The organism is Microbacterium sp. UCD-TDU (assembly GCF_000340625.1).
GTDB classification, from domain to species: Bacteria; Actinomycetota; Actinomycetes; order Actinomycetales; family Microbacteriaceae; genus Microbacterium; species Microbacterium maritypicum.
Genome location: NZ_KB454448.1, coordinates 57,672 through 114,195, shown reverse-complemented (window position 1 = coordinate 114,195; position 56,524 = coordinate 57,672). Strand labels below are relative to the sequence as shown.

Sequence of the window (56,524 nt, the reverse complement as noted above, 5' to 3'; positions counted from 1 at the left end):
CGGCGATCCATCCACCCACGGCCTGCTGGCGAGGATCCTGTCGCTGCGCCGGGAACGCCTGCCACACCGTGTAGGCGATCAAGCCGAGGTAGATGAGAGACCAGATCGAGAAGGCCGGTCCCGCCGGGGCGAGATACGACCCCTGCGCCGAGAGCGCGCCGTCCTGCAGGTCGTCGACGGATGTTCCCCCGAACGCTCCCGCCCCGATGGTGGCCGCGATCAGCATGAACGTCGCCGCGGAGATGATCAGCGTCTGGCGACCGATGCCCTTCGTGCGTGATTCCATGCGTCGAACGATACGGGCGCAGCGGGCGGAGCACATCGGGGTTGACACCCGACCTCGATTTAGCTAACCAGGTGAGGCAAATGCGCGTCGTGGATCAGGAGCGAGCGAACGCCGCGTCGATCAGGACCTCGGCGGCACCCCGAGCCTGCACGGCGACGGCCGGGTCGGCAGAGATCGCGGCCGTGCTCTGCGCACCCTCGGCGAGGATCGACAGCTGCGCGGCGAGCGCCGCGGGAGCGCCGGTCTCGGCGACCAGGTCTGCCATGTACCGCTGGAACGACGCTTTGTGCGCGCGCACGATCTCGGCGACCTCTGGGTTCGTGCCGCCGAGCTCGCCGAACGCGTTGATGAAGGCACAGCCGCGGAAGTCGTCGGCGCAGAACCAGTTCTCGAGGTATCCGTAGACGGCGAGCAGCCGCGCACGAGGATCACCACCGGCCTCCGTCACCGCCTCCGCCAACCCCGACTCCCACTGGGCGTGCTTGCGCGCGAGGACCGCCGCGACGATGTCGGTCTTCGCGGGGAACAGCGAGTAGAGGCGGCGCAACGAGACCCCGGCGACCTGACGCAGCTCATCCATGCCCACGGCCGCGTACCCCTTGCGGTAGTAGAGCTGTTCTGCGGCGGTGAGGATGCGCTCACGGGCCTCGTCTTCGGTCATGACCAGAAGTCTACTTGACACGAGAACGAACGTTCTCTACATTGGACACATCGAGCGAGAACGATCGTTCTCACCGGGACCGAAAGGATCAGGATCATGGGTTACATCACCGTCGGCAACGAGAACAGCACCCCGATCGAGCTCTACTACGAAGACCAGGGATCGGGTCAGCCCGTCGTCCTGATCCACGGCTATCCGCTCGACGGCCACAGCTGGGAGCGCCAGACCCGCGAGCTGCTCGCACAGGGCTATCGCGTCATCACCTACGACCGCCGTGGGTTCGGCGGATCGTCCAAGGTGAACACCGGCTACGACTACGACACCTTCGCCGCCGACCTCCACACGGTGCTGGAGACGCTCGACCTGCGCGACGTCGTTCTCGTCGGCTTCTCGATGGGAACGGGAGAGCTCGCCCGCTACGTCGCCCGCTACGGCCACGAGCGCGTGACGAAGCTCGCCTTCCTCGCCTCGCTCGAGCCGTTCCTCGTGCAGCGCGACGACAACCCCGAGGGTGTTCCGCAGGAGGTCTTCGACGGCATCGAGGCTGCCGCCAAGGGCGACCGCTTCGCGTGGTTCACCGACTTCTACAAGAACTTCTACAACCTCGACGAGAACCTCGGATCGCGCATCAGCGAGCAGGCCGTCACCGGCAGCTGGAACGTGGCCATCGGCAGCGCCCCCGTGGCCGCCTACGCGGTCGTGCCGGCATGGATCGAGGACTTCCGCGGCGACGTGGAAGCCGTCCGCGCCGCCGGCAAGCCCACGCTGATCCTGCACGGCACGAAGGACAACATCCTCCCGATCGACGCGACGGCTCGCCGCTTCCACCAGGCGGTGCCGGATGCCGACTACGTCGAGGTCGAGGGAGCCCCGCACGGTCTGCTGTGGACCCACGCCGACGAGGTCAACGCCGCGCTGAAGACCTTCCTCGCGAAGTAGGCCCTCCGCGCCGCATCCGCCCGCCCCGGTTTCCACCCGGTTTCCGCCCTCCGGTCGCAGTTGCTGTCGCTTCGTTCGCGAACAGGCGGCAGCAACTGCGACCGGAGCGTACGGCAGTCAGCCGCGCATGGCGACACCGCGACGCCAGTAGCCCATGAAGGCCACCTGACCTCGATCGATGCCCAGGTCCTTGACCAGGTGGCGACGGAGCGTGGTGACCACGCCGCTCTCCCCCGCGATCCAGAAGTAGCGCTCGGTCGGGGCATCGGCCGCAGCGATCTCCTCGCCGAGCCCGGAATACGCCGGCGTCTCCCACAGCAGGTCCTCGCCGTCGATGTCCTTCACCCGGATCTCGTCTGCGGCGTCGGCGTCGCCCAGGTAGCCGAGCACGGCGGGGATCAGGCGCAGCCCGTGCGGCTCACCGGCATCACGCGGCAGCCAGTGCACCTCGACGCCGGTCGGCACGTCGATGCGCAGGATGTCGGCGGGCGACGGCACCTCGATGAAGGCGACGCCGCGCAGGCCACGAGGAGCGTCCTCCAGAATGCGGGCGATCGCCGGAGCGGCCGTCTCGTCCCCCGCGAGCACGACCGATGCGGCGGTGCCGGGGGTGAACTCGGCGCCACCGTGCGCGCCGACATCGACGCCGCGACGCGGTCCGACCAGGTACAGCTCCTGCCCGACCGCGGCGCGGCTCGCCCACAGCGACGCGGGTCCGGTCAGGCCCGGCTCGAGGTGCAGCACGAAATCGACGTCGACCTCGGTCCCGGTCTCGTCGTCGACGCGCAGCTCGCGCACCGAGTAGGTGCGCATCGATCCGCGCTCCTCCTCCGGCACCGCGAGGAAGGCCTGCCACCAGTTGTCCGATGCCCGGTCGAGGTCGGGGAGAACGCCGGTCGCGGGCGGGAAGACCAGCTTGATGCGACTGTCGAACACCTCACCCGGCGTGCCGAACTCGCTCAGCTCGTCGCCGCCGAACGTCACTCGCACGAACGAGGGCGAGACGCGCACGACGGCCCGCACCTCGGCGCGGGTGAGGATGTAGGTCGGACGGTCGGTCGTGGTCGTCTCAGCGGACATGGTGCCTCCCGATGGGTGTGACCATCGGCTTGCCGGAGACCGGATCGATGGTGATCTGATTGGCGAGGCCGAAGACCTCTTCGACGAGTTCGGCGGTGACGATGTCCTTCGGTGCCCCCGCCGCGTGCACCCGACCGTCCTTCATGGCCACCAGCTCGTCCGCATAGCGGGCGGCGAGGTTGAGGTCGTGGAGGACCATCACGATGGTCGTGCCGCGCGAGACGCTCAGATCGGTGAGCAGATCGAGCACCTCGACCTGGTGGGCGACGTCGAGGAACGTCGTCGGCTCGTCGAGCAGCAGGATGTCGGTCTCCTGCGCGAGCGCCATCGCGATCCACACGCGCTGGCGCTGACCGCCCGAGAGCTCATCGACGCTGCGGTCGGCGAGGTCGGAGATGCCGGTCGCGTCGAGAGCATCGGCCACCACCTCGTAGTCGTGCGTGCTCCACCGTGCGAGCATCTTCTGATGCGGGTGCCTTCCGCGGCCGACCAGGTCGGCGACGGCGATGCCCTCCGGCGCGACGGGCGACTGCGGCAGCAGACCGAGGATGCGCGCGACCTCCTTGGTGGGGCGGGTGTGCACCGAGATGCCGTCGAGCACGATCTGGCCTTCGCTCGGAGACAGCAGCCGGGCGAGCGCGCGCAGCAGCGTCGACTTGCCGCATCCGTTCGCGCCCACGATGGTGGTGATGCGACCGGGCGCGATCTGCAGGTCGAGGCCGTCGATGATGGTGCGCTCGCCGTAGGCGAGCGTCACCCCCTCGGCCGACAGGCTGTGCGAGACGGTCATAGCGAACCCCCGGAGCGGTTGGTGCGGATGAGCAGGTAGATCAGATAGGGCGCGCCGACCACGCCGGTGATGACGCCGACGGGGTAGCGCGTGCCGAACGCGAACTGTCCGATCAGGTCGCCGCCGAGTACGAGCGCGGCGCCGACGAAGGCCGACGGCAGGAGCAGATTCGCCCCAGGACCCGTGATGCGCGCCGCGATGGGCCCGGCCATGAACGCGACGAAGGCGATGGGACCGGTGGCCGCGGTCGCGAAAGCGAGGAGCGCGACCGCACCGAGGATGAGCAGCAGGCGCGTGGCGTTGACCCGGATGCCGAGGCCCGCCGCCGAGTCGTCTCCGAGCTGGAGGGCTCCGAGCGCACGCCCCTGCGACAGCATCAGCGGCACGATGACCACCGCGGCGATCGCCATCGGGAGCACGCGCTCCCACGATGCGTTGTTGAGGCTTCCGGTCAACCACTGCATCGCGGTCTGGATGTCCCAGTTCGCCGCCCTCGACAGCATGTACGAGATCATGCTCTGCAGCATCGCCGCGACCCCGATCCCGATCAGGATGAGTCGGGTGCCGGCGAAGCCGCCCTTGATCGAGAGCAGATAGATCACCAGGGCCGTGGCGACGGCGCCACCCAGGGCGAGCAGCGACACGACAGGACCGTTGACCGAGAGCACGATGATGCCGAACACGGCCGCGGCACCGGCACCGTTCGAGATGCCGATGATGTCGGGAGACGCGAGCGGATTACGAAGCATCGTCTGGAAGCAGACACCCGCCATGCCGAAGGCGATCCCGGTGAGGACGGCGAGCACCGCTCGCGGCAGCCGCAGGTCGCCGACGGTGAACGAAGCACCGGGCACGGTCTCACCGAGGATCACGCGGATCACCTCGTCCGGCGTGTAGAACGTGTTTCCCACCATGAGAGCGACCGCGAAGAGGGTGAGCACCAGGACGCCGAGGACGATCGTGGCGACCGCGTGCCGACGGTGACGCGAGCGACGGCCCGCGACGATCCGGGCGATCCTGGCAGATGCCGGCTCGTCGACCCGGTCGAGGGTGTGCACGGCGTGTTCGGTCGGCCTCACAGCTCACGCACCTTCTGCCGACGGACGATCCAGATGAAGAACGGCGCTCCGATGATGGCGGTGATGATGCCGACCTGGATCTCCTCCGACGACGGGGCGATCACGCGACCCACGATGTCACTCGCGGTCAGCAGCGCGGCACCGGCGATGGCCGAGAACGGGAGCAGCCAACGGTGATCGGTGCCCACGAGCATGCGGCACACGTGCGGGATGATCAGTCCGACGAAGCCGATGGGCCCCGCGATCGCGGTCGCGGCTCCCGCGAGGATCACCGCACCCAGCGCCGAGATCAGGCGCGTGCGGAAGACGTTCTCGCCGAGCCCCTTGGCCATCTCGTCGCCGAGCGCGAGGGAGTTCATTCCCCGGGAGCAGAGGAAGCAGATGAGGGCGCCGACGGCGAGGACGGGCGCCGTGAGGGCGATGCGCGGCCACTCCGCCCCGCCGACGCCGCCGATCTGCCAGGACTGGAACGTCTGCAGCAGATCGACGCGAGGGAGCATGACGGCGCTGATGAGCGAGGCGAAGGCGGCCGAGGTGGCGGCACCCGCGAGTGCGAGCTTGAGGGGCGTCGCTCCCCCGCGGCCGAGCGATCCGACCGTGTAGACGAAGACAGCGGCGATCCCGGCTCCCGCGATCGCGAAGGCCATCTGTCCGTAGGGATCGGCGAGACCGAAGAAGGCGATGCCGCACACCACGGCCAGCGAGGCGCCGTTCGAGACCCCGAGGATGCCGGGGTCGGCGATGGGGTTCCGCGTCACCGCCTGCATGGTCGCTCCGGAGAGGGCGAGTGCCGCGCCGACGAGGAGCGCGAGGACCGTGCGGGGGATGCGCTTGACGATCGCGGCCTCGGCGATCGTGTCGGTGCGGCCGGTGAGGGCCGCCGCGATGTCGTCGAACGAGACCGCCCGCACGCCGAACGAGATGGACAGGATGCTGAGGACGACGAGCACCACGATCCCGACGAGGAGCCAGATGGTTCTCACCAGCGCCGGGCGCCGCAGGTCTGCGGCGCCCGGTGCCGGTGCGATGGCGGTTGCTGAAGTCACTGAGCATTCACTCCGCTGAGGCGGATCGAACGATTACGGCGCGAGCGGTGCAGCCAGGAGCGCGAGGTAGTCGCTGAGGCCCCACGGGATGGACAGCGGCGACGGGTTCGCCGATGCCGCGATGGGGGTGGCATTGGGCAGGATCGCGATACGCCCCTCGGCGATGGCGGGGATCTTCGACAGCAGCGGGTCGGCCTGCAGGGTCGCGATCGTCGAGTCATCGCCGTAGGTCGCGATCACGTCGACATCAGCGAACTGCTCCGCCTGCTCGGAGCTCACCTCGAGGTTGAACAGCTCGGTGTCCTTGTTCTGCTCGACGACCGAGGGGAACGGAAGGCCGAGACCGTGGAGGTAACCGGGACGGGTGTCGACGGCGGTGTAGTAGCCGATCTTGCTGAGGTCGCTCGGATCGAAGTAGGCGAAGAGGACCTTCTTGTCCTTCAGCACGCTGTTGGCCTCCAGCGCCTTCTGCGCGTCGGCGTCCAGCTGCTCGATCAGAGCCTTGCCCTCCTTCTCGAGGCCGAGGGCCTTGGAGTCCATCTCGATCATCTCGTCGACCGAGGTGCCCCAGGCGACCGTCGGGTACGCGATGACCGGAGCGATCTTGGAGAGGGTGTCGTACTCCTCCTGCGTGAGGCCGGAGTAGGCGGCGAGGATCACGTCGGGCTCGGTGTCGGCGACGGCTTCGTAGTCGATGCCGTCGGTCTCATCGAACAGCACCGGCGTCTCGGCGCCCAGTTCATCGAGCTTCTCCTCGACCCAGGGCAGCACGCCGTTGTCGTCGTCGTCGCCCCACGTGGCCTTGCTCATACCCACCGGAACGATGCCCAGAGCCAGCGGCACCTCGTGATTCGCCCACGCGACGGTAGCGACGCGCTCGGGCTTCTCGGTGATCGTGGTCTCGCCGTAGACGTGCTCGATGGTCACGGGGAAGGCATCGTCGGATGCGGGGTTGCCGCCGGCGGTCGAGGTCGACTCCGGTGCGGAGGACGCACAGGCGGAGAGGCCGATGGCGAGCGCGGCGGCCGCGCCGATGGCGAGGATTCGAGAGGTGCGCACAGGCGTTCCCTTCGGGTTCGGGGTGAGGGGGCGGCGCAGATCACGCGCCCAGCCTTTGGTAAGCCTGGCCTAATCTAACACGGAGGTTAGGGGAACCTCACCCCGGATCTTCCCGAGGTTCCGACGACGGAGGAACGAAAAAACCGGCCGGATCCGTGAGGATCCGACCGGTTTCAGGAAGTCAGCGCGCGCTCAGAGAGCGCGGATGTTCGCCGCCTGCATGCCCTTGGGGCCACGCTCAGCGTCGAATTCGACCTTCTGGTTCTCGCGGAGCTCCTTGAAACCGGAGCCGGCGATAGCCGAGTAGTGGGCGAAGAGGTCGTCCGAGCCGTCATCGGGAGCGATGAAGCCGAAGCCCTTTTCCGCGTTGAACCATTTCACAGTGCCAGTGGCCATGTGTTTCTACTTTCTGTTGATCTAGCCGCTGTTTTACACGGCTTGTGCATCGCACCGGAAGAACCGGAGGATACGAGTGAGCCTCCCTCCGAACGGAAGGGGCGAAGTTCTCAGGGGATCCGTGCCGAACCAATCGGCGCAGAATTCGGATCCAGATGTCGGGCCACACACGTCGCAGCAAGCGTTCGCGGGCCGGTGATGAATGACGCCTCCGGGAAGAGGCACGTTGCCTACCGTACCACGCCATCCCTGCGAGCGCGCCCCCGACTTTCCGATGGCCCGCCCGAAGGATGCCGGGCGCGCCTCAGCGACGTGCGCGCCGAGGGGCGAGACCCCTCAGGCGCGACGATCGCGAGCACGCGGACGAGCGTCGCCATCCACAGCAGTCCGAGTCCCACGACGATCGCCTCGACCGCTGTGGCCGGGTACAGGCCGAACGGAATCCACAGCACGAGCGCGACCACGAGGAGCAGCCCGACACCGATCGAGGTGACCAGGAGCGCACGAGGGGGGCCGGGAATCGAGGTCACGGTGGTCGCGGCCGCCACGGCGAACAGCACGAGCGTCGTGAAGGCGGCGATGTCATGCGGGATCGGCACCCGGTTCAGCGGCAGCAGCCCGACCGCGGCGAGCGCGACGCCGGTCGCCGCCCACAGCGCGACGACGACGGCGATGCGGAAGAGGACCCCGTCGCCGCGCAGACGGTGCAGGTCGCGCCCGATGTACGAACCGACGGTCGCGACGAGCAGACCTGCCACGACGAGGGTGCCGTTAAACGCCCACGACCCGGACCCCAGCTGCGAGAAGTTCTGCTCCCACCACCGCGGGTCGGCCGCGGTCACCATGGCGAAGAGCGTGCCGATCACGAGGAAGCCGAACAGGAGCGCGGCGAGGTCGGCTGTGCGCAGGCCGACACCGGCTCCGAACGCGAAGCGCCCGCCGACCGCCGACACCGCTCCGGTCAGGAGCCCTCCCCCGAGCGCCGCGAGCTGCAGCCCTTGGAGACCGGCAGCAAGCACCTCGGCGGCGAGCAGCACTCCCATCATCGTCACGGCGCCGAACGCCACGGTGAGGGCACCCGTCGAGAGGTCGGAGATCACCGCCTGCCAGCGCGGCATCGACCTCGTCTCCCCTCGGCGGTGCATCAGCGTGCTCGCGAGGAAGGCGGCGGAGGCGATCACGCCCGCGATGACGGCGGCCGGCATCGCGAGTGCGCCCTCGCCCGTGAGCGGGCGCGGATCACCGGCCAGGATGAGCGCGGCGACCGCCGTGCCGACCAGGAAGCAGATGACGGTCGCCCAGACCGCCCGCGTCTCGCCGCGCAGCTTCGCGTCCTGCTCCATGTGCCCCATGCAAGCACGCCGCCATGACGGGCGGAAGCCCCGCTCACCGCATCCGGCGGTTCGCCGCTTCCCGAGGAGCGGAGGAGTTCGTCAGGCGTGCTGCAGAGCCTTGGGGGTGAAGTAGGTGACTTCCCCCGTCTCCTCCTCGATACCGAAGATGAACTGCCCCGAAGGCGTGGCACAGACGTCGATGATCTTTCCCCGTGAACGAGGAGTGACCACGTCGTCACCCGGCTTGAACGTGCTCTTCGTCATGCCGCGATCGTACAACCCGCGCCGGTGCAGCTCGTCTCAGGCCGCCAGGCGACCGACCGCTCTGGCACGAATGAGCACGGCCGAGCCGTCGGAGTACGCCACCGGCAGCTCCTCCACCGCGACCACCTCGATCGTCGCCGGGTCCGCGCCCGCGAGCCGCGCGCGCTCGGTCGCCTCGGCGGCGGCATCCGCACGGGAGGCCCGTTGGTCGGACGGGTCGACCCGGTAGATCTTCTCGACCTGCCCGGCGACCTCGCCGAGGGCTGCGCCCACGGCGTTCGCCGCTCCGAAGTGGTCGGGGCGGATCAGCTCGGCGACCCCGTCGAGCTCGGTCGGAGCGATGATGCCGCCACCCCCGACCAGGATGACCGGGACCGGTGCGGCGTTCGGCTTCATCCGGTCGATCGAGTCCTCGAGGATCTCGCGCATCGCACTCCAGGCCGCGGCGCCGACCGTCTCAGGAACCGCGGGAGCCTCGAGACCGTCGATCCCGGCCCCGCCGATCGCGAGGGCGATGTCGGTGGCCGTGAGGGTGCTTCCTCCGAAGGCCAGGCCCTCCTGAGGAAGCCGATAGCCGACGCTGTCGGGGCCGACCGTCGTACCGTCAGCGGTCTCGCGGATGATCGTGCCACCGCCGAGTCCGACCGACAGCACGTCGGGCATGCGGAAGTTGGTGCGGATGCCGCCGATCTCGACCGCGTGGGCCGACTGGCGCGGGAACCCGTCGACGAGCACGCCGATGTCTGTCGTGGTGCCGCCGATGTCGACCACCAGGGCATCCGTCGCTCCGGAGAGGTGCGCGGCGCCGCGGATGGAGTTCGTGGGTCCGCATCCGATCGTCAGCACCGGGAACTCGAGCGCGTACTCGAGCTGCATGAGAGTGCCGTCGTTCTGGCCGAAGTAGGGCGTGGCGGGGATGCCGCGCTCGCGCAGGGCGGCGACGAAGCCTGTGGCCATCTGCCGGAGCGTCTGCATCAGCGCCGCGTTCAGCACCGTCGCGTTCTCGCGCTCAAGCAGTCCGAGCGAGCCGATGCGCGCCGACCGCGACACGGGAACACCCAGCTCTTCCGTGACGATGGCGGCGACCCGCTCCTCCTGGCTCTCGTCGATCGGGGCGAACACCCCCACGACGGCAACCGCGTCGACCTCGCCGCGCATCCGTGCACAGGCCTCGCGCACGGCATCCTCATCGATCGGGGAGAGCACCCGGCCGTCGACCTCGAAGCCGCCGGCCAGCAGGTGCGCGTGCTCACCGATCGCCGCACGCAGATCGTTCGGCCACCCCTCCAGCGGAGGGACGGCGGTGGTGGCCGGTGCACCGAGTCGGAGGATGCCGACGCGGCCGAGCCCGCGGCGCTCCACGATCGCGTTGGTGCAGTGGGTGGTGCCGAGCATGGCGTGCCCGATCAGGGCGGCGTCGACGCCGGAGGCCGCGAGCACCGCGTCGATCGCCGCGGCCACGCCGTCGCCGGTGTCGGCCGTGGTCGGCCGCTTGACCGAGGCCACGACGTCGAGCCGCTCGTCGAGGATGACGGCGTCGGTGTTCGTGCCGCCGACGTCGATGCCGATGCGATAACTGCCGGCCATCACGCGGCCTCCTCATCCGTCGTGCGCGCACCGGAGCGCTGCGCGATGTCTTCGACCGGGACCCACTCCACGTCGTACCCGAAGTGGGCGGGTCCGGCGGTCTCCAGGCCGATGGGCGTACGCCACTTGTCGTGGCAGGGGATCGCGATCACCGCGACCCGCGCGCCGTACCGGAGGGACTCGGTCGTGATCGGCATGCCCGTCGCCAGGTCGAGCACGGCGATCAGATCGGGGGTCACGGCCGCGAGCACGCCGTCGCGGCGTCCGAGCAGCATCTCGTTCTGGAAATCGAGCCGGAACGCACTCCCCCGGTCGACGCCGACACCGACCAGCTCGGCCGCGCCACGCGTGAATCCACCATCCACGGCGCGCTGCAGATCGGCGACCTTGCCGTCGAACAGCCGCACGGCATCGAGGTCGACGCACAGGGCGTCGATGCGCTCATCGTCGCGGAGCTCGCGTCCGGCGGCGTCCCTCCCCCGCAGGATGCGTCCGATGCGCTGAGCGAGTCCGAGGGTGCCGGGGATCGCGCACTCGCGCACGACGTCGCCGCCGTACGCGTAGTCGATCATGGTCGCCCCTCCGCCCATCTCGACGGTGACCGCCCGCGCGATGCGCTCCGACCATCCGCCGTCGATCGGGCGGCTCACCACCTCATTGCCGTGATGGTCGACCAGCACGGTCGTGCCGGGTCCGTAGCCGGCCAGATGGAACGTGACCATCTGCGCCTCGGGGAACGCCCGACCCATCGCATCACCGTCGACCACCGGGAGGCCAGCGAGGGCTGCGGCCGCGATCGGGAGCATCGAGTTGCCGCCGCCGACCTCGATCGGCATCACCGCTGTCGCCTTGCGACCCACGGCGCGCTCGATCGCGTGCAGGGCCGCGAGCAGCTCGGACTCGGCCTGGATGCGCTCCACGCTCACGGAGGGAGCGCCGATCCCTCCGATCGGGATGACGAAGTCGTCATCGCTCAGGTCGTCGACGGCGATCAGCGGGACCGGCCCGTGCAGGCGGATGAGGCGCTTGGCGATCAGCGAACCGACGTGCGGGTCGCCGCCTCCTCCGGTGCCGAGCACGGCGGCACCGAGGGCGATCTCGTCGATGTCGGCCTCCGTGATCACGGGCGTCGTGACGACGGCGCTCATGCGGTCACCTCGTCCGTGACGGGGGCCGACGCCGGCGTCACGCGGCGACGCAGCGGCAGCAGCGCAAGATACGCGACAAAGCCCACGAGGAGTCCGTCGAGAGCCGAGATCGACGTAAGGGTGAACCAGCCGAAGCCGGGACCATCCGCCGGATTCGTCGTCGCGACGGCCACGAAGATCCCGATCACCCAGGCCGCGATGGACCAGCCGTCGACCAGCGGCACGGTGGCACCGTGCGCCCAGCGCGCCGTCTTTCGACCCGTGAAGAACGACGCCAGGTACACGCCGCCGTAGGGGGCGATGATCGTGCCGATGACGAGGATGAACTGCACGAAGTAGTCGGCAGCACCGATCACCCCGACGATGATGCCGATGGCGCCGAGCACGATCGTGACGGTGCGACGGCTCAGCCGCTCGCTGATCGACGCGAACGAGAGTCCGGCCGAGTAGAGGTTGGTCGTGTTCGTGGTCCACTGCGCGAGGATCAGCACGATCACGGCGACACCGCCGAGGCCGAGCGCGAAGAAGATCGCCATCAGCTCGGTGCCGTCCATGATGCGGGCGAGCAGGATCGCGACGACCAGGATGATCGAGTTGCCGAAGAAGAACCCCACGAAACCGGCGATCATGGCCTGCTTCGGGGTCTTCGCCCACCGCGCCATGTCGGGGGCGAGCACGACACCGAGGATGAAGATGCCCATCACGAGCGACACCGCTCCGCCGAAGGTGAAAGTCGCCTCGACCGGGGCCTGGAGGCCCGCCGCACCGTTCACCGTGAAGGCGACGATGACGCCGACGACCAGTAGCAGAAGCAGCAGCGGCACCGCGAGGGTGCTGAGACGGTTGATGGAGCGGTAGCCCCAGAACGCGGTGACCGCCATGAGCACGCCGCCGATCGCGGTGAACACCTGCACGGGCACGTCGATGCCGGTGAACTCTGCGAACGCGATCTGCGCGTTCGCGCCGAAGAATCCGGCTTGCACGGCGTACCAGCCGACCAGACTCACGGCGATCGCCAGGGCGAGGATCGCGCCGCCGATGCGGCCGAACACGGCGCGGGAGATCATGGCGGTGGAGAGCCCGGTGGCGGCGCCGACGTAGGCGCAGGCCATCGCGAGCAGTCCGAGCAGAAGGGATCCGAGCATCGTGGCCCCGATCGCCGGCCAGAAGGCCATGCCGGAAGCGAGAGAGACGCCGAGGAACGCCCCGGAGAGGTCGATGCCGATCGCGATCCACACGGTGGCGATCGACAGCCAGCTCTTGCGCTGGTCCTGCGGCACGACGCCGTGCTCATAGTCGGTGGTGGTCATCATCTTTTCCTTGAGAAGTGGCCCTGCGAGTCGTCGGCGGGGATTCGGGTTCCCGGAATGCGGACGACCCGCAGGGCGGGTCGGGGGCGGCCTGTCTGTGCGGCCGGGTCGTGCGATGCCGGGTCGGAGTTCGTGGCTCCGTGCCGGCGAGGGGTGATGGTGTCCGCCGCATCGGTGCGGCAGGATTCATCGGGACAGGATCGTGGAGAGGTGTCGCCAGGCCTGATCGAAGCGCTCGCGGTAGATCTCGGGCGTGTAGTGGGTGAGCTGGAGGAAGAGGCCGTCCATGACCACGAACACCAGCGCCGTGAAGCCCTCGGCGTCACCGGCGGCGAAGGTGCCTGCCGCGACACCGTCTTCATAGGTCTGGCGCACGGCGGCCGCGAGGGTCGACTCCGAGTCGAGGAAGATCTGCCGCAGCTGCTCGCCGCCGGGACCGTACTCGGTGACCGCGGCTCTGAGGCTGAACTCCGCGAGGTCGGGTCGATCACGGTAGTACGCCTCGATGCCCCCGAGGATGTGGTGCAGGCGTGCGAGCGGCTCCAACTCGGAGCTGCGCTGGAGGAGCTCGTCGAAGAACGCGGTGTGATCGACCGAGACCCCGGCGTAGACCTCGGCGTACAGCGCCTCCTTGCTGGGGAAGTGTGCGTAGAGGGAGGGCGTCTTGATCCCGACGGCCTCGGCGATCTCGCGCAGGCTCGTCTCGGCGTACCCCTGGCGCGCGAAGATCGTGCGGGCCTCCGCGAGGATCGTTGCTCTGGTCATCATCTACCTAACGACTATTAGTTAGGCAGAGCGTAACCCCGCATCTCCCTGCGACGCAAGACCCACGGGCACAGGACGTCACGACTACCGTGGAGGGCATGCGCATCCCCGCCGCGATCCGCGCCTCCCAGCGCTCCCCGCTGCTGCAGGTCGTGAAGTCGGCCGCGGCGACGATCGCCGCGTGGCTGATCGCCGGTTGGGTGTTCCCCGCGCAGCTGCCGGTCTTCGCCGCGATCGCCGCGCTGCTGGTGGTGCAGCCCAGCGTGAACCAGTCGCTGTCGAAGGCGCTCGAGCGCAGCATCGGAGTGATCGCCGGTGTCGTGATCGCCGTCGGACTGGGGCTGCTGTTCGGCTCGCCGAGCTGGATCGTGCTGCTCGCGATCGTCGTCGCGATGCTGGTGGCGTGGATCTTCCGCGCCTCTCCCGGCACGGGCAACCAGGTGGCGATCTCGGCGATGCTGGTGCTGGCGCTGGGGTCGTCGAGTCCCGAGTACGCGTTCGCACGCATCGTGGAGACCCTGATCGGGGTCGCGATCGGCATCGTGGTGAACGCCCTGATCGTGCCTCCGGTTCTGGTGGCACCGGCTCGCCGTGATGTGGGACTGCTCGGCCGCGAGCTCGCCGCCAGCCTCGACCGCCTGGCCGACGCGCTGCCCGAACCGCAGACGCCCGCGAGGCTGCAGGAGCTGATGCTGGAGGTGCGGCTGCTGCGGCCGATGAAGGAGGCCGCAGAGGCATCGATCGCCGCCGGGGAGGAGTCGCTCACCCTGAACCCGCGCCGCTCGAGCCACCGGGCCGATCTGCGGGAGATGCGTGCGCTGCTCGACCGGCTCTCGCCCATCGTGACCCAGACGATCGGCATGACCCGCGCCTACTTCGACCACTACGACGATGAGATCGGCGAGGAACCCGCCGTCGCCGCGATCGCCGAGCAGCTGCGGCGAGCCGGGCACGATGTGCGCCTGGCCGTGCAGATCGCCGATGCCTCGCCGGAGCCCGACACCATGACCTCGGCGATCCCCGCGCTCACCGCTCCCCTCGTGATCCGGCCGCCCTCGTCGCAGCACTGGATCCTGATCGGCTCGCTCATGGAAGATCTGCGCCGGATCAGGGGAGAGCTGCTCGACGAGGACTGACCCCGCTTACCCTGGAGGCATGTCCGACATGACCGTCGCGGAAGCCCTCGGGGAACTGGCCGCCCTGGAAGACCCGAAGATGCGCGCCGCCAACGAGAAGCGCGGCGACGACCACGGCATCAACCTCAGCCGGATGCGCGCACTGGCGAAGCGGATAAAGACCGACCAGCCCCTCGCGCAGGAGCTGTGGGCCACCGGCGAGACGCCCGCGCGACTGCTGGCGCTGCTGATCTGCCGGCCGCGCGACTTCACCGCCGACGAGCTCGATGCCATGCTGCGCGAGACGCGCCCGCCGAAGGTCAACGACTGGTTCGTCAACTACGTCGCCAAGAAGACCCCGCTCGCCGAAGAGCTGCGCCTGCGGTGGTTCGACGACGCCGACCCCACGGTGGCTGCTGCGGCCTGGTCGCTCACGACCGTGCGCGTGACGAAGGACGCCGACGGCCTGGACCTGCCGCACCTGCTCGACCTGATCGAGCGGGACATGAAGGATGCTCCGTCGCGCCTGCAGTGGTCGATGAACGAGACCCTCGCGAACATCGGCATCTTCCACCCCGAGTATCGCGCCAGGGCGCTGGCGATCGGCGAACGCCTGCAGGTGCTCGCCGACTACCCGACCGCACCCGGGTGCACCTCGCCCTTCGCACCGCTCTGGATCGGCGAGATCGTCCGGCGCCGCGAGGGCTGAGCGCCGGAGGGAAGAGCCCCGGATCTGGCGTGTCCGCAACGGGTCGCTTCGCACAGTCGGTAACGTTATACACTTTATCCACTCGCATGTGCACTGGGGGCGATCGCAAGGTGCGGTCGCCGGCACCTGCGAGCGGAACTGGGGACGCATCATCATGGCTACGCAAGATCAACTGAACGCACTCATCGCCGATATCGCGAACGACATCAACGGCTTCATCGGCGCATCCGTCGTCGACGTCGAGTCCGGCCTGCCGCTCGCCTCGCACTCGGTCCGACCGGACTTCGACCTCGACGTGGCCAGTGCGTACAACAGCGAGATGGTCAAGAACAAGCGGAAGACGATCGACGCTCTCCGCCTCGAGGCCACCCTCGAAGACATGCTGCTGACGCTCGACACCCAGCTGCACCTGATCAAGATGATCGAGGGCGACACCTTCATCTACCTCGCAGCCGACCGCCAGGCGACGAACCTCGCCCTCCTCCGCTCCGCCGTGAACCGCCACGTGGCGGCCTTGAACGCTTGAGCGGCGGGGCCGTCGGAGCCGACAGCCCCGGGAGCGAGTCGTGGGTGCGCGCCACCTTGTCGGATCCTCCGACGAGGCGCGCGCGCTGGCGACGCGTGAGCCTGCCGACGCGCTTGCGGCTCGTCTTCGCCGGGCCGGTCGGCGCCGGCAAGACCACAGCGGTGCGCGCACTGAGCGACGTCGCCCCCGTGGACACCGACGTTCCCATCTCGGCGGGCTCCGCGGAGTACGGCGACGCAGGGAAGAAGACCACCACGGTCGGACTCGACTACGGAGCCTGGAAGCCCACGGACGAGATCTCGGTGGCCCTCATCGGGTTCCCCGGACAGGACCGCTTCGTCCACGCACGGCAGAGCTCCTCCTCGTCCGACACGCGCATCCTGCTGTGGTTGCGCGCCGACAGCGAGAGCATCGCCGACGACGCCGACGACTGGCTGCCGCGCTTCGCCGGCGACCACCATCGGCTGGCGATCGCGGTGACCCGTTGCACCGACGATGCGATCGACACCGTGCGCGCCGCGCTCACCGAGAGCCTGGAGCGATACGGGATACCGCCCACGCGTGTTCTCGCGACGGACGCCCGCGACCGCGAGAGCGTCATGCGGGCGGCCTGCGCGGCACTGGACCTCCCGGAAGATGAGTCATGAACGCCTCCACTCGAGCGGATGGCCCCGCTCCGACGACAGACCCGGCATCGGTGCAGGACGCCGTGCTCATGCATCCTGACCTCGCCGCGAACTGGGCGCTCTGGTCCGGCGTGGTGAGCCAGGCGGCGCTCACCCGACTGCGACACCTCGAAGAGCGATTCCCCGAACTGACGACGGCTGTCCTCTCGACCGCCGACGGCCTGCACATCGCGTCGGTCGGCACCCTCGAGGAGACCGGCGACCGCCTGGCCGCCATGAACGGCTCGCTGTTCGCCGTCGCCCGGGCCGAGGCCGAGATCATCTCGCAGGGAACGGAACCGAGCCTTTCCGCCGTGGTCTCGGTGTCGATCGGGCAGAGTCAGCTGTCGCTGCTCAGCTTCATCCTCGCCCCCTACGGTCAACTGCTCCTGTCGGTGTCGGCGAAGGATGTGCAGGTGGGGACCGTCATCGTGCAGGCCCGTTCGGCCGCCTACGAGCTCATCACCGCGCTCGGGCTCGCGGGCGCACCGGGATGAGGCTGACTACGCTGAGGCCATGAGCACCCACATCGCCGCAGAACCCGGTCAGATCGCCCCCATCGTCCTGTTCCCCGGCGACCCGCTGCGGGCGAAGTGGATCGCCGAGACCTTCCTCGACGATGCCGAGCTGTACTCCCAGACGCGAGGCATGCTGGGCTTCACAGGCACCTGGGAGGGGCACCGCGTCTCGGTGCAGGGCTCCGGCATGGGGCAGCCGTCGATGGCGATCTACGCGAACGAGCTGTTCGACGCCTACGGGGTGCAGACGATCGTTCGCGTCGGCTCGTGCGGCGCGCTGACCGAGAAGGTGAAGATCCGCGACATCATCATCGCGAACGGCGCCAGCACGGACTCCGGCATCAACCGGGTGCGCTTCCATGGCCTCGACTACGCACCCGTCGCCGACTTCTCGCTGCTGCGCGCAACGGTAGAGGCGAGTGAGACCGAGCCCCTGGAATCGGCCGTGCACGTGGGCCAGCTGTTCTCGAGCGACCAGTTCTACAGCACCCGCCCCGAGCTCACGGAGCCGTTCGTGCAGCACGGCATCCTGGGCGTCGAGATGGAGGCCGCCGGCCTCTACACGCTCGCGGCGTACTACGGCAGGCGGGCTCTCGCGATCTGCACGGTCAGCGACCACATCGTCACCGGCGAGGAGACCACCGCACAGGAGCGCGAGCAGACGTTCGGCGACATGATCCGCATCGCCCTGCGCGCCGCGACCGCGTAGCTCGGCGGACCGCCGCCCCCCCACGGAAGCTACGGGGTATCGCCGACGGCGTGCGGGCGGGGCAGCGCCAGCATCACGCCGGTGTCGGTGAACTCCTGCTGGATCTCATCGTCGTGCCGGTACGTGACCAGGCTCACACCGACCGCCGCGATCAGTGCGAACACGAAGGCGGGAAGCAGTTCGTAGAGCCCGGTGTCGAGCGCCTTCCAGATGAACACCGTCGCGGCACCGACGAACATGCCAGCCAGCGCACCCCAGTTGGTGAGCTTGCGCCAGTAGAGGCTGAGCAGGATGACGGGGCCGAATGCGGCGCCGAATCCCGCCCACGCGAACGAGACGAGTCCGAGGATCGTGTCGTTCGGCGTGATCGCCAGCACCGCGGCGATGATCGCGACGCCGAGCACACCGAGCCGCCCCATCAACATGAGCGTCCTCTGCGAGGGCGGCGTGCGCCGGAACACGCCGTACAGGTCTTCGACGAGCGCCGAGGAGCAGACGATCAGCTGGCTGGAGATCGTGCTCATGATCGCGGCGAGCACGGCCGCGAGCACCAGGCCGGCGACGAACGGATGCAGCAGCGTCTGCGACATGAGAAGCACGACGGTCTCGGGGTTGGCGATGTCGATGCCGGTCTTGGCGATGTAGGCGAGGCCCACGAGACCCGACAGCACAGCGCCGCCGAGGGAGACGACCATCCAGGAGATGCCGATGCGTCGGGCGCTCTTCGCCTCTTGCGGCGAGCGCAGGGCCATGAACCTCACGATGATGTGCGGCTGGCCGAAGTACCCGAGACCCCAGGCGAGGGAGGAGACGATGGCGAGGACGGTGCCGCCGGTGAGAGCCGTCCCGGAGAGCATCGAGAGGTGATCCGGCGCGACCTCGTTGATCAGCGTGCCCGTCTCGGCGAATCCGCCGATGGCGACGATCGCCGCCACGGGGATCACGATCAGCGCGATCACCATCATGAGCCCCTGCACGACGTCGGTCAGCGATGCTCCGAGGAACCCGCCGAAGAGCGTGTACGCGAGGGTGACACCTGTCACCAGCAGCATGCCGGTGAGATAGTCGCCGTTGAACGAGCTCTCGAAGAAGACGCCACCGGCCACCATGCCCGAGGAGATGTAGAGGGTGAAGAACACGAGGATGACGACGCCGGACACCACGCGGAGCAGTCGCGTCGTGTCGCGGAGCCGATTCTCGAAGAAGCTCGGCACCGTGATGGAGTTGCGCGACACCTGCGTGTACGCGCGAAGGCGGGGTGCGACGAGCAGCCAGTTCAGGTAGGCGCCGATCGTGAGGCCGATCGCGATCCATGCCTCGATGAGACCGGAGACGTAGATCGCCCCCGGGAGACCCATCACGAGCCAGCCCGACATGTCGGAGGCGCCGGCGCTCAGCGCGGCCACCCACGGCGGGAGGTCCCGACCGCCGAGCATGTAGTCCTCATGATCGCCGGTTCGCCGGAAGGCGATCCAGCCGATGAGCAGCATCGCCGCGAAGTACAGCGCGAGTGCTGCGAAAGTGAAGATCTGGTCGGGCATCGTCGTCCCCCCTGGGCGGTGCGGTCACCGCTTCCGTCGTCCGTCGATGATGCCATGGGAGGGTGCGGCCACCTAGCGAACGCCGCGCGAATATACCGGCTCAGAACTCCCCGGGCACGACCGTGCCGCGCGGATGGGATGATCGAGGGACCATGACTTCCCCTCCGCGGCTCGATCCCGCCCTCGTTCCGGACGCCGCGGATCCGGATGCCGTCTACCTCGCGTTCGTCGAATGGGCGGAGTCCACCGGCATCAGCCTCTACCCCGCGCAGGACGAGGCGGTCATCGAGATCGTCTCCGGCAACAACCTGATCCTCTCGACCCCCACCGGCACCGGGAAGTCGCTCGTCGCGATCGGCGCGCACTTCAGCGCCCTCGTCGCCGGACGCCGCAGCTACTACACCGCGCCGATCAAGGCACTCGTGAGCGAGAAGTTCTTCGCGCTGGTCGACGTGTTCGGCGCGGAGAACGTCGGCATGGTCACGGGCGACTCCTCGGTGAACGCCGATGCCCCGATCATCTGCTGCACGGCGGAGATCCTCGCGAACCTCTCGCTGCGTCAGGGCACCGATGCCGACGTCGGTCAGGTCGTGATGGACGAGTTCCATTTCTACGCCGACCCCGACCGCGGCTGGGCGTGGCAGGTGCCCCTGCTCGAGCTGCCGCAGGCCCAGTTCATCCTGATGTCGGCGACTCTCGGCGACGTGACCGAGCTCGCGGCCGACCTCACCCGACGCACCGGTCGCGAGACGGCGACCGTGACCGGTGTCGAGCGCCCCGTCCCCCTGCACTTCTTCTATGAGACGACGCCGATCCACGAGACCATCGATGATCTGCTGAGCACGGGCCAGGCGCCGATCTACGTCGTGCACTTCTCTCAGGCCGCGGCGATGGAGCGGGCCCAGGCGCTCTCCAGCACGAAGGTCGCCACCCGCGAGCAGCGTGACGAGATCGCGGCGCTGATCGCCGAGTTCCGCTTCACCACCGCGTTCGGCAAGACCCTCTCCCGCTTCCTGCGCGCGGGGATCGGCGTGCACCACGCCGGCATGCTGCCGAAGTACCGGCGACTGGTCGAGCAGCTCGCCCAGCGCGGACTGCTGCGCGTGATCTGCGGAACCGACACCCTCGGCGTGGGCATCAACGTGCCGATCCGCACCGTGCTGCTCACCGCGCTCACGAAGTTCGACGGCACCAGGATGCGGCAGCTGAACGCCCGCGAGTTCCATCAGATCGCCGGTCGCGCAGGACGTGCGGGCTACGACACCGCCGGCACGGTAGTCGCGCAGGCGCCCGAGCACGAGAGCGAGAACGTCGCGGCCGTGAAGAAGGCCGGCGACGACCCGAAGAAGAAGCGCAAGATCGTCCGCAAGAAGGCGCCGGACGGGTTCGTGTCGTGGGGAGAGCCCTCCTTCCGCAAGCTCATCGACGCCGTGCCGGAGACCCTGACCTCGCACATGCAGATCACGAGCGCGATGATGCTCAACGTGATCGCCCGTGGCGGTGACGTGTTCGCGAATATGCGTGCGCTGGTATACGACAACCACGAGCCGCGGAAGCGCCAACGCGAGCTCGCCATCAGGGCGATCGGCATCTACCGCACGCTCCGCGAATCGGGCATCGTCGAGAAGACCCCCGAGGGAGACATCCGCCTCACGGTCGATCTGCAGCCGAACTTCGCCCTCAACCAGCCGCTGTCGCCGTTCGCCCTGGCCGCCTTCGAGCTGCTCGACCCCGATCCCTCCGCCGGCACGGGTACCGGTTCGTATGCGCTCGACATGATCTCGATCGTGGAGTCGACGCTCGACGATCCGCGCGCGGTGCTGAGCCAGCAGGAGTTCCAGGCCCGCGGCGAAGCGGTCGCGGCGATGAAGGCCGAGGGCATCGAGTACGACGAGCGCATGGAGCTGCTCGAGCAGATCACCTACCCGAAGCCGCTCGACGAGCTGCTGACCGCGGCGTTCGAGACCTTCAGCGCGGCTCAACCCTGGATCCGCGACTTCGAGCTGCACCCCAAGTCGGTCGTGCGCGACATGTACGAGCGCGCCATGTCGTTCGGGGAATATGTCGCGTACTACAAGATCGCGCGCTCCGAGGGCGTGGTGCTGCGCTACCTCTCCGACGCGTACCGGGCGGCCTCGCAGACCATCCCGGAGGAGTTCAAGGACGAGGATCTGCGCGACCTGATCGAATGGCTCGGCGAGCTCGTGCGACAGGTCGACTCCAGCCTGCTCGACGAGTGGGAGGAGCTGATCGCCGGCGTCGACAACGGGCGCTTCGATCCGCACGCGCCCGACGAGCCGATCGTCCCGCCCGCGCCCAAGCGCCTCACGAGCAACATCCGCGCGTTCCGCATCCTGGTGCGCAACGAGCTGTTCCGCCGCGTGCAGCTCGCCGCGAGGGAAGACGTGGACGCGCTGGCCGAGCTCGATCCGGGCTTCGGCGCCGACGCCTGGTCCGATGCGCTCGACGGGTACTTCGCCGACCACGACGAGATCCTCACCGGCGCCGATGCCCGCAGCTCGAAGCTGCTGATCCTCACCGAGGGCGCCACCTCCTGGAGCGCGCGGCAGATCTTCGACGATCCCGCCGGCGATCACGACTGGGGCATCACCGCGACGATCGACCTCGCCGACTCCGACGACGCAGGTCAGGCCGTCGTCACGGTCACCGGAGTGGACCGGCTGTAGCCGCAGCCTCCTCGCGCTCCACACCTTCTCTCTCCACACCGACCACCCGTCCGAATCTCCCCAGCGTCTCCCGCCGGTGGGAGGCGGCGATGACCGTCCCGTCGAAGTCCTCGAGCACGTCGGAGATGATGCGCTCCGACTCGGCATCCAGGCTCGCGGTGATCTCGTCGACGATGAGCACCCTCGGCTCCCGGCACAGCGCACGCGCCAGCGCCAGCCGCGCACGCTGACCACCGGAGAGACGCACCCCGTGCTCGCCGAGGTCGTCGTCGAGGGTGATCCAGTCGTCGGCGCCCACCCGCGTGAGCGCGCGACGCAGCTCCTCGTCGGTGCGGGTGTCGGCGCCGCGCGCGAGGTTGTCGCGCACGGTGCCGTGGAAGAGTCGCGCATCCTGCTCCACCACGGCCACGGTCCGGCGGAGATCGTCATCACGGATGCGGCCGAGGGGGTACGCGAGACCCGCGGCATCGACGAGCGCGACCGTGCCCGCAGCGGGATCCCACAGCCGCGCCGCGAGCGCGATGACCGTGCTCTTGCCGGCTCCGGACGGTCCCGCGAGCCCGACGTGCTCCCCGGGATCGACGTCGATCGACCAGCCGTGCAGCACCTCCGTGCGGTCGTCGTACGCGAACGACACCTTCTCGAAGCGCACGCCGAGCGGACCGTCGGGCAGCGGCAGCGGACGATCCACCGGCGAGACCACCGGTGGGCGGTCGAGCCCCGCACCCACGCGAGCGGCGCTGGCGATCAGCGGATGCAGCTCGGACACGGTGTGCGCGGCATCCGCCACCGCGGCGACTCCGGCCACGGCGAGTGCGATCACGGCGGGCAGCAGTGCGGCCTGTGCGCCCCCGACCGTGCCGTCGAGAGCCAGGGTCGCCGCGATCACGCCGATCACGACGGCGGTGAGGATCAGCTCGCGCATCCCGTCGACGAGGTGGGCGATGGCCTCGCGCCGGCGGCTGATGCGCGCCGACCTCCGCGTTCCCGCGACGGCCTCGCGCACCACCCGATCCTGCAGGCCGTAGGCGAGGATCTCGCGCAGCGCACCGAGCGCGTCGACCAGCCGTTCGGACTGCTCCTCCCGCTCCCGCTGTTCGCGTGCACCGATCCGTCGCGCAGGACCCGCTCCGGCCCCGGCGGTGAGGGCGACCGCCGCCGCTGCGCCGAGCATCACGACCCCCGCCACCGGCATCACGAGGAACGCGCACACCAGCGCTCCGGCGAACAGCGTGAGCGCGGCGCCGATCTGAGCGACCGTATGCGCGTAGAAGAACTCCAGCTTCTCGATGTCGGTCATCGCCACGGATGCCGCACGCCCGGAGTGCTCGCGTCGGCGCCCGGGAACGCTGCGCGCGTAAGCGTCGAACAGCGCCATCCGCAACCGAGCCAGCACCCGGTAGGCGAGGGCGTGCGAGACGTCCATCTCGCGCCAGGTGAGGAACGTGCGCAGCAGCACGAGGGCGCCGAGCGCGAGCCACCAGCCGACCGGCGGCCACTCCGCGTGCACCACGGCCCCGCCCACACCGAGGGCGGTGAGCACGCCGATGGCCGCGAGCGCGCACAGGCTCGTGGTGGCGATCAGGTAGCTGCCGACGATGCGTCGCCATTCCGGTCGCAGCGGCGGGAGCAACCGGGCGAGGATGCCTGCCGACGAGGTCATGAGGCCTCCTTCACGAGCACTCCGTCGCGGAGCACCCGCACGTCGGCGACTCGGGCCAGGGCCTCGGGACGATGGCTGATCATGAGCACGATCCTCTCTGCGGCGACGCGTTCGAGCGTCTCGGCCACGGTCAGGGCACTGCGGTCGTCGAGGGCGCTGGTCGGCTCGTCGACGAGCAGCACGGGGCGGTGGGCGAGCAGCGCCCTGGCGAGGGCGAGGCGCTGCCGCTGCCCGCCGGACAGACTCGTCCCCGCCTCGGCCACCATCGCGTCGAAGCCTTCCGGGATCGCTCGGATCTCATCGAGCACCCCTGCCGCCGCGCACGCGTGCTCCAGCGCCTGCTGCCCGGCGTCGAACAGATCGACGTTCTCCCTGATGGTCCCGGCGAACAGGACCGGCCGCTGCGAGACCACGGCCACGTCGCTCGGGTGCAGCGGACGCCCGTCGAGCTCGACCGTGCCCGCCGTGGCCGGCAGGAAACCGAGCACGAGGTCGAAGAGGGTGGACTTGCCGGCGCCGGATGGACCGGCGATCGCATGCACCTGGCCGCGCTCGGCGTGAAGCTCGATGCCGCGGAGCACATCGTGATCGGCGCCGGGGTAGCGGTAGGAGAGCCCGGAGATGCGGAGCACGTCGGCGGAGGTCGCAGGTGTCGTCTCGTGCTCCGTCGCCGCTGCGGGCGACCGGCGGAACGCCCCGAGCGCGGCGAGGCCCGGAACGGCCGTGAGCCCGAGGAATCCGGCGTGCCAGTGGCGGGAGAGCTCGCGCACGGGACGGAACGCCTCCGAGGAGAGCAGCAGCAGCGCGTAGACCTCGACGGCCGGCGGCTGCCCGGTCATGACGGAGACGACCGCGAGCCCGGCGGCGATCACCACTCCCGCCTGCACGGCGAAGTCGGTGATGGCGGTCTCCGCGAGCGATGACCGCATCACGCGTTCGGTGGCCGCCCGCAGGGCCTCCGACCTGGTGTGCAGGCGCGACCGCGTGGCCGGCACGTCGCCCAGCGCACGCAGCGTCGACATGCCCCGGAGCGCCTCGAGCAGGTCGCCGCTGAGAGTCTCGTAGCTGTCCCAGTGCTCGAATCCGCGCCGGGCGAGCATCCGCTTCCACAGCAGAGGGCCCAGCACCGCGAGCAGGATTCCCGCCGCGACGCACAGCGCGATCAGGGGTGACAGCACCGCGACCAGGCACACCGCGACCACGCTGCCGACGACGAGCTGCATCACGGCGGGGATGTACTTCGACACATAGGCGTCGGTGCCGTCGATGCCGTCGCCGAGTGCCAGCTGGGTCGAGCCGTCGCGGAGGCGGGCGTCGTGCAGCCGTTCGGGTACGAGGACTGCCGCGACCGCCGCGCCCCGCAGGTCTTCTCTCACCCTTCCGCCCAGGCGGGAGGCGACATCGCCCTGCACGAGCGTCAGCAGCATCCGCAGGAGCCCGATCGCGAGGATCGCGCTGATGCCTCCCACGGCCCCCGCCGCGTCGCCGCGCACGAAGGCCGCGAGCGACCAGGCGAGCGCGAGCGCCTGCAGGAGGTGTGTGGCGAACACGAGGAGCAGGAGCAGGATGCTCCCCGTCAGGAGCCAGGGATGCCGTCGCGCCTCGCGCCACAGCTCGGGGACGATCATCATCGTGCACCTCCGGGAGAGTCGAGGAAGGCGAGCGCATGGAGGATCCACCGGTCACCGGTCGCAGAGAAGCCGGAGACGGGGCGGGTGCCCCGGTCTCCGAGGAGCGCGGCCTCGTAGCAGAGGCGAGCCGCGTCGAGATGGGCGCTCCAGAGCGCAGCGACGACGACGGTCGAAGGGGCCGTGATCGGCACCGACCAGGAGCGGACCTCGCTCGCCCCGCGCACCCAGGCCTGCCCGGAAGCTCTCGCGATGCGCTCGATCGCGGGAGCGGGTGTGCCGCCGATCCGGGCACCGAACGCCGCGGTCGCGGGCGAGCGCCGAGCTCCGAGAGCACGACGAGCCACGGGATCCGGCACCGGGTCGTGGGGGATCTCGATCGCGGCGAGCGGGATCTCCGGCGCGAGCCCGCGACGGATCCAGGCATCGGCATCCGTCGCGCGCGGCACCCCGAGCAGAGACCGGAGCCGGGTCGAGGGGCCGACCTCCACCGGTCCGGCCTGCACCCCCAGCAGGAAGAGCACGCCGGCGACCGCGTAGGCGGCATCGGCGATCCACAGCGGCCACGCCCGATGCCGGTAGCGACCGAAAGAACGACCGGGCAGCACCGTGAACACCACGCGCGCGATGCCGTCGTCCGCGGCGGGCGATGGCCACCCTTCCGCACGATCGGCGGCGAGGTCGCGACGGCGGAAGATGCCCTCCTCGTGATCGACCGCCCAGTGCGTGCCGGCCCCGTCGATCAGGTGCGTCTGCACCGGGTAGCTCGCCCCGGCCGACGGGACAGGACGCTCAGGGATGCGTGTGGTCACCCCGTCCGCACTCCGATGGAACCGCCCCGGTCGCCAGAGGGCATCCACGAGCTCCCGCACACTCCGGTGGGGTTCATCCGCGACGGCGCCGGTGCGGTGCCAGGCGTTCGTCCGCGGCCCCGGCGGCAATGCACCCGCGGGCATGCGCGACGTCGGCGCCTCGTCGAGCGGGGCGGGAAGACCCGGGAATGCGCTGATCGATGGGCTCACGGCCGACCTCACATGTGCGGGGCCGGGAGGAGCGTGAAGTCCTCCGGGGCCCCGGTCCACGTCGCGCGCCAGCCCCGATCCTCCGCCGCCTCGCGGAACCGCGGCATCCCGAGGTACGAGAACGCCGCCGGAGCGTTGGGCACGAGCCCCGTCACGATCGAGCGCACCACGCGCAGGGCGGTCCGGCGCACATCGGTGGTCGTGAGATCCCGCGTGAGCACGCGGTGGCCACGAGCGCGCAGGCGCTCGTACACCTCCTCCATCGTCACCGGGCTCATCGTGCTCAACGGATGCACCCCCTGCGCGGGCGCACGGAATCGACGCGCCTGGTCGTGCACGGTCGGGTCGAGCCACACCTGCACGTGCGCTCCGAGGTCGATCACGTTCTCGAACTGCGACCCCGCAGCGGCCGTGTAGTCGGCGTCGGGGCGGAAGTCGAGGGTCAGACCCTTCGCCATCAACCCCTCGGCGACCGCACGGAACACCCATCCGTCCGCCGTCGTGCAGCCCTGCGTGTAGATCCAGGTGTGCACGGCTTCGAGCACCGCCTTCCGCGCCGCGCGTGCCGGATCGAGCGCTGCCGAGAAGCCGGCGGCATAGAGTCCGCGCTCCTCGTCGTGCACGAGCGCGCCGATCGCCGGGGCGAACTCCGAGGGCATCGCCACCAGCCACACGCGCAGGCTGCTGCCTCGCAGATCGTCGAGAAGACCGGGGACCGTTGCCGGGTCGATGCCGAACGTCGGCCCGTCGAGGTGCCACCACACCTCGAGCGCATCCCGCTCGATCACCTCGATCACCCCGCGGTCGCGGGCGTCGTCGAAACCCGCCCCGGTGGCGATGCCCGCATAGTTCAGGTGGTGCGTCCGCGGCAGCGAGCGGAAGCGCGACTGCCGCCAGTTCAGGTGCACGAGCGCGTCCGGCATCCACACCGAGCCGCCGTCGAGGTCTTCGCAACGCGCCCAGAGCGTCGGCGTCGAGGAAAGCAGCCGCTGATAGGGGAAGCCGGGGCGCGTGAGCTGCCAGTCGGCGAAACGCGGAAGATCGTCCTCGTCGATGACGCTCTCCCCCTCGGCGCGCAGCTCCTGCGCGGTGGCGACGCGCAGCTCGTCGCGAGGGAGCACATCGGGCAGCCAGTTGCCGCAGTATCGTTCCACCCCCTCGCCGATCGCAGCGATGCGCGCCTGGGCGGGGTCGCCGAACGACGTGCCGAGGGAGACCCGGTCGGCGGGCCACTCGCCCAGCATGCGGGCGTCGGCGACGGATGCCGTCAGCGCCAGGTATCGGTGCGGGGCGCCGACGGGGTGCGGCACCTCCCGCACGGAACGGATGATGCCGGTCTCCGCATCGACCAGCGCCTCGGCCGGGAGCGTCGTGCGGTCGGGGGCGTGGTCGAGGGTGTCGTGCGCGGTCATGCTGTCCTCTCGTATCGCCAGCGACCGGTGTCGGGTTCGAAGGCGGATCGGGTGCGGCGGAGCACGGGCGGACCCTGCTCGCGCGCGGGGGATGCCGGCGCGGACACGGGCGCCGATTCCTCCGATGGCAGCCCGTTCTCGGCGAGCCAGGAATCGAGCACGCGTGCGATGCCGCCTGCGCGGCGCAGCCGGGAGCGGACCTCGTCGTCGTCGATGTCTGCCGCGAGCCGGTGCCCCCACGGACCGTCGACCAGGTGGACGGTCCCTCGCCAGGCGGCAGCGAGCCGACCGGCATCCGCGAAGAAGAAGTCGTGATCGCCGCGGATCAGCAGCAGCGGCGCACGAAGCGCGCCGTACGCACGGTCCAGGTCCACGGCCGGGGCGGACCAGAGTCGTCGCCACCCGGACAGTGCCACGCGCGACCAGCCCCACTCCTCGGCAGCCCGGTGCACGCCGACCTCGGTCGCCCGCGCGACGCGTGCCGCGAGCTCCTCCTCGGTCAGCGGCGGCTGGGAGCGCGCTCCCCGGCCGTGCTGGTGCCACCACCCGATCCGGTGGTGCAGGTGGGGGTGCCCGTTCTCGTCCCAGGCGGTCTCGGCAAGCCCGAGCGCGGGGACCAGGAGCACCAGCGCGTCGACGTCGGCGGCCCTGGCGGCTTCGAGCGCGGTGTGCGCGGCGTACGAGCCGCCGGACAGCACGAGGGGGAGCCCGGGGTTCTCGGCCCTGACCGCCTCGACCACCGCGCGTCCGTCGCTGCGTTCCGCGAGGTAGGGGTGCCATTCGCCGTCGGACGAGTGTCGCCCGCGCACGTCGTGGATCACGCAGCGGTAGCCCCGGCCGGTCCACGCGCGAGCGGTGTCGCCGTGACGCCAGGCCCCGTAGGGCGTGCGGATGATCACCACGCCCCGAGGCTCGGCGGGCTCCCAGGCCCAGCCGCGCAACAGGGCGCCGTCATCCGCGACGACGGTGTGGAGGCGGGCGTCACGCGGCGGGGTCATCGGAGCACCCGGCGCGGCGCCGCGGGGAAGGGGAGCACCGTGTGCTCGCTGACGGCGCCGGTCGCCGGCACCAGCTTCCAGAGGCTCGTGCGCAGGCGGTCGAGTTCCGCACCGCCCTGCGCCCAGGCGAGGATCACGTGCAGCGTTCGGGCGAGGGCGAGCACCCTGGTCGCGTCGTCGACGGGGACGGCGGCAGGCGGACCCGCGTGCTGCCAGGCCTCGCTCGACGCCGGCGCACTGCTTGCCGCCAGCCGCCGTGTGGCCACCTGGCTGGAGGTCGGGTCGCTCGCATCGATCGCGAGCGGATCGATCAGGATGCTCTCGCCCTCCCTGTGGACGCGGAGCCAGGCGACTCCGCGCTGCGGAAGAAGATCGAGGGCGGCCCATCGTCGACGATCGTGCGCACCCTCGGCGTAGGCGATCACGAGGGCGGCGTCGTCCACCGGTTCCGACGCGGTGTCCACGACGGTGACCTGCGCGCCCCAGCCCGCGAGCATGCGCTCCAGCTCGTCCACGAACGGGCCGGTGCCGATGAGGCAGACAGCACGGCGATCCACCGGCCACCGGCGCAGCGCGTCGGCAGCCTCGCGCTCCAGCACCTCACGGGTGACGCGGTCGAGGGTGACAGCGGCGTCGCTCTCGGCGTCGCTTTCGAGGGCGCCGAACAGCTCTGCGGGCGGCGCGTCGACCAGGGCGAATCGTCCGGTGCGCAGGCGGATCCGGGACCGGCCGTCGGCACCGAGGACGAGGTGCGCGCCGGAACCGGGGAGCGGCAGGATGCGGGGTTCGGAAGTCATGGATTCTCTCGGTGATGGGCCCGGCCGGGCGCGAACGCCCGGCCGGACGGGAGTGCGCTCGAAAGCGCGACGGAAGGATCCGCGATCAGTCGAAGGGGTTCTCGACCAGTGCGTTCGAGTGCGATGCCGACAGGTGCGCCAGCTGCTCGGACTCTTCGATCTCGGCGAGGATCTGCTTTTCCATTTCGTTCTCCTTCAGTGAGGTGGTCCGTCCCGCGGCGTGCGGGGCGGGTTCACGATGTGTGAACACTGACGACCCTAAATGATAATGATTCTCAATATCTACTAGGATCGCTGACATGTCCTCCCCCACACCCCTCCTCGCCGCTGATCACCGGGCCGGAGTCGTCTACGAGATCCACGACGGCTCCCGGCGTGTCGCGGTCGCCGACAGCTGGCTCGCCGAGCACGCGGGCTTCCTCCGCCTCCCCACCGGAGCAGCCGGGCGCTGGGCCTTCGCCGACGACCGCGGCGGTGCGCTGGTCGTCGGCGACACCGACGCCGTGCGACGCATCCCGATCGCCATCCCCGCCGAGCACCTCGCCTGCGATCCGAGCGGCCGCCACGTGGTCGTCACCTCCGGTCTCGGGATGAACGAGGAGGCGTGGAGCGACCTGGTGTCGGTCGTCGACCTCACGACCGACTCCTCCGTGCGCTTCCGGGTGCGCACGGGCGAACCCGGAGTCGTGCTCGCCCCCGATCAGGCCTCCGGAGAACCGACGATCGTGCTCCGCCATCGCGAGCCCGGCGCGGTGGAGGCGCTGCCGCTGGCGAGAGCCCTCGACGTCGGAGCCCACGCCCCGGTTCTGCGCGGACACCTCTTCGACGACCTCGCCGCAGACGGCCACGGCGACGTGATGGACCCGGGCTCCGGTGTCGTCGGCATCGCGACGAGCCGCGGCCTCGAACGGTTCGTCGTCGACGCCGGGCTGCCCCGCGCCATCGGCATCGTCCCCTGGCCCGTCCACGGACGCGCGTACTACCTGCGCCTCGCCGGTGACACCGGAAGAGCCACGGGCATCGTCCGCGGCGGACCCGCCTCCCCCGGAGCGTGGCCGGAGTGGACCAACACCTTCGTCGAGATCGACCTCGCGTCCGGAGCGACCCGTTTCGTGCCGTTGCCACCGGGACTCGCCTTCCGGTTCGCGCTCGCCACGGGCATCGCGGCGGTGTGCGTGATCCACCCCGACGGCGATGTCGTGGTGGTGATCGATCGTGCACAGGCGCGCGTCTCGCGGATCACTCCGATCCCGGCGATGACACACCCGCCCCGCGCAGGACAGCTGCCGTGGGACGGCGTCGATGGTCGTCCCGCGCAGCGCCGCTCCCTCGCGATCGATCCCAGAACCGGAACGATCGCGGTCACCAGCGGGGGAGACGGCACGATCCTCCTCCTCGACGATGAGGGCATCTCCACGATCGAGCTGCCCACCCCGCTCGACGAGGGCGGACACCTGCTGTGGGCGGGTGGCGGCGACCGCATCGACGACCTGGTGGGGCGATGAGCGCGCACCGATCCCTGCTCGACGACGCCCTCGCGCGCGCCGAGCGCCACGGCCGTCCGGGCCTGCCGCTCGGCGGGTTCACGCTGGGCAGAGCGGACGACCGCTCCCGCCGCGGCATCCACCGCGTCGACGGCACGACCGTGATCGAGCCCGACGGCCACCTGCACCGGATCTTCCCCTCCCCCGACCGCCGACTGGTCGCCGTCGAGTGGGCGCCCTCCGCCGACGAGAACGCCGTGTTCGGCATCGTCGACGTCGCCGCCGGCACGCTGCGCCTGCATCCCGACATCCGCCTGCGCTACGACACCGTGGTGTGGGCACCGGACTCGCGGAGCCTCGACGTCGTCGCGAGCCGCGACCGGATGCTTGTGACCCTGGACCTCGAGACGGATGCGCGACAGGCGGTCCCCCTCGAGTCCGCGGCGCGACTGCGGCTGTTCCCTGGCGGGAAGAGCGGACTGCGCGCCCTGAGCTCGGGCTCCCGAGGCACGACGCTGACCGACCGGAGCACCGGGACCCTTCTGGGACGGTGGCCCGCGCTCCTGCGCGCCGCACGGCTCGACGCCGGCGTGCTGGTGTGGCACGACGGCGGACTCGACGCCGTGGCGAACGACGGTGCCGGCGTCGACGGCGACGCGAAGCACGGCCTGCTCTGGCGCTGGAGCGATCCCGACGCGCAGATCGTCGATGTCGCAGCCCACGGGGACCGTGTCGTCGTGCTCGCCGTCGCCGACGGGCGCAGCGTGCTCGTCGACCTGGTCGACGGCGTCGAGATCGAACGCTCCGAAGCGGACTCGGCCGGCTCCGACACCCTCACGACGACGGCGATCGGGTTCGACGACGGTGTGCTGCACCTGGGCGTCGAAGGGCCGCTCACTCCACCGCGGATCGTCGAGCGCACGAAGGAGAGCGCCACGATCGCTCCCCCTCCCGCGGAGACCGTCGGCGCCACCGTGCGCCACGATCTGCCCGCCGACGACGGCGCGACCCTGACCGTCCACGTGACCGCTCCGCCGGGCGCAGAGGGCCCGGTGCCGCTGATCCTGACCTGTTACGGCGGCTTCGGCGTGCCCCATCTCCCGCTCTTCGAACCCACCGTGCCCGCATGGGTCGCCTTCGGCGGCGCCTACGCCTCCGCGCAGCTCCGCGGTGGCGGCGAGCGCGGAAGGGCCTGGCGTGAAGCGGGCCGCGGCGCGCGCAAGCATCGCACGATCACCGACCTCGCCGACGTCGCACGCGGACTCATCGCGGCCGGGATCACCCGCCCCGATCTTCTCGTCCTCGCCGGGGCCTCGCTGGGCGGGGTCATCGCAGCCGGGTGCGCGATCGAGCACCCGGAGCTGTGTGCGGGCTTCGTGACCACCGCCGCCCCCCTCGACCTGCTCGCCCTGGACGATCATCCCCTCGGGGCGCGCTGGCGAGCCGAGTTCGGCGACGACGGCACCCCGGAGTCCCGCGCCCGCCTTCGCGTCCTCTCTCCCCTCGCCCAGGCCGAAGCACTTCCGGTCGGGGCTCCGATCCCCTCCTACCTCGGTGTCGTGCTCGGTGAGGACACCCGGGTGCTCGCCCGAGACACGCACCGGATGGTCGAGGCGCTGCAGCAGGCGGGCGGCTCGGCCCGCCTCTGGACGGCCGCGGGAGCAGGGCACGGCGCGAACGAATCCGCTGCCCTGCACGCGCTCGGTCTCACCGTGCTCGACTTCGCGGCCGAGGTCACGACCGCCATGCCCGCCGACGCCCCGAACGGAGCCTCCCTGTGAGCGCATCGACCGCCACCCTCGCCGAACGGCGCGAACGGCGCATCCGCTTCCTCCGGCGCCGAGGCGGCGAGCGCCGCCGGGCCCGGAGCGGAGGCCGCCGGATGCTGCCGGTCGGCCCCACCGTGACGACGATCGCCGTGCTCGCCGTGCTCGTCCTCGTGCTCTCCGCGGCCACCGGGCCCGTCGCCGTCTCCCCCCTCGACGCCGCGAAGATCGTGATCGGCCACCTGGTACCCGGCATGCCCTGGATGTCCGACGGCACGCTCACGCCGTTGCAGGACCAGGCCGTGTGGCAGTTCCGGGTGCCGCGATCGCTCCTGGCCGCACTCTCGGGCGCAGGGCTCGCTCTCGCCGGGGCGATGATGCAGGCCGTCGTGCGCAACCCGCTCGCCGAGCCGTACATCCTCGGCGTCTCCTCCGGTGCGAGTGTCGGCGCCGTGCTGGTGATCGTCTCGGGTGGTGCCACGTTCCTCGGCCTCACGATGAGCGGGGCGGCTTTCGTGGGCGCGATGGTCGCCTGCATCCTCGTGGCGATGCTCGCGCGCATCCGCGGAGAGCTGTCGCCGACCAGGATGATCCTCGCCGGTGTCGCACTCGGCGCCCTGCTGAGTGCGGTGACCAGCTACCTCACGCTCACCACCGACGCCCAGAACGTCGTCAGCGTGATGTTCTTCCTGCTCGGAAGCGTGTCGGCCGCCGACATGTCGTCGCTGCTGATCCCCGCGGTCGCGCTCGCGATCGCCTGCATCGCCGTGTTCGGGCTCTCGCGGTCGATGAACGCACTGCTCGCGGGCGACGAATCCGCGATGGCGGTGGGCGTGCGCACGACCAGGCTGCGCGGTCTGCTGCTCGTGCTCGCCTCGCTCCTGACCGGTGCGATCGTCGCCGTGAGCGGCGGCATCGGCTTCGTCGGCCTCGTCGTGCCGCACATGGCCCGACTCCTGGTCGGCTCGGATCATCGGCGGATGCTGCCGATCACGGTGCTCGGCGGCGCACTGTTCCTCATGGTCGCCGATCTGCTCGCCCGCACGGTCGCGATGCCGACCGAGATCCCCCTCGGGATCCTCACCGCGTTCGTCGGGGCTCCGTTCTTCCTGTGGCTGATGCGCAGCGGCGGCGAGCGGGCGGGGTTCGACCGATGAGCGTGCTGTTCGACGACGTGAGCGTCGCACGCGGCGGTCGCACCGTGCTGCACGGCATCGACCTCGAGGTCGGCACCGGGCGCATCGTGGGACTCCTCGGCCCCAACGGCAGCGGCAAGTCCACGCTCCTGCGCGCGCTCTTCACGGGTCAGCGTCCGCACGCCGGACGCGTGCTCATCGACGGCGCCGACGTGTCGCAGCTGGCCCCGCGCACACTCGCGCGCACCGTGTCTGTCATGCTGCAGGATTCCCCGTCCGAGTTCGATCTGACCGTGCGGGAGACCGTGCTCGTGGGCCGTTCGCCGCATCGCCCGCCCTTCAGCCGGGACACCGCGGAGGATCAGCGCATCGTCGACGAGGCACTGCGCACCGCCGACGTGCACGACCTCGGCGACCACCTGGTGCGACGACTCTCGGGTGGTCAGCGCCAGCGGGTGATGCTCGCCCGTGCGCTCGCGCAGAGCGGCGAGATCCTCGTGCTGGACGAACCGACCAACCACCTCGACATCGCGCACCAGCTCGACCTGATGCGCGTCGTGAGCGGACTCGGCACCACCGTGATCGCGGCCCTGCACGACCTCAACATCGCCGCGGCGTTCTGCGACGACGTCGCCGTGCTCGACGAGGGCAGGCTCGTCGCCTTCGGTCCGCCCGACACCGTGCTCACCCCCGCGCTCGTCGACGAGGTCTTCCACGTCACCGCGCGCATCGCCATCGAGGTCGACACCGGGGCGCGAGCGATGGCGTTCCATCCGCGACAGCCCGCCGGCTGATCCGCTCGACACCTGAACCCACACCCCTACCAAGGAGAAGAAGAATGACACCCCGCACCCGAACCACCCGTCTGCTCGCCGCCGTCACCGTCGGGCTGGGCGCGATCGCCCTCACCGGATGCGGCGGCGGCGTCTCCGCCGGATCCGCACCCGACTCCGCCGGCGAGGCGATCACGATCGAGAACTGCGGCCGCACGGTCGAGATCCCGACCACGCCGACCGCCGTCGTCGGGCTGCACCCGTCGCAGACCGAGCTGCTGCTGCGCCTCGGTCTCGCCGATTCCCTCGTCGGTCAAGCGCAGGCCACGGCCCAGAAGCTGCCGGCCGACGTCGCGGGCCTGGCGGCCGATGTGCCGGTCATCGGCGCAGACGCCCCGCCGAGCCGTGAGGAGCTGCTCGCCGTCGAACCCGACTTCGTCTACTCGCCCACCACCTACGAGTTCACCGCCGAGCAGGGCTTCGCCAGCATCGAGCAGCTCGCAGACGCCGGTGTCGCCGCATACACCGCGACCGGCGGATGCTTCGACCGCCGCATGGAGGGCACCGTCGACGACCTCTTCGTCGACCTCGACAACCTCGGCGCGATCTTCCACGTCGAGAAGGAGGCGAACGACCTGATCGCGTCGTCCCAGGCCGAGCTCGCCACCGTCGACGCCGCGATCGAGGGGCAGGACCGCCCGCGCGTCGCGCAGGTCTTCGTGGAGGGGACGACCCTCACCGCGATCGGCGCCGGCATCGAGTACGACATCCTGCAGCGCGCCGGTGCCGACAACGTCTTCACACCGGACGACCCCGCATTCGCCGACTTCTTCGCCGCCGAGATCACCCCGGAATCCCTCGCCGCCGAAGCACCCGATGCACTCGTGTTCGCGGTGACCGACTCCGCGCACGAGGCCGCTGTCCGCTCGTACCTCGCAGCGACCTTCCCCGACATGCCCGCCGTGCGCGACGGGCGACTGATCGCGGTGCCCTCGACCGACCTGTTCCCCGGCACGCTCGGCAACGTCTCGGCGGTGCGGCTGATCGCCGAGGAGCTCCACCCCGACGCGGTCTTCGACTGACCCGCACGGCCGCACGACGGCGCCCCGGGGACCTCGGTCTCCGGGGTGCCGTCCCCTCTGAGTTCGTCGTCAGGCCTGCATGACAGCGAGCACATTGCCGGCCGGGTCGCGGAACCACGCGATGTCCGGGCCCTGACCGTTGCCGCGGACGATACCGCGCTCATCGGAGGGGAACTCTTCGTCGCTGTAGATCTTGGTCTGCACACCGCGGGCGATGAGCTCGTCGACCGCGGCATCGACATCCGCCACCGGGAAGTTCAGGATCGTGAAGCTCGCCGGCGTGTGGTTCGGCTTCGAGTAGACGAGGATCGACCCGCCGCTCGGCAGCCGGATATCGAGGAAGCCCATCGCGTTGCGCTCGACATCGAGCCCGAGGGCCGTGCCGTAGAACTCTTCCGCCGCGTCGATGTCGTCGACGCTGAATCCGCTGAATGCGTTGTCCGCTGTGAAGGCCGCCATGATTCCAGCATCCGCCGTCCTCCGCCGATTGTCGATGCCTTCATCGGAGGCCCTCATCGGCGCCCTTCATCGGCGCCCTCGCGGCACCACGCGGTCGGTGGCCTGCAAGGGGTCGAACAGCACCCCGAGCCCGCAGCGCATCAGCAGCGCATGCACGCCCAGACAGATCACGATCACGGCCGCCGTCAGCACGATGGGGCCGATGGCTTCGAGCACCGGCGTCGTCCTCCCTCCCGCCGCATCCAGCCCCGCATCGATGAGCGCGAGCGGCATCATGTGCAGCACGTAGATCGGCAGGGTGCGCTGTCCGATCCAGCGCAACGGTCGCGCGATCACTCCCACCCGCCGATCGAGGAGCACGCTGAGCGACACCCCGACCGCCACCGCGATCAGCGCGAGCGCGGGCCACACTCCCGGCAGCAGGCGGATCGCGAGCCCTGCCACGACCGCCAGCGCCGCGACGTACACGGCCGCGAGCGCGAGCGTGCGCCACACCCCGACGCTCTTCGCGAAGCGTTCGACGACCGCACGCAGCCGCAGCCCCACGAGGAAGAAGAACAGATTCTGCACCAGCTGCCATAGGTTGCCGAGATCGGGGATGACTCCGGCCCCGGCGACCGCCGCGACCACGAAGGCGGCCGAAAGCACCACGGCGGTCGGCAGGGCGCGGGTCAGTCGACCGATCGCCAGGTACACGGCGAGCGCGAGCAGATACCAGAGGTTCGTCGGGCTGATGGTCAGCTGCGCGAGCAGCTCCCACCCGTCGGTCGCCCGCGCTGTGTCGAAGTCGGGCGCCAGGGCGAGCACGAACGTCTGGATGAGCACCCAGACGACGTAGAGCAGCGAGAGCCGCGCCGCCCGTCGTCGCCATGAGTGCCCGTCGTCGGCGAGGACGGCCCGTGCGGCGAACATCCCGGAGACCAGGAAGAACAGCGGGATCCGCAACGGCAGCAGCTGGGCGTTCAGCATCGCCCAGACGTCGGTCACGGGACCGGCACCCGCCACATCGATCGCATGCTTGGTCACCACATGCCAGAGCACCACCAGGATGATGCAGATGCCCTTCGCGACATCGGGCCATCCGACGCGAGAGGCGGAAGCCGCCGTCACGACGCCGCGCGCACGAGCCGTGCGACCAGGTCGACGTAGGTCACGCCCGCCGCGGCGAACATCCGCGGAACCTGAGATGCGGCCGTCAGCCCCGGCATCGTGTTGACCTCGTTCAACACCGGGCCGCGATCGGTCAGGAAGAAGTCCATCCGTGCGACACCGTCGCACCCGAGGGCGTCGAACACCGCGATCGCCGCCCGCTTGAGCGCGGCCACCTCGGCCGCATCGAGCTGCGCCGGAACCGTGAACCGCGCGCTGCCGTCGTACTTCGTGGCCGTGTCGAACAGTCCCGTCGCGTGGATCTCGAGGGGCGGGGCCGCCCAGCGGATGCCGCCCTTCTCACGCAGCACCGCCACGTCGATCTCGCGCCCCCGCACGACCTCTTCGACCAGGATCCGGCGGTCGAAGCGCGCGGCCTCGTGCAGCGCGGCGAGCAGATCCTCCTCGCGCGTCACAAGACTCACGCCGTGGCTCGACCCGGCCGACACCGGCTTCACCACGATCTCGCCCTCGAACTCCACGTCGCCGATGTCGTCGGCCGAGACGAGACGACCGCGCGCGGTGCCCAGCCCGACGGCATCCGCCACCAGCTTCGTCGTCCACTTGTCCATGCCGATGGCCCCGGCGCGCAGCCCCGAACCCACCACACGCACTCCGGCGAGCGCGCACAGCGCCGCGAGAGCGCCGTCTTCGCCCAGGGCACCGTGCACCGCGGGGAAGACGACATCGGTCCGTGTGAGCAGCGGAAGCGCCAGCGCCAGCGACTCGGCCGGCGACCCCCCGTTCGGGCGACCGTCGACGCGCCAGATCCCGTCGCGGTCGATGGTCACGCACGTCACCTCGTGATCCCCCATCCGCAGCGCAGCGGCGACCGCGGCGGCAGACGCCAGCGACACCTCGTGCTCGGCGTTCTGCCCGCCGCCGACGACCAGCACCTTCGTCGTCATGCGACGCTCCTGCGCACTCGCGCCCCGATTCCGGTGACGACCGTGTGCGGGATGGTCCCCGCCCACCGCGCCCACTCCTGCACCGAGGGAACGGCTCCTCCGTCGGGTCCGAACACTGTCGCTACCGCACCCCGAGGGAACAGCGCGGCGCCCGTATCGACCACGATCTGATCCATCGACACCCTCCCGACGATCGGATGCCGCGCCCCGCCGATCTCCACCCCCGCGCCGGGCGCAAGCTCGCGCGGAACACCGTCGGCATATCCGACGCCGACGACGGCCAGATGCGTCTCCCGAGCGGTGAGGTGGGTGCCGCCGTAGCCGACGGCCGTCCCCGCCGGCACGAGAGCGCTGTGCACGACGGGCGCCGTCCAGCGCGACGCACCGACCAGCGCGGTCGTCTCCGAGGGGTCGATGCCGACCAGCCCCGCGCCGATCCGCACCATACCGAAGTGCGTGGCGGGGTCGGTCAGGGCGCCGGATGTCGCGGCGAGGTGCACGAGCACAGGGCCCAGACCGGCGCGCAGCATGGCATCGCGTCCCTGCCGCATGCGTAGCACCGCAGCCGCGTTCGCCGTGGGATCGGCCTCGTCCGCTCGCGGCAGGTGACCCATCAGTCCGACGACCTCGACCCTGCCCCGTCCGGAGCGCGCGAGTCGGAACAGCTCGGACCAGTCGTCGAGAGGGCACCCTCCCCGAGCCATGCCGGTGTCGAGATGCAGATGCACGCGCACCGGGTCCGCGGCATCGGCGATCAGCTGGCACAGCTCTTCGACCGAGCCGATCGCGATGTCGATGCGGTGCACGGCAGCGGCTTCGGCATCGACGCCCGACGGGTTCAACCACGACAGGATCGGCACGTCGAGTCCGGCGTCGCGGAGCGCGACCGCCTCGGCGACGTCCGTCACCCCCAGCCAGTCGGCGCCGGCGGCGACCGCGGCTCTCGCGACGGTGACGGCCCCGTGTCCATAGCCGTCGGCCTTCACCACGGCCATGATCGGCACGGCGGTCACGGCTCGCACGCGCCTCAGGTTCTCGGCGACGGCATCGGGCAGGGTACACAGTGTCGGCGCGTGCAGGCGCGAGACGGTCACGGGTTCGGTGGCGAGAAGAGTGGTCATCGCTTCGTCCTCGGGTCGGCGGTCGGGTCGGCGAGCATCTCGGGGCATCCGTCGTCGACGGCCTCCGGGCGCAGCTCGTAGTGCCAGGACTCGTTGGCGTAGATCTGGCAGAGGCCGTAGGGCGAGCCGCGCTGCGCGAGCCAGTCGAGCGCCGACCAGGGGCCGAGGTCGACCGCACCGCCCGTCACGTGCTCCGAGGTCTCGGGGGTGGCCACCCAGCGACGCGCCTCGTTCTCGGATCCGTAGTGGATGATCGCGTCCTGCAGCATCCGCTCCTGGAGTGCGGGCGAGCGCCATCCGCTGTTGACCCGGAAGGTGACGCCGTCGCGCTCCGCATCGGATGCGGCGCGCTGCAGCGCCTCGAGCAGGGCGGGGTCGAGGTTACCGACGGCGACTCTGTCCACCTCGAAGACGGTGGGCTTGTCGTCGTCGCGGATCACCCCGTCGGCCTCGCTCGGGGCGATGACGGAACCGGTGATGTCTCCGGTCGGAACAGGGGTGGACGCGGGCGATGGGTCCGAATGCGTGGCGTCGGCGAAGGCCACGGACAGCGACTGCTGCACCGCGATCGCGAGGATCACGGCGGCGGCGAACGCGATCGCGGTGATGATGACCCTGCGGCGACGGCGCGCTCGGAGCGGAAGAGGGGTGGTGCGGGTGTTCATGCTCCCAGTGAAGAAGAGGGCCGGTTGCCAGGGCGTATGCGCTTTTGCATACGCTGCCGATATGCCGCACTGCGTAGGATCGCAGCCATGCGTGTACTGATCGTCGAGGACGAGCCCTACCTCGCCGAGGCGGTACGCGATGGGCTGCGCCTGGAGGCGATCGCCGCCGACATCGCAGGCGACGGCGACACCGCGCTCGAGCTGCTGAGCGTCAACTCCTACGACCTCGCCGTGCTCGACCGCGATGTTCCCGGCCCGTCCGGCGACGACATCGCCCGGTGGATCGTGGCCTCGGGCAGCGGCATCCCGATCCTGATGCTCACCGCCGCCGACCGGCTCGACGACAAGGCGACCGGCTTCGAGATCGGCGCCGACGACTACCTCACGAAGCCGTTCGAACTGCGCGAGCTCGTGCTGCGCCTGCGCGCCCTCGACCGCCGACGACAGCGCAGCCGTCCGCCCGTGCTGGAGGTCGCGGGGCTCCGCCTCGACCCCTTCCGCCGTGAGGTGTACCGCGACGACCGTTATGTGGCGTTGACCCGCAAGCAGTTCGCCGTGCTGGAGGTGCTGGTCGATGCCGAGGGCGGGGTGGTCAGCGCCGAGGAGCTGCTGGAGCGCGCCTGGGACGAGAACGCCGACCCGTTCACGAACGCCGTGCGCATCACGGTCTCCTCGCTGCGCAAGCGCCTGGGGGAACCATGGCTGATCCTCACCGTGCCGGGTGTCGGATACCGGATCGGGACGGACGCCGATGCGTAGGCGCGCCGGCATGAGCGCCCGCCTGAAGCTCACGCTCAGCTATGCGGCTGTCGTGCTGGTGTCGGGGTTGCTGCTTCTCGCCGCCGTGGGGCTGTATCTGCTGCGCTACGTACCGGACGTGCAGATCCCCTACATCGACTTCCGGGTGCCGAACCGCTCCGACCTGATCCGGGCGTTCGTGCCGGTCGCCTCGGTCGTCATGGTGGTGCTGCTCGCCCTCGGACTCGGCGGCGGCTGGTTGCTCGCCGGTCGAATGCTGGCGCCTCTCGAGCGCATCGGCGACGCGGCGCGGCTGGCGGCGCAGGGGTCGCTCTCGCACCGGATCGCCCTCCCCGGCCCCCGCGACGAGTTCCGCGACCTCGCCGACGTCTTCGACTCGATGCTCGAGCAGCTCGAGGCCCACGTCGCCGAACAGCAGCGGTTCGCCGCCAATGCCTCGCACGAGCTGCGCACCCCTCTCGCGATCTCGCAGACGCTGCTCGAGGTCGCCCGCGATGATCCCCGGCGCGACGTCGATGCGCTGATCGCCCGCCTGCAGGAGGTCAACGCCCGCGCGATCGACCTCACCGAAGCGCTGCTGCTGCTCAGCCGCGCGGACCGTCGCGCATTCACCCGCGAGATCGTGGATCTGTCGCTCCTCGCGGAAGGAGCGGTCGAGGCGCTGGTGCCGCTCGCCGACCGTCGCGGCGTCGCCGTGGAGGTGGGCGGTGTCCCGGCCCCGGTGCTCGGCTCCTCCACGCTGCTGCCGCAGCTGGTCACGAACCTCGTGCTCAACGCGATCGTGCACAACCTACCGTCGGGTGGGGCCGTCGCCGTGCGGACGCACTCGATGCCCCACGCCGTCGCACTGGTCGTGGAGAACACCGGCGAGCTGCTGCCGGCGCACCGCGTGGCGACGCTCGTCGAGCCCTTCCAGCGCGGTGCCGAGCGCACCCGCAGCGACGACCATGCCGGGGCGGGACTCGGTCTCGCGATCGTCGACCGCATCACGCACGCCCACGGGGGCACGCTGGTGCTCACCCCGCGGACGGGCGGCGGCCTGATTGTGACGGTGTGGCTACCGCATCCGTACCCGGTCGAGCCTTCCGCCTGACCAGGCTGCCGTCCCCGTGACCGTCCCGGTCACCGCGGGCTCACCAGGGGCTGGGCTCGTAGTCCTTCAGGAACACGCCGTGGATGTCTTCGCCGGCCTCGCCGCGCACGATCGGGTCGTACACGCGGGCGGCGCCGTCGACGAGGTCGAGCGGGGCGTGGAAGCCCTCTTCCGCCAGCCGCACCTTCGTGTAGTGCGGACGCTCGTCGGTGATCCACCCGGTGTCGACGGCGGTCATCAGGATGCCGTCCTTCTCGAGCATCTCGCCCGCACTGGTGCGCGTGAGCATGTTGAGCGCGGCCTTGGCCATGTTCGTGTGCGGGTGGCCTGGCCCCTTGTAGCGGCGGGAGAACTGCCCCTCCATGGCCGAGACGTTCACCACGTACTTGCGGTGCGAATCCGAGGCGGCCATCGACGCGCGCAGACGGCTGATGAGCAGGAACGGTGCGGTGGTGTTGGCGAGCTGCACCTCGAGCATCTCGAGCGGATCGACCTGCTCGATCGACTGCACCCAGCTGTTCACGCGGTTCACGTCGGGCACGAGGCCGCCGGCGTCGATCGCGGTGCCGTCGGCGTGCTTCTCCAGCGACGAGGATCCGGGGGCCATCGCGAGGCGTGCGAGGTCTTCGGCCGTGAGCGCCTGGCCGCCCTGCTCGGCGACCGTGCCGCCGAGGGCCGCGACCGAGAGCAGCGGATGCGCGTCGACGGATGCCTGCAGCGCCTGCGGGTGCGGATCGGCCGTGTGACCGAAGGTCTCCATCTCGGGCAGCGGTCCGTCGGGAAGCGGCTGCAGCTCGGCATCCGCCAGCAGCGAGTACGCGCCCGGCGAGCGGCGCACGGTCTGCGCGGCGTTGTTGATGAGGATGTCGAGCGGACCCTGGGCTGCGACCGAGTCGGCGAGGCCGATCACCTGGGCGGGATCGCGCAGGTCGATGCCGACGACGCGCAGACGGTGCAGCCAGTCCGCCGAATCGGGCAGAGCCGAGAAGCGGCGGACGGCGTCGCGCGGGAATCGGGTCGTGATCGTGGTGTGCGCCCCGTCGCGGAGCAGCCGCAGCGCGATGTGCATGCCGATCTTGGCGCGGCCACCCGTGAGCAGGGCGCGCTTGCCGGTGAGGTCGGTGCGGGCGTTGCGCTTGCCGTGGCTGAAGCGGGCGCAGTCCGGGCAGAGCTGGTGGTAGAACGCATCCACCTGCGTGTAGGGCTGCTTGCAGATGTAGCAGTTGCGGGGCTTGAGCAGCTCGCCCGCGATCGGGGCGTCGACCACGCTCGTGGCGAGGTCGTTGCCACGGGTCTCATCGTCGATGCGGTCGGGCGCTCCGGTGGCGGTGCGGGCGACCACGGCCCTGTCGGCCTCGGCGATCGCATCGCGGATCTCCTTGCGACGCACCCGCTTGACGGCCTTGAACATCGCCGCGGTCGCATGGCGCACGGCGACGAAGTCCGGATGCTCGTTGTCGATCTGGTGCAGCTCGGCGAGTACGCGAAGCGTCGTGGCGAGATCGTCGGGGTCGACGCCCGGTCCGAGGTCGGGTGCAGCGTCGGAGGGGGCGTCGGTCATTGTGCTGATTTTACGCGAGTGTCCTGGGGGTACGCCCGCCCCCGCCCGCGGGGCACATGAGCCTGGCACATGAGCCGGACGTCGAGAGCCCGCGCACTCGACGGAGTGCGCGGGCGCGCCGCAGCTACGCGATCCCGCCGCCGTCCACGACCAGCGCCGACCCCGTGACGTACGAGGAGTCGTCGCTCGCGAGCCAGACCACGGCCTGCGCGACCTCGCTCGGCTCGCCCATGCGACGCAGCGGACGGTCGGCGGCTTCGGCGAGGAAGGCGTCGGTGTCCTGCGCGAGCTGACGCGCCTCGTCGCGCAGCATCCCGGTGTTCACGTCGCCGGGGTTGACCGAGTTCACCCGGATGCCGGCAGGGCCGTGGTCGATCGCGAGCGCACGCGTCATGTTCACGACCGCCCCCTTCGAGGCACAGTACGAGAGGGCCTGGCCGCCGCCCTTGAGGCCCCAGCCCGATCCGGTGTTGATGATCGAGCCTCCGCCCGCCGCCTCCATGATCGGCACGACGTGCTTGCACATCAGGAAGATCGAGCGCACGTTCACGCCGAACACGCGATCCCACTCCTCGACGGTCGTCTCGACCGCGGTCGTGCGACGGATGATCCCCGCGTTGTTGAAGACGACGTTCACTCCGCCGAGCTCCTGGAGAGAAGTGGCGATGACCCGTTCGATGTCGGGCTCGCTCGCCACGTCGGCCGCGATCGCGATGGCGGTGCCGCCCGCGGCACGGATCTCCTCCGCGACGGCTTCGGCCGCCTCCGCGTTCAGATCGACGACGGCGACGGCCGCGCCCTCGGCGGCGAGCGCGAGCGAGGTGGCACGACCGATGCCGCCGGCACCGCCGGTGACGATGGCCTTCTTGTTCTCGAGACGCATGGGGTGTCCTTTCGGGTTCGTTCAGAAGATGTCAGACGCAGTCAGGGGGTCAGTTCGGGGGCGCTCACGGCGTACAGGCTGCTGGTACCCGCGCCGGTGACGATACGCACGTGTCCGGCGAGTCTCGCATCCAGTTCCGGGTCGCCGGTGTCGACGAGGAGCGGGCGGCCGTGCAGGTCGATGAGCTTCTGCTCGGGGGCGACGACGAGGAGCGGGTCGTCGCCGAGAGCACGCAGGACGGCAGCCGAGAGCTGCTGGTTGCCGCGCCCGAGCAGGAATCCCTGGCCGCCGATCACGGTGACCACGGCCTGAGCGGGGCCCTGGTCGATCGCGGCGAGGAGTTCCTGCTCGCTCGCGCCGCAGACGACGACCGTGCCGTCGAGCACGACATCCACTCCGAGCGGGGATCCCTCAACTCCCAGCTGCCGGGCGATCTCGGCGGTCGTGCCGCCGGGACCGAGCAGATAGCGGATGCCCGGGAGCATGCGGGCCACGGCGCCGCGGGCCGCCGCCTCGACCGCCGCCGCCTCGGTCACGGGTGTCGGCGCCTTACGCGCCTGGGTGCGGCCGCTCCGGTACGGCACCCGCAGCATGCCGTAGAGCGTGGGGTCGACGCGGGCGCGCCGCATCGCGGCCTCGTCGATGTCGAGTACCTCGCGCTCGTCGGTGGGAAGCCCTCCCAGGTCGATCCAGTCCGCGGCGATCGCCCCCGCCGCCCGCGGGCTGACCGCGAACACGGGCGAGTACATCTTCACGCCGGCCGGCACCCCGAGCACGGCGGGCATCCGCGTATCGGCGTGTCTCCCGACATCCGTTCCGGCTCCCGACGGGTTCTCGGCCACGTCGAGCCCCGCGACCGCATCCCGCAGTGTCCCGTCACCGCCGACCACGAGGATCAGGTCGACGCCGTCCGCGGCGAGCGCCGCCACCGCACGCGAGGTGTCCCCCGCCTCCGTCTCGCTCCGCTCGACACCGAGCGCGGGAGCCACGACACGTGGAACCAGACCGGCCGCGCGCACGGCGTCGGCGCCCATGGCTCCTGCGGCGGTCGCCACCACGAGCCCGGGATGCCGTTCGGCGAGCGTCGTCAGGGCGAGGACCGCCCGCTCCTGGACGCGCGAACGGGCGCCGCGCGCGAGGGCGAGGCGCTGCACGTCCGCGCCGTCGGAGCCGGCGAGGCCCGCAGGCCCGCCGACTCCGGCGACAGGGTTGACGACGAGGCCGATCACGACGCGACAGACTCCGCGGGGAAGTACTTCCGCTGGTACGCGCGCCACGTGATCGCCCACCGGTCGGGGTCGTCCAGATCGTCGTGGTGCGTGTGGTGCACGGTCTGATTGTGCGGGGCGGTGCGCACCACCTCGGGGGTCTCCCGCGCCTCTCGCGCCACTTCGGCCAGGGTGGCCGCGTACTCGTCGAGCTCGGCCATCGAGTACGACTCGGTCGGTTCGAGCGTGAAGGGCTGCGGCACCACGTAGGGGTGGTGGCTGGTCCAGTAGTGCATGCCGAAGTCGGTCATGCGCACGCCGATCTCCTCGGACGAGATGCCGGTCTCCTGGTACAGCTCCTCCCACGAATAGCGCACCTGCTCGATGCGACGGCGGCCGGTGGCGTACGGGGCCGACGCTCCGGGAATCCCGAGAACGCGAGCCATCAGGTAGTTGTTGTTCAGCACGGCGGTCTCGGCGGCGGCCAGCAGCCCCTCGGCTCCGAGCGCCATGATCCACGAGTAGGCCTTCACGAGGGCGGGGATGACGCCGAAGAACGGCCCGACCGCACCGATCGAGAGCTCGCCGCCCTCGGCGACGGCGAAGGTCCCGTCATCGTCACGCACCACCCGCGGCCCCGGCAGGAAGGGCGCCAGCGCCGCACTCACGGCGTTCGCACCCGATCCGGGTCCGCCGCTGCCGTGCGGGGTGCCGAAGGTCTTGTGCAGGTTGAAGTGGCACACGTCGAAGCCGGCGTCGCGGGCGCGCGTGACCCCGAGGATGCCGTTCGCGTTGGCCTGGTCGTACGAGGCGAGGGCCCCCACCGCGTGCGCGGCATCCACCCACTCCCGGATCGCCGGGTTGTAGATGCCGGTGTCCTCGGGGTTGGTGACCATGATCGCCGCGGTACGGGGCGACAGTGCCGCCTTCAGCGCGTCGAGCGAGGGGTAGCCCTCGGCGTCGGGATACACGGTGATGACCTCGTAGCCCGCGGCCTTCGCGGCGGCCGCGTTCGAGGGGTGGCTGAAGATCGTGGTGATGACCTCGCGGCGCTGCTCACCCTCGCCGTTGGCCTCGTGGAAGGCGCGGATCATGGCGATGTTCGCCCAGATCGCGGCCGATCCGCCCTGCGTGTGCAGCGAGACCTCGTCCATGCCGGAGATCTCGGCGAGCATCCGCTCCAGCTGCCAGACGATCTCGAGCACACCCTGTGCGTCGGCCGGGTCCTGGTGCGGGTGCATCGCGGTGAGCTGCGGGGTGTTCGCGAGCTGGTCGTTGATCTTCGGCGCGTACTTCATGGTGCAGGTGCCCTGCCCGATGTCGACGTTGAAGTCGGCGCCGAGGTTCTCCTGCGACAGACGCAGATAGTGCTTGAGCACGCGCATCTGCCCCATCTCGGGCAGCTTCGGCTTCGACGCACGGCGCAGGGAGGCGGGGAGCGCGGCGACCACGTCGCCCACCGCCTCGCGCACGCCGGGCTCGACCTGCGAGACCAGCACGCCGCGCTCGCCGGGCGTGGTCAGCTCGAAGATGATCGGCTCGTCCCAGCGAGCCTGCTGGAAGCGGCGCAGCGCCGGCTTCGGGGCGACGGGGAGGCTCATCGGTTCTGCTCCTTCGCGAAGAGATCGGAGGCCGTGACCTCGGCGAGTGCGCCCGCCAGAGTGTCGATGTCGGCCTGGGAGGTGAGTTCGGTGACGCAGACGAGCAGGCGGTGCTCGTCCACGACCACTCCGGGTTCGATGCCCTTGGTGCGCAGCGCGGTGACGACCGCCTCCGCCGTGACGTCGGCGAAGGTCACCGTGAACTCCCGCAGATGAACGGCATCGTCGTCGAGCGCGACACCGGGCACCGCGGCGAGCGCCTGCTGCGCGTACCGGGTGCGGGCGAGGAGCACCTCGCCGAGCTCGGCCATGCCGGTGGGCCCCATGAGCGCGAGGTAGACCCCGGCGGCGATGCCCCAGAGGGCTGCGGCCGTGCCGACCCACTCCTTCCCGTCCTCGCGATGGGCGAACGAGGTGCGGTCGTAGGCCACGTCGCCGAAGCCGTACTCGCCGGGCACATCGGTGGTGGCGAGCCCGAACAGCCGCGACGGCATCTCCATCACGAAGGTCGGGTCGTCGTGCACGGCGATGAAGCCGCCGTGGGCGCCGCCGAACCACTGGTGCAGGCCGAGGGACTGGATGTCACCGGTGACGATGTCGGCTCCGGCCACCGTGGGAGGGGTGAGCACCCCGTAGCCGATCGGGTCGGTGCCGACGACGACCACGGCGCCCGCCGCGTGCGCGGCCTCCGCGATCTCCGACAGCGCGGCCTCGACCGCTCCCGTGGCGCTGGGCGTCTCGACCCAGACCGCGGCCACGTCATCGCCCAGTGCCGCACGGACGGCGGCCACGTCGGCCGTGCCGCCGACGGTCGACACGTGATCGAGCGTGAGGTGCGCGCGCACGTAGTCGTGCACCTTCGCGAGCTTCGCGGGGAGCACGTCGCTGACGACCAGCACCCGGCCGCGGCCGGTGAGGCGCCCCGACATCGTCAGGCCCGTCGCCGTGGCCTGGTAGCCGTCGTAGGTCGGCACGTTCACGACGTCCATCTCGAGCAGCTCGGCCATCAGCGACTGGTACTGGAACAGCGCCTGGAACCGGCCGTGGTCCTCATAGGGCTCACCGGCGTAGGCGGTCAGGAACTCGCTGCGCCCGATGACCTCGTCGACGACCGCCGGCACATAGTGGTTGTAGGTGCCCGCGCCGAGGAAGCTCAGCCGCTCCGCGGTCGAACGGTTCTTGGCGAGCAGCCCCTGCACGTGGCGGGCGAGGTCCTGCTCGGCCACGAACGGGGCCGGAAGGTCGAGCGGACGGCTCAGCCGCAGCGATGCCGGGATGTCGGCGTAGAACTCGTCGACCGACGCGGCACCGACGGCTGCGAGCATCGCCGCTCGAGACTCCGGGGCGGTGTTGGGGATGTACGGATGCACGAACGGGGCGGTCATGCGTCCTCCTTCTCATCGTTGTTGCTCAGGGACGTGTCACGCGAAGACACGATCGGGGTGGCGAAGGGGATGGATGCGGCGCGGGGCGCGGCGAGGACGGCGACTCCGTAGCGGTCGAGCTCGAGCCGGTCCGCGTGCCGGATGCCGGTGAGCAGGTCGACACCCGGGGTCGGGATCTCGAACGCGACAGGGGAGCGCCCGTGGTTCAGATAGAAGGTGTAGTCGGTGGTGGCGTCGGCGCGCGTGACGACCTCGACCTCGACGTCGGTGTGCGCGCGGGCGGGAACGCCGGCAGTGCGCAGCACATCATGGAAGACCGGGAGCAGGCCCTCAGAGTCGAACATCGCGCTGACGTACCAGGCCGAGCCCGCCCCCGCCGTGCGACGGGTCACCGCGGGCAGGCCGTCGAGCTCGCCGCTCGCATAGGTGCCGCGCACCTCCACGTCGTCGTCGGCCTCGAGCCACTCGCTCCACGACGGCACGGTCAGGGTGTCGCCCGCGTAGTCGATGCTCTCGGTCAGACCGTCGGCGATCGGCCACTGCTCGTCGACCTCGATGCCCAGCAGGTCGCGCAGCGGTCCCGGCGCTCCGCCGTCGTGCACCTTCTCGGTGGCGTCGACCACACCGGAGAACGGTCCGACCACGAGGTGCCCTCCGCGCTCGACGAAGGCCCGCAGCGCATCGGCCTGCGGCTGCTCCACGATGTAGAGGTTCGGCACCACGACCACGTCGTACGCGTCGAAGGGACCGGTCGCTCTGACGGCGTCCACCGGCTGGCCGAGCGTGTACAGCGCCCGGTGCCAGGCTCGGGCCTGCTGCGCCCACTGCAGACGCTGCGAGGGCAGCGACTCGACGGCGCTGGTGCCCCACCACGAGTCCCAGTCCACCACCAGCGCCACGCGCGAGCGCACCCGGGTGCCGCGCACGGGTTCGAGCTTCTTCAGCTCGTTGCCCAGCGCCTTGGTCTCCCGGAAGCTGCGCGAGCGCTCTCCGCGATGACCGAGCATCGAGGAGTGGAACTTCTCCTGGCCGTACTTGGCCTGACGCCACTGGAAGAACATCACGGCGTCAGAGCCGTGCGCGACCGCCTGCAGGCTCTCGATGCGGATCTTGCCCGGCGCCTTGGGCACGTTCACGTCGCGCCAGCTGGTCGCACTGGCCGAGGATTCCAGCAGCAACCACGGCTGCCCGCCCTTGAGCGAACGCATGAGGCCGTAGTTGAGGGCCGCGCCGACATGCGAGGTCGGGTCGGCGGGCTCGGGGTAGGCGTCATCGGTCACGACGTCTTCGACAGCGGCGAAGTCCCAGTAGTCCAGGTCGCGGAACATGCTCATGAAGTTCGTGGTCACCGCTATGTCAGGTGTGACCTCGCGCAGCACGTCGATCTCGACCTGGAAGAGCTCCAGCAGGGCGTCGGACGAGAAGCGCTCGAAGTCGAGCAGCTTGGTGGGGTTGACCGGCCCCGGCGCCTTCTTCGGCGTCTCGATGTGCTCCCACGACGTGTAGCGCTGACCCCACACGTTCACGCCCCACGCCTCGTTCAGTCCGTCGAGGTCGCCGTAGCGGTCCTGCAGCCAGCGACGGAAGTGCCGTGCCGACTCGGGGCACCAGCAGCGCGAGGTGTGATCGCCGTACTCGTTGGAGATGTGCCACATGGCGAGACCGGGATGCTCTCCGTACCGTTCTGCCATCGCCCGGGTCATCCGCGCGACGTTCTCCCGCCAGATCGGCGACGACGGGCAGTAGGTCTGACGGGATCCGAACTCCAGGCGGTGACCGTCGGCATCCCACGGCGCCATCTCGGGATGAGCGCGCAGCAGCCACGACGGCGGGGTCGCGGTGGCTGTGGCGAGGTCGATCGCGATGCCCGCCTCCCAGAGCAGGTCGATGATGCGGTCGAGCCACGCCCAGTCGTAGACGCCGGGCTCCGGTTCCAGCTGGGGCCAGCTGAAGATCGGCAGGCTCACCATGTTCACGCCGGCTTCGCGCATCAGACGGATGTCTTCGTGCCAGGTCTCTTCCGACCACTGGTCGGGGTTGTAGTCGCCACCGTAGGCGAGGGCATCGAGGCGGACGCGTCGGGTGGGCTGGTCGCCATCGGGTGCGGGCACGAAGTCTCCTCTCTGAGTCGTCACCGGCCGATCCGGCGGTGCACTGGTGCGAATCCCGGATCAGCTGTATTCTGTATACAACACACTAGGACGTCGTCCTAAGCCCGTCAACCCATAGGCTGACGGGCAGGCGGCAGAAGAGGGGACGCATGGCGATCGAACGCAAGAACCTGCGCTCGCAGGTTCGGCAGGAGCTGCTGAACCGCATGCGCGCCGGACTCGTGCAGCCCGGCGAGGGCATCAACGAGGTCCAGCTCGCCACCGAACTCGGCGTGAGCCGCACGCCCCTGCGTGAGGCGCTCATCGCCCTCGAGTCGGAGGGGCAGATCGAGAGCGAGAACGGCAAGGGCTTCCGGTTCGTGCCGCTCAGCGCCTCCGAGTTCCGCGATCTGGCCCCCGTCCTGGCGGCGCTCGAGAGCCTCGCGATCGAGCTCAGCCCGCCCGACGAGCTGCGTCGCATCGGCGGACGGCTCAAGGAGATGGCCGACGCCTTCGCCGATGAGCTCGTGGAGCATCAGCTCGTCATCAGCAAGGACGACGAGTGGCACAGCGTGATGCTGTCGGCCTGCCCGAACGCCCGGCTCCTGGCCGTGATCGACAACGTGCGCAGCTCGTTCCACCGCTACGAGTCGCTGCTCGTGCCCGAAGACGTCAAGGTCGAACGCGTCGCCGCCGAGCACGTCGAGATCGCCCGCCACCTCGCCGACGGCGACATCCCGGGCGCCGTCGAGGCGCTCAAGCTCAACTGGATGCACGGCATGCAGCGCATCCTCGACAACGCCACGAGCTCGTACTTCACGGCGTAGACCGCCCCCGTATCCCCTCACCCCTTCACCGCGCCGCCGAGGAGACCTGCGACGAACTGCTTCTGGAAGATCAGGAACAGCAGGAGCAGGGGCAGGGTGGCCAGCAGCGATCCCAGCATCAGGCCCGAGTAGTCGACGCGGCTCATTCCGATCATCGTGTTCAGCGCGACCGGAACCGTGTAGTTCGCCTCGGTGTTGAGCATGAGCAGCGGCCAGATGAACGCGTTCCACTGGCTGATGAACGTGTAGATCACGAGCGCCGCGATCTGCGGCTTCGCGACCGGAAGCACGATCCGATAGAACGTGCGCAGCTCGCTCGCGCCGTCGATCCTGGCCGCCTCGATCAGGCTCGGCGGGAAGTCGAGGAACCCCTGGCGCATCAGGAAGATCCCGAAGGCGTTCGCCAGGAACGGCAGGATCACGGCCTGATAGGTGTCGATCCACCCCATGCCGGCCATGATCTGGAACAGCGGCACCAGCAGCACCTGCATCGGGATCATCATCGTCACGAGCACGAGAGCGAGCAGCACGCCGCGGCCACGGAATCGATAGGTGGCGAGCCCATAGCCGCACATGATGCTGACGATCGAGCTGAAGACCGTGTAGATCACCGCGATCAGGAGGCTGTTGAGCATCACGCGACTGAAGCCGATGCTCTCCTCCAGGCGGGCGAGGTTCTCCCACAGCGCGTCACCGGGGAGCACCGGGAGCGGCGTGCCGAACAGCTCGGAACTCGGATGGGTGGAGGCGATGACCATCCACAGGAACGGGATGATCGACACCACCGAGGCGACGATCAGCAGCAGGTAGAGCGGCAGCCGCAGCATGCGCGAACGGGCGCCGCGCTCCCCCGCGCCGAGGCTGCGGGTGTCGCGGCCGGACGTGACCAGGGTGCGGGTGGCGAGATCTGTCATGGCTTCTCCCTCATGACCCGGAACTGCACGACGGCGATGATCGCGGTGATCAGCACCAGCATCCAGGCGATGGCCGATGCATAGCCGAAGTCGAACTGTCGGAACCCGACCTTGTACAGGTAGAGCACCGGGGTGAGCGTGGCGTCGTTGGGGCCGCCGCCGGTGAGGATGAAGTTCTCATCGAACAGCTGCAGTGCGCCGATCGTCGAGGTGATCCCCGTGAAGATCAGCACCGGTCGCAGCTGCGGCAGCACGACGCTCCAGAACGTCTGCCAGCGTCCGGCGCCGTCGACCTTGGCCGCCTCGTAGAGCTCCGGGGGGATCGACTGCAGGCCGGCGAGGATGATGACCATGTTGTAGCCGGTCCACCGCCAGGTCACCGCCGCGATCACGGAGACCCGTGCCCACCACTCGTTGTTCAGCCAGTCGATCGGGGCGACGCCGAGCACGCCCAGCATCTGGTTCACGGCGCCGCCGTCGGTGGCGAGCAGCACCCGGAACACCACCGCGTACGCGACGAGAGTGGTCACCGCCGGGAGGAACGTGAGAAGGCGGAATCCCGATCGCCAGCGCAGCCACGACTGGTTGAGCAGGTAGGCGAGACCCACGGCGAGCGCCATCATCAGCGGCACCTGGACGATGAGGATCAGTCCGGCGTTGAGCAGGCTCTTCGCGATCAGCGGGTCGGAGAACAGCCGCTCGTACTGGCCGAGTCCGACGAAGCTCGTCACGCCGCCCTCGGTGCGGAACAGGCTCTGCCAGAGCGAGGCGCCCAGCGGATAGGCGAAGAAGAACAGGAGCAGGGCGGCAGCCGGCAGCACGAACCAGCGTCCGGCCCTGCCCGGGTCCAGCCGTCGGCGGCCGGACCCGGGCGAGGTCCGAGAGGTCATGGTTACTCCGCGACCTCTCGACCGGTGGAGGTGGCGAGCTGCGCGGCCGCGTCGGCGAGCACGGTGGCGGGGTCGGCACCGTTCAGCACGGCGGCGGCGACGGCGTTGGCGACGATGTCCGAGGCCTCCGCACTGTCCGAGGTGTAGACGATCGGCGGGATCTGGGCCGTCAGCTCTGCGAAGGTCTCGTAGACCGGCTGACCGCCGAAGTACTCGACCGGCTTCGAGAAGTAGTCCGACTCCAGCGCGGGCAGGTACGACGGGAAGAGCCCCTCGTTCGTCATCATCGACACCTGGTTGTCGGCATCCGCGAGCACGAAGTCGACGAACGCCGCGGCCAGCTGCGGGTTCTTCGCCTGCGCAGGCACCGCGAGGCCGGATCCGCCGTTGTTCGACGTGCGGGCGCCGCCCTCGTCGAACACCGGCAGCGGGAGCACGGCGTACTTGCCGCTCAGCTCGGGGGCATCGCCCTGGAGCGTGCCGATCCACCAGACCGCGTCTGCGGTCACGGCGGAGTCGCCGTCCTTCGCGGAGGTGACCCGCCCGTCCCATCCGGTGACGTTCTTGATGAGACCGGCCTCGTTCATCTCCTGCAGCATGGTGAGCACACGCACGGCTTCCGGCGAGTCGAGCGTGATCTCTCCCGCCTCGTTGAACAGCCCCTGCCCGAGCTGCTGCAGCAGCATCTGGAAGCCGCCACCGGCGGAGAGGTCGGTGGACAGCAGCGTGTGTCCGGTCTTCTCCTTGATGACCTTGCCCGCCGCGATCAGATCGTCCCAGGTCTCCGCGGCCTCGATGTCGACGCCCGCCTGCTCGACGATGTCGGTGCGGTAGTACAGCGCGACGGTGCCGGAGTCCCACGGGGCGATGCGCAACGAGCCCTCGGCATCCGATCCCGCCGACCACTTGAACGGGTCGAAGTCGGCTTCGTCGTCGCCCAGGATCGGGTTCAGATCGAGCATGCCCTTCGGGAACTGCGTGATGTAGCCGGGGGCCGCATCGGTCTCGATCGTGACGACGTCGGGCAGCCCGGTGCCCGCCTGGAAGCCGACCGACATCTTGTCGTAGGCGTTGTCGTAGCCCACGTCGACCACCTTCACGGTCGTGCCGTCGTGAGTCTTCTCGAAGTCGGCGGCCAGACGCTCGAGCGCGACGGCGCCGACGTCCCAGGACCAGACCGTGATCTCGCCGTCGAGCGTCGCGTCGGGGTCGAGCGCGACCGCGGATCCGCCGCCGGACACTCCTCCGGCCGCACATCCGGTGAGGCCGACTCCCACTGCCACGAGTGCGGCGATTCCGGTGAGCTTCTTCTTCATGACTGACTCCTTCGTCCGTGAAATGAATATTGAATACAACAGGAGGGCGCAGAGCCCCGCAGTGTTCCGCGACGCGGCGTCAGCTGAGCTGCACCGCGAGGTCGACGAACAGCGCGGCCGACCAGCCGAAGGCCGTGGTGGCGGTGCGGGCCTTCTGGCCCGTCTGCGGATTGAAGTACTCGTGCGGGCCCCCGCCGTGGATCACCAGGGCCACGGTCTGCTCACGCAGCTCCCGCGCACGCTCGGGGTAGCCGGAGGCCTCGAGCCCTTCGGCGACGAGCATGCTCGTATTGACCCAGATCGGGCCCCGCCACATGCGCTCCTCCGAGAAGTCGGGATCGGAGGCCGCAACTGTCGGCAGCCCCCAGGGCAGGGCGAAGCGCTCCGGGTCGTCGACGGCCTGGCGCAGCGCCGCGGCGATCGGAGCCGGCAGCGCGCCCGTGAGCAGCGGCATCAACCCGACGACGGTGTCGCTGAGCTGCGGCTCTCCGCCACCGAAGGCGAGGAACCGGCTCCGCTCGGGATCCCACATGCGCAGCAGCAGCTCCTGCGTGGTCTCGGCCCGCGCACGAAACCGCTCCACGTCGGCATCCGGCTCGTACTTCTGCAGCAGAGCGGCGAGCTCCCGATCCTGCTGCACGAGGTAGGCGCCGAGGTCGGGAGCCGCGGTCGGCAGGGGACCGTCGAAGATCGGGCTGTCGTCGAGCCCGGAGGAGTACGGGTGCCCGTACTCGGGCATCCCGTCGTGGTCGAGGTCGCTCCTGGCGAACCACCAGTCCTGCGAGCGCACGATGCGGGCCAGCTGCGTACGCGCATAGTCGGGAGCATCCTCGACCTCGAGCACCTTGCGCAGCGCCCACGCGGCGAGCGGCGGCTTGGTCAGGGGCACGGGCGCACTCGGATCGGCGATCTGCGATCCGGCACGACGCAGGTTCGCGCGGTCGCTCTCGGGAAGGTCGTCGCTGGTCGCCAGCACCCCGAGCTCGTGCACGACATCGGGTAGCTGCCCGTCCGGCTGCGGGAACCGGAAGGCGATATCGAGCTGCTCACGAGCGAGTTCGGGGTCGCCGTGCCGCAGGCCGACGGCGATGAAGTACGCATCCCACTGCCAGAGACCGACGTAGCCGATCTTCGACGGCACGATCGCCCTGGCATCGCCCAGCGACGGCAGCTCGACGATGTTCGCACCGAGCACCCACCAGCACAGCGCCGTCATCTCCTGCAGATCGTCGCGCACGCTCGGGCACTTCGCGAACCAGTCGGCCCAGATCGCCTCGGTCGCGGCGAGCGCTGCGGCGTGGTCTCCGCTCTCCACCGCGACGGCACGATCCGCGGCGACGCGCAGCCGGATGCCGCCGCCGAGCAGATGCTCCTCGACATGACCGTCCGGACGCCGCAGCCGCACCCGAGCCCCCGGCTCTCCCCCGAGGCTCAACGTCGACGGATCGGCGAAGGTCAGCGTCGCGGTAGCAGCACCGAACGTCACTCGCGCAGGATGCACGTCGGTCACCGGAAGCACCTCGCCCCCGGCGCCGATCACGGTCAGCGCATCCAGCACCCGGCTCTCCGACAGCCGCCGCTCGTACTCCGAGGTGTGCACGCGCACGCCCTCGCCGTCGTCGGCGCGGAACACCAATACGCGCGAGCGCGGGAGCGTGAAGGGCGCGGACACCAGGTCGAGGCGGCGTCCGGCGAGCGCGGCGGCATCCGTCATCATCGC

Annotated in this window: 54 protein-coding genes (2 of these 54 only partly in view); 16 read left to right on the top strand and 38 right to left on the bottom strand. The window is 70.1% G+C overall.

Annotated features, from left to right (window positions below; all coding sequences use genetic code 11):
* Together D514_RS35910 and D514_RS35905 are read right to left on the bottom strand one after the other, a co-directional pair.
* Positions 1-286, bottom strand: partial view of a tryptophan-rich sensory protein gene (locus tag D514_RS35910; RefSeq protein ID WP_017831245.1) — the 5' end (the start) only. It extends 518 nt beyond the left edge of the window; only the first 286 of its 804 coding nucleotides appear in the window; the start codon lies at positions 284-286; its stop codon lies beyond the left edge, outside the window.
* 94 nt (positions 287-380) lie between these two features.
* Complete coding sequence (locus D514_RS35905) at positions 381-947, bottom strand: TetR/AcrR family transcriptional regulator (protein ID WP_017831244.1); 567 nt, start codon at positions 945-947, stop codon at positions 381-383.
* Positions 948-1,043: 96 nt separating this feature from the next.
* Here D514_RS35905 and D514_RS35900 point away from each other — a divergent pair, with 96 nt between their 5' ends.
* Positions 1,044-1,886, top strand: a complete 843-nt coding sequence (locus tag D514_RS35900; protein WP_017831243.1) for an alpha/beta fold hydrolase — start codon at positions 1,044-1,046, stop codon at positions 1,884-1,886.
* 117 nt (positions 1,887-2,003) lie between these two features.
* Here D514_RS35900 and D514_RS35895 read toward each other — a convergent pair whose 3' ends face one another.
* The 12 genes from D514_RS35895 to D514_RS39045 all read right to left on the bottom strand — a co-directional run bounded on the left by D514_RS35895 (position 2,004) and on the right by D514_RS39045 (position 13,744).
* Entirely contained in the window at positions 2,004-2,966 is a 963-nt protein-coding gene (locus D514_RS35895) for a siderophore-interacting protein (protein ID WP_017831242.1), read from the bottom strand.
* The gene (locus D514_RS35890; protein WP_017831241.1) at positions 2,956-3,756 is read right to left on the bottom strand and encodes an ABC transporter ATP-binding protein; all 801 of its coding nucleotides are present in this window, start codon (positions 3,754-3,756) and stop codon (positions 2,956-2,958) included. The genes D514_RS35895 and D514_RS35890 overlap by 11 nt, the downstream gene beginning before the upstream one ends.
* Positions 3,753-4,814, bottom strand: coding sequence for an iron chelate uptake ABC transporter family permease subunit (locus tag D514_RS35885; protein WP_031206396.1), 1,062 nt, complete (start codon positions 4,812-4,814; stop codon positions 3,753-3,755). The genes D514_RS35890 and D514_RS35885 overlap by 4 nt, the downstream gene beginning before the upstream one ends.
* A gap of 17 nt (positions 4,815-4,831) precedes the next feature.
* Positions 4,832-5,881: an iron ABC transporter permease gene (locus tag D514_RS35880; protein ID WP_017831239.1), complete on the bottom strand. Its 1,050-nt coding sequence runs from the start codon at positions 5,879-5,881 to the stop codon at positions 4,832-4,834.
* Between the two features lie 33 nt (positions 5,882-5,914).
* On the bottom strand, positions 5,915-6,940 hold the full coding sequence (locus D514_RS35875) for an iron-siderophore ABC transporter substrate-binding protein (protein ID WP_017831238.1): 1,026 nt from the start codon (positions 6,938-6,940) through the stop codon (positions 5,915-5,917).
* Positions 6,941-7,132: 192 nt separating this feature from the next.
* Positions 7,133-7,336, bottom strand: coding sequence for a cold-shock protein (locus tag D514_RS35870; RefSeq protein ID WP_017831237.1), 204 nt, complete (start codon positions 7,334-7,336; stop codon positions 7,133-7,135).
* A gap of 230 nt (positions 7,337-7,566) precedes the next feature.
* On the bottom strand, positions 7,567-8,679 hold the full coding sequence (locus D514_RS35865) for a DUF998 domain-containing protein (RefSeq protein WP_236610996.1): 1,113 nt from the start codon (positions 8,677-8,679) through the stop codon (positions 7,567-7,569).
* A 90-nt stretch (positions 8,680-8,769) separates the two neighbouring features.
* Complete coding sequence (locus tag D514_RS39050) at positions 8,770-8,934, bottom strand: hypothetical protein (RefSeq protein ID WP_017831235.1); 165 nt, start codon at positions 8,932-8,934, stop codon at positions 8,770-8,772.
* A 36-nt stretch (positions 8,935-8,970) separates the two neighbouring features.
* Positions 8,971-10,521: a hydantoinase/oxoprolinase N-terminal domain-containing protein gene (locus D514_RS35860; protein ID WP_017831234.1), complete on the bottom strand. Its 1,551-nt coding sequence runs from the start codon at positions 10,519-10,521 to the stop codon at positions 8,971-8,973.
* Positions 10,521-11,669, bottom strand: a complete 1,149-nt coding sequence (locus tag D514_RS35855) for a DUF917 domain-containing protein (RefSeq protein WP_017831233.1) — start codon at positions 11,667-11,669, stop codon at positions 10,521-10,523. The genes D514_RS35860 and D514_RS35855 overlap by 1 nt, the downstream gene beginning before the upstream one ends.
* Positions 11,666-12,979 (bottom strand): cytosine permease, encoded by a 1,314-nt coding sequence (locus D514_RS35850; RefSeq protein WP_186004865.1) that lies wholly within the window; start codon positions 12,977-12,979, stop codon positions 11,666-11,668. The genes D514_RS35855 and D514_RS35850 overlap by 4 nt, the downstream gene beginning before the upstream one ends.
* Before the next feature lie 186 nt (positions 12,980-13,165).
* A complete protein-coding gene (locus tag D514_RS39045; RefSeq protein WP_017831231.1) occupies positions 13,166-13,744 on the bottom strand; it encodes a TetR/AcrR family transcriptional regulator in 579 nt (192 codons plus the stop codon).
* A gap of 98 nt (positions 13,745-13,842) precedes the next feature.
* Here D514_RS39045 and D514_RS35840 point away from each other — a divergent pair, with 98 nt between their 5' ends.
* The 6 genes from D514_RS35840 to deoD all read left to right on the top strand — a co-directional run bounded on the left by D514_RS35840 (position 13,843) and on the right by deoD (position 17,986).
* Positions 13,843-14,880 (top strand): aromatic acid exporter family protein, encoded by a 1,038-nt coding sequence (locus tag D514_RS35840; protein WP_017831230.1) that lies wholly within the window; start codon positions 13,843-13,845, stop codon positions 14,878-14,880.
* 19 nt (positions 14,881-14,899) lie between these two features.
* Complete coding sequence (locus tag D514_RS35835; RefSeq protein WP_017831229.1) at positions 14,900-15,568, top strand: DNA alkylation repair protein; 669 nt, start codon at positions 14,900-14,902, stop codon at positions 15,566-15,568.
* 154 nt (positions 15,569-15,722) lie between these two features.
* Complete coding sequence (locus D514_RS35830) at positions 15,723-16,094, top strand: hypothetical protein (protein ID WP_017831228.1); 372 nt, start codon at positions 15,723-15,725, stop codon at positions 16,092-16,094.
* Between the two features lie 95 nt (positions 16,095-16,189).
* Positions 16,190-16,741 carry a hypothetical protein gene (locus D514_RS38210; protein ID WP_017831227.1) on the top strand — a complete coding sequence of 184 codons (552 nt, stop codon included), beginning with the start codon at positions 16,190-16,192 and terminating at the stop codon, positions 16,739-16,741.
* On the top strand, positions 16,738-17,256 hold the full coding sequence (locus D514_RS35825; protein ID WP_017831226.1) for a hypothetical protein: 519 nt from the start codon (positions 16,738-16,740) through the stop codon (positions 17,254-17,256). Before D514_RS38210 ends, D514_RS35825 begins: the two co-directional genes overlap by 4 nt.
* A gap of 19 nt (positions 17,257-17,275) precedes the next feature.
* Positions 17,276-17,986, top strand: coding sequence for a purine-nucleoside phosphorylase (deoD, locus tag D514_RS35820; protein WP_017831225.1), 711 nt, complete (start codon positions 17,276-17,278; stop codon positions 17,984-17,986).
* A gap of 29 nt (positions 17,987-18,015) precedes the next feature.
* Here deoD and putP read toward each other — a convergent pair whose 3' ends face one another.
* Positions 18,016-19,527 (bottom strand): sodium/proline symporter PutP, encoded by a 1,512-nt coding sequence (gene putP, locus D514_RS35815; protein WP_017831224.1) that lies wholly within the window; start codon positions 19,525-19,527, stop codon positions 18,016-18,018.
* A 152-nt stretch (positions 19,528-19,679) separates the two neighbouring features.
* Here putP and D514_RS35810 point away from each other — a divergent pair, with 152 nt between their 5' ends.
* Positions 19,680-22,214: an RNA helicase gene (locus tag D514_RS35810; protein WP_017831223.1), complete on the top strand. Its 2,535-nt coding sequence runs from the start codon at positions 19,680-19,682 to the stop codon at positions 22,212-22,214.
* Here the strand turns inward: D514_RS35810 and D514_RS35805 are convergent.
* The 7 genes from D514_RS35805 to amiA form a co-directional block, all read right to left on the bottom strand.
* Positions 22,192-23,877 carry an ABC transporter ATP-binding protein gene (locus tag D514_RS35805; protein ID WP_017831222.1) on the bottom strand — a complete coding sequence of 562 codons (1,686 nt, stop codon included), beginning with the start codon at positions 23,875-23,877 and terminating at the stop codon, positions 22,192-22,194. The two genes, D514_RS35810 and D514_RS35805, sit on opposite strands and share 23 nt — an antisense overlap.
* Entirely contained in the window at positions 23,874-25,508 is a 1,635-nt protein-coding gene (locus D514_RS35800; protein WP_031206383.1) for an ATP-binding cassette domain-containing protein, read from the bottom strand. Before D514_RS35800 ends, D514_RS35805 begins: the two co-directional genes overlap by 4 nt.
* Positions 25,505-26,527 carry a hypothetical protein gene (locus D514_RS35795; RefSeq protein ID WP_144053093.1) on the bottom strand — a complete coding sequence of 341 codons (1,023 nt, stop codon included), beginning with the start codon at positions 26,525-26,527 and terminating at the stop codon, positions 25,505-25,507. The genes D514_RS35800 and D514_RS35795 overlap by 4 nt, the downstream gene beginning before the upstream one ends.
* Before the next feature lie 8 nt (positions 26,528-26,535).
* Positions 26,536-27,939: a YcaO-like family protein gene (locus D514_RS35790; RefSeq protein ID WP_017831219.1), complete on the bottom strand. Its 1,404-nt coding sequence runs from the start codon at positions 27,937-27,939 to the stop codon at positions 26,536-26,538.
* A complete protein-coding gene (locus D514_RS35785) occupies positions 27,936-28,937 on the bottom strand; it encodes a CocE/NonD family hydrolase (RefSeq protein WP_017831218.1) in 1,002 nt (333 codons plus the stop codon). Before D514_RS35785 ends, D514_RS35790 begins: the two co-directional genes overlap by 4 nt.
* Positions 28,934-29,734 (bottom strand): hypothetical protein, encoded by an 801-nt coding sequence (locus D514_RS35780; protein WP_017831217.1) that lies wholly within the window; start codon positions 29,732-29,734, stop codon positions 28,934-28,936. The genes D514_RS35785 and D514_RS35780 overlap by 4 nt, the downstream gene beginning before the upstream one ends.
* 85 nt (positions 29,735-29,819) lie before the next feature.
* On the bottom strand, positions 29,820-29,918 hold the full coding sequence (gene amiA, locus D514_RS39430) for a streptamidine family RiPP (RefSeq protein ID WP_017831216.1): 99 nt from the start codon (positions 29,916-29,918) through the stop codon (positions 29,820-29,822).
* A 115-nt stretch (positions 29,919-30,033) separates the two neighbouring features.
* Here amiA and D514_RS35775 point away from each other — a divergent pair, with 115 nt between their 5' ends.
* Genes D514_RS35775 through D514_RS35755 form a run of 5 tightly spaced genes read left to right on the top strand, consistent with a single transcriptional unit; the run spans position 30,034 to position 35,975 of the window.
* Positions 30,034-31,239 carry a hypothetical protein gene (locus tag D514_RS35775; RefSeq protein ID WP_017831215.1) on the top strand — a complete coding sequence of 402 codons (1,206 nt, stop codon included), beginning with the start codon at positions 30,034-30,036 and terminating at the stop codon, positions 31,237-31,239.
* Entirely contained in the window at positions 31,236-32,999 is a 1,764-nt protein-coding gene (locus D514_RS35770) for a prolyl oligopeptidase family serine peptidase (protein WP_017831214.1), read from the top strand. Before D514_RS35775 ends, D514_RS35770 begins: the two co-directional genes overlap by 4 nt.
* Complete coding sequence (locus D514_RS35765) at positions 32,996-34,141, top strand: iron ABC transporter permease (protein WP_017831213.1); 1,146 nt, start codon at positions 32,996-32,998, stop codon at positions 34,139-34,141. The genes D514_RS35770 and D514_RS35765 overlap by 4 nt, the downstream gene beginning before the upstream one ends.
* Positions 34,138-34,914, top strand: a complete 777-nt coding sequence (locus D514_RS35760) for an ABC transporter ATP-binding protein (protein WP_017831212.1) — start codon at positions 34,138-34,140, stop codon at positions 34,912-34,914. The genes D514_RS35765 and D514_RS35760 overlap by 4 nt, the downstream gene beginning before the upstream one ends.
* Positions 34,915-34,958: 44 nt before the next feature.
* On the top strand, positions 34,959-35,975 hold the full coding sequence (locus D514_RS35755) for an ABC transporter substrate-binding protein (protein WP_017831211.1): 1,017 nt from the start codon (positions 34,959-34,961) through the stop codon (positions 35,973-35,975).
* 69 nt (positions 35,976-36,044) lie between these two features.
* Here the strand turns inward: D514_RS35755 and D514_RS35750 are convergent, their stop codons facing one another.
* The 5 genes from D514_RS35750 to D514_RS35740 form a co-directional block, all read right to left on the bottom strand.
* Positions 36,045-36,434, bottom strand: a complete 390-nt coding sequence (locus D514_RS35750; protein ID WP_017831210.1) for a VOC family protein — start codon at positions 36,432-36,434, stop codon at positions 36,045-36,047.
* A 66-nt stretch (positions 36,435-36,500) separates the two neighbouring features.
* The gene (locus tag D514_RS0119715) at positions 36,501-37,544 is read right to left on the bottom strand and encodes an acyltransferase family protein (protein WP_017831209.1); all 1,044 of its coding nucleotides are present in this window, start codon (positions 37,542-37,544) and stop codon (positions 36,501-36,503) included.
* Positions 37,541-38,491 (bottom strand): D-alanine--D-alanine ligase, encoded by a 951-nt coding sequence (locus tag D514_RS0119710; protein ID WP_017831208.1) that lies wholly within the window; start codon positions 38,489-38,491, stop codon positions 37,541-37,543. The genes D514_RS0119715 and D514_RS0119710 overlap by 4 nt, the downstream gene beginning before the upstream one ends.
* The gene (gene alr / locus D514_RS35745; protein WP_017831207.1) at positions 38,488-39,612 is read right to left on the bottom strand and encodes an alanine racemase; all 1,125 of its coding nucleotides are present in this window, start codon (positions 39,610-39,612) and stop codon (positions 38,488-38,490) included. Before alr ends, D514_RS0119710 begins: the two co-directional genes overlap by 4 nt.
* On the bottom strand, positions 39,609-40,277 hold the full coding sequence (locus D514_RS35740) for a M15 family metallopeptidase (RefSeq protein ID WP_017831206.1): 669 nt from the start codon (positions 40,275-40,277) through the stop codon (positions 39,609-39,611). The genes alr and D514_RS35740 overlap by 4 nt, the downstream gene beginning before the upstream one ends.
* Positions 40,278-40,364: 87 nt before the next feature.
* On the opposite strand from D514_RS35740, the gene D514_RS35735 reads away from it, so the two are divergent.
* Together D514_RS35735 and D514_RS35730 are read left to right on the top strand one after the other, a co-directional pair.
* Positions 40,365-41,036 (top strand): response regulator transcription factor, encoded by a 672-nt coding sequence (locus tag D514_RS35735; RefSeq protein ID WP_017831205.1) that lies wholly within the window; start codon positions 40,365-40,367, stop codon positions 41,034-41,036.
* A 10-nt stretch (positions 41,037-41,046) separates the two neighbouring features.
* Positions 41,047-42,129, top strand: coding sequence for a HAMP domain-containing sensor histidine kinase (locus tag D514_RS35730; RefSeq protein ID WP_017831204.1), 1,083 nt, complete (start codon positions 41,047-41,049; stop codon positions 42,127-42,129).
* A 40-nt stretch (positions 42,130-42,169) separates the two neighbouring features.
* On the opposite strand, the gene D514_RS35725 is transcribed toward D514_RS35730, so the two are convergent.
* From D514_RS35725 to D514_RS35700, 6 genes are all read right to left on the bottom strand, one after another.
* Positions 42,170-43,690 (bottom strand): SDR family NAD(P)-dependent oxidoreductase, encoded by a 1,521-nt coding sequence (locus D514_RS35725; RefSeq protein WP_017831203.1) that lies wholly within the window; start codon positions 43,688-43,690, stop codon positions 42,170-42,172.
* Positions 43,691-43,814: 124 nt separating this feature from the next.
* On the bottom strand, positions 43,815-44,573 hold the full coding sequence (locus D514_RS35720; protein WP_017831202.1) for an SDR family NAD(P)-dependent oxidoreductase: 759 nt from the start codon (positions 44,571-44,573) through the stop codon (positions 43,815-43,817).
* A 41-nt stretch (positions 44,574-44,614) separates the two neighbouring features.
* On the bottom strand, positions 44,615-45,802 hold the full coding sequence (locus tag D514_RS35715) for an ATP-NAD kinase family protein (RefSeq protein WP_017831201.1): 1,188 nt from the start codon (positions 45,800-45,802) through the stop codon (positions 44,615-44,617).
* The gene (gcvPB, locus tag D514_RS35710; protein WP_017831200.1) at positions 45,799-47,382 is read right to left on the bottom strand and encodes an aminomethyl-transferring glycine dehydrogenase subunit GcvPB; all 1,584 of its coding nucleotides are present in this window, start codon (positions 47,380-47,382) and stop codon (positions 45,799-45,801) included. The genes D514_RS35715 and gcvPB overlap by 4 nt, the downstream gene beginning before the upstream one ends.
* Positions 47,379-48,767 carry an aminomethyl-transferring glycine dehydrogenase subunit GcvPA gene (gene gcvPA, locus D514_RS35705; RefSeq protein ID WP_017831199.1) on the bottom strand — a complete coding sequence of 463 codons (1,389 nt, stop codon included), beginning with the start codon at positions 48,765-48,767 and terminating at the stop codon, positions 47,379-47,381. The genes gcvPB and gcvPA overlap by 4 nt, the downstream gene beginning before the upstream one ends.
* Entirely contained in the window at positions 48,764-50,878 is a 2,115-nt protein-coding gene (locus D514_RS35700; protein ID WP_017831198.1) for a beta-galactosidase, read from the bottom strand. Before D514_RS35700 ends, gcvPA begins: the two co-directional genes overlap by 4 nt.
* 149 nt (positions 50,879-51,027) lie before the next feature.
* Here D514_RS35700 and D514_RS35695 point away from each other — a divergent pair, with 149 nt between their 5' ends.
* Positions 51,028-51,684, top strand: coding sequence for a GntR family transcriptional regulator (locus tag D514_RS35695; RefSeq protein ID WP_017831197.1), 657 nt, complete (start codon positions 51,028-51,030; stop codon positions 51,682-51,684).
* A 17-nt stretch (positions 51,685-51,701) separates the two neighbouring features.
* On the opposite strand, the gene D514_RS35690 is transcribed toward D514_RS35695, so the two are convergent.
* The 5 genes from D514_RS35690 to D514_RS35670 all read right to left on the bottom strand — a co-directional run.
* Entirely contained in the window at positions 51,702-52,598 is an 897-nt protein-coding gene (locus D514_RS35690) for a carbohydrate ABC transporter permease (RefSeq protein ID WP_017831196.1), read from the bottom strand.
* Complete coding sequence (locus D514_RS35685) at positions 52,595-53,488, bottom strand: carbohydrate ABC transporter permease (RefSeq protein WP_017831195.1); 894 nt, start codon at positions 53,486-53,488, stop codon at positions 52,595-52,597. Before D514_RS35685 ends, D514_RS35690 begins: the two co-directional genes overlap by 4 nt.
* Positions 53,489-53,490: 2 nt before the next feature.
* Positions 53,491-54,804 (bottom strand): ABC transporter substrate-binding protein, encoded by a 1,314-nt coding sequence (locus D514_RS35680; RefSeq protein WP_017831194.1) that lies wholly within the window; start codon positions 54,802-54,804, stop codon positions 53,491-53,493.
* 79 nt (positions 54,805-54,883) lie between these two features.
* On the bottom strand, positions 54,884-56,521 hold the full coding sequence (locus tag D514_RS35675; RefSeq protein ID WP_144053090.1) for an amylo-alpha-1,6-glucosidase: 1,638 nt from the start codon (positions 56,519-56,521) through the stop codon (positions 54,884-54,886).
* On the bottom strand, positions 56,518-56,524 hold the 3' portion of the coding sequence (locus tag D514_RS35670; RefSeq protein ID WP_017831192.1) for a carbohydrate ABC transporter permease. The gene runs 938 nt beyond the window's last position; 7 of the gene's 945 nt are visible here — the last part of the coding sequence; its start codon lies off the right edge, out of view; the stop codon is at positions 56,518-56,520. The genes D514_RS35675 and D514_RS35670 overlap by 4 nt, the downstream gene beginning before the upstream one ends.

What these genes read in the sequence shown, in the direction of transcription:
- D514_RS35905 (WP_017831244.1), bottom strand. Translation starts at nt 947, where the DNA reads ATGACCGAAGACGAGGCCCGTGAGCGCATCCTCACCGCCGCAGAACAG.
- D514_RS35900 (WP_017831243.1), top strand. Translation starts at nt 1,044, where the DNA reads ATGGGTTACATCACCGTCGGCAACGAGAACAGCACCCCGATCGAGCTC.
- D514_RS35895 (WP_017831242.1), bottom strand. Translation starts at nt 2,966, where the DNA reads ATGTCCGCTGAGACGACCACGACCGACCGTCCGACCTACATCCTCACC.
- D514_RS35890 (WP_017831241.1), bottom strand. Translation starts at nt 3,756, where the DNA reads ATGACCGTCTCGCACAGCCTGTCGGCCGAGGGGGTGACGCTCGCCTAC.
- D514_RS35870 (WP_017831237.1), bottom strand. Translation starts at nt 7,336, where the DNA reads ATGGCCACTGGCACTGTGAAATGGTTCAACGCGGAAAAGGGCTTCGGC.
- D514_RS35865 (WP_236610996.1), bottom strand. Translation starts at nt 8,679, where the DNA reads ATGGAGCAGGACGCGAAGCTGCGCGGCGAGACGCGGGCGGTCTGGGCG.
- D514_RS39050 (WP_017831235.1), bottom strand. Translation starts at nt 8,934, where the DNA reads ATGACGAAGAGCACGTTCAAGCCGGGTGACGACGTGGTCACTCCTCGT.
- D514_RS35860 (WP_017831234.1), bottom strand. Translation starts at nt 10,521, where the DNA reads ATGGCCGGCAGTTATCGCATCGGCATCGACGTCGGCGGCACGAACACC.
- D514_RS35855 (WP_017831233.1), bottom strand. Translation starts at nt 11,669, where the DNA reads ATGAGCGCCGTCGTCACGACGCCCGTGATCACGGAGGCCGACATCGAC.
- D514_RS35850 (WP_186004865.1), bottom strand. Translation starts at nt 12,979, where the DNA reads ATGACCACCACCGACTATGAGCACGGCGTCGTGCCGCAGGACCAGCGC.
- D514_RS39045 (WP_017831231.1), bottom strand. Translation starts at nt 13,744, where the DNA reads ATGACCAGAGCAACGATCCTCGCGGAGGCCCGCACGATCTTCGCGCGC.
- D514_RS35840 (WP_017831230.1), top strand. Translation starts at nt 13,843, where the DNA reads ATGCGCATCCCCGCCGCGATCCGCGCCTCCCAGCGCTCCCCGCTGCTG.
- D514_RS35835 (WP_017831229.1), top strand. Translation starts at nt 14,900, where the DNA reads ATGTCCGACATGACCGTCGCGGAAGCCCTCGGGGAACTGGCCGCCCTG.
- D514_RS35830 (WP_017831228.1), top strand. Translation starts at nt 15,723, where the DNA reads ATGGCTACGCAAGATCAACTGAACGCACTCATCGCCGATATCGCGAAC.
- D514_RS35825 (WP_017831226.1), top strand. Translation starts at nt 16,738, where the DNA reads ATGAACGCCTCCACTCGAGCGGATGGCCCCGCTCCGACGACAGACCCG.
- deoD (WP_017831225.1), top strand. Translation starts at nt 17,276, where the DNA reads ATGAGCACCCACATCGCCGCAGAACCCGGTCAGATCGCCCCCATCGTC.
- putP (WP_017831224.1), bottom strand. Translation starts at nt 19,527, where the DNA reads ATGCCCGACCAGATCTTCACTTTCGCAGCACTCGCGCTGTACTTCGCG.
- D514_RS35810 (WP_017831223.1), top strand. Translation starts at nt 19,680, where the DNA reads ATGACTTCCCCTCCGCGGCTCGATCCCGCCCTCGTTCCGGACGCCGCG.
- D514_RS35805 (WP_017831222.1), bottom strand. Translation starts at nt 23,877, where the DNA reads ATGACCTCGTCGGCAGGCATCCTCGCCCGGTTGCTCCCGCCGCTGCGA.
- D514_RS35800 (WP_031206383.1), bottom strand. Translation starts at nt 25,508, where the DNA reads ATGATGATCGTCCCCGAGCTGTGGCGCGAGGCGCGACGGCATCCCTGG.
- D514_RS35790 (WP_017831219.1), bottom strand. Translation starts at nt 27,939, where the DNA reads ATGACCGCGCACGACACCCTCGACCACGCCCCCGACCGCACGACGCTC.
- D514_RS35785 (WP_017831218.1), bottom strand. Translation starts at nt 28,937, where the DNA reads ATGACCCCGCCGCGTGACGCCCGCCTCCACACCGTCGTCGCGGATGAC.
- D514_RS35780 (WP_017831217.1), bottom strand. Translation starts at nt 29,734, where the DNA reads ATGACTTCCGAACCCCGCATCCTGCCGCTCCCCGGTTCCGGCGCGCAC.
- amiA (WP_017831216.1), bottom strand. Translation starts at nt 29,918, where the DNA reads ATGGAAAAGCAGATCCTCGCCGAGATCGAAGAGTCCGAGCAGCTGGCG.
- D514_RS35775 (WP_017831215.1), top strand. Translation starts at nt 30,034, where the DNA reads ATGTCCTCCCCCACACCCCTCCTCGCCGCTGATCACCGGGCCGGAGTC.
- D514_RS35770 (WP_017831214.1), top strand. Translation starts at nt 31,236, where the DNA reads ATGAGCGCGCACCGATCCCTGCTCGACGACGCCCTCGCGCGCGCCGAG.
- D514_RS35760 (WP_017831212.1), top strand. Translation starts at nt 34,138, where the DNA reads ATGAGCGTGCTGTTCGACGACGTGAGCGTCGCACGCGGCGGTCGCACC.
- D514_RS35755 (WP_017831211.1), top strand. Translation starts at nt 34,959, where the DNA reads ATGACACCCCGCACCCGAACCACCCGTCTGCTCGCCGCCGTCACCGTC.
- D514_RS35750 (WP_017831210.1), bottom strand. Translation starts at nt 36,434, where the DNA reads ATGGCGGCCTTCACAGCGGACAACGCATTCAGCGGATTCAGCGTCGAC.
- D514_RS0119710 (WP_017831208.1), bottom strand. Translation starts at nt 38,491, where the DNA reads ATGACGACGAAGGTGCTGGTCGTCGGCGGCGGGCAGAACGCCGAGCAC.
- alr (WP_017831207.1), bottom strand. Translation starts at nt 39,612, where the DNA reads ATGACCACTCTTCTCGCCACCGAACCCGTGACCGTCTCGCGCCTGCAC.
- D514_RS35740 (WP_017831206.1), bottom strand. Translation starts at nt 40,277, where the DNA reads ATGAACACCCGCACCACCCCTCTTCCGCTCCGAGCGCGCCGTCGCCGC.
- D514_RS35735 (WP_017831205.1), top strand. Translation starts at nt 40,365, where the DNA reads ATGCGTGTACTGATCGTCGAGGACGAGCCCTACCTCGCCGAGGCGGTA.
- D514_RS35730 (WP_017831204.1), top strand. Translation starts at nt 41,047, where the DNA reads ATGAGCGCCCGCCTGAAGCTCACGCTCAGCTATGCGGCTGTCGTGCTG.
- D514_RS35725 (WP_017831203.1), bottom strand. Translation starts at nt 43,690, where the DNA reads ATGACCGACGCCCCCTCCGACGCTGCACCCGACCTCGGACCGGGCGTC.
- D514_RS35720 (WP_017831202.1), bottom strand. Translation starts at nt 44,573, where the DNA reads ATGCGTCTCGAGAACAAGAAGGCCATCGTCACCGGCGGTGCCGGCGGC.
- gcvPB (WP_017831200.1), bottom strand. Translation starts at nt 47,382, where the DNA reads ATGAGCCTCCCCGTCGCCCCGAAGCCGGCGCTGCGCCGCTTCCAGCAG.
- gcvPA (WP_017831199.1), bottom strand. Translation starts at nt 48,767, where the DNA reads ATGACCGCCCCGTTCGTGCATCCGTACATCCCCAACACCGCCCCGGAG.
- D514_RS35695 (WP_017831197.1), top strand. Translation starts at nt 51,028, where the DNA reads ATGGCGATCGAACGCAAGAACCTGCGCTCGCAGGTTCGGCAGGAGCTG.
- D514_RS35690 (WP_017831196.1), bottom strand. Translation starts at nt 52,598, where the DNA reads ATGACAGATCTCGCCACCCGCACCCTGGTCACGTCCGGCCGCGACACC.
- D514_RS35685 (WP_017831195.1), bottom strand. Translation starts at nt 53,488, where the DNA reads ATGACCTCTCGGACCTCGCCCGGGTCCGGCCGCCGACGGCTGGACCCG.
- D514_RS35680 (WP_017831194.1), bottom strand. Translation starts at nt 54,804, where the DNA reads ATGAAGAAGAAGCTCACCGGAATCGCCGCACTCGTGGCAGTGGGAGTC.
- D514_RS35675 (WP_144053090.1), bottom strand. Translation starts at nt 56,521, where the DNA reads ATGATGACGGATGCCGCCGCGCTCGCCGGACGCCGCCTCGACCTGGTG.